The sequence below is a fragment of the Streptomyces sp. NPDC127097 genome (assembly GCF_042724075.1).
Taxonomy (GTDB): domain Bacteria; phylum Actinomycetota; class Actinomycetes; order Streptomycetales; family Streptomycetaceae; genus Streptomyces.
Window position 1 is genome coordinate 110,320 of the sequence record NZ_JBHXFI010000003.1, and the last position, 57,671, is coordinate 167,990.

Consider the following 57,671-nt stretch of genomic DNA (forward strand, 5'->3'; position numbering starts at 1 on the left):
GAAATCGAGGATCACGCGCGCGTGCCGATCGCCAACGTGGTGCGCGACCACTGGCGGCTCGTTCTGCTGACCGCCGGCGCGCTCGCGGTGGGATACGCGATCTTCTACGCCGTGACGACCTGGTCTCTCGCCTACGCGACGGAACGACTGGGCGTGAGCCGTACTGTCATGCTGACCTGCATCATGGCCGCGGTGGTGGTGAAGGCCGCATGCACACCGCTGGCGGCGCTGCTGAGCGACCGCTTCGGCCGGCGCCCCCTGTGCCTGGCGGGATGCGCGGCCTCGGCCCTGTGGATGTTTCCGATGGTCGCGCTGCTCGCCACGGGGGCACCGCTGTTGATGTTCCTCGGCTTCCTGGGGGCGCTGCTGTCGTTCATCACGATGTTTGCTGTGATCGCCGCGTATCTGCCCGAGCTGTACGAGCCGCGCGTGCGCTGCACGGGGGCCGCGGTCGGCTACAACCTCGGCGGGGTCCTCGGCGGGGCGCTGACGCCGATCGTGGCGACGGCACTCGCCCAGCGAGGCGGCCCGGTTCCCTGGGGCGTGGCCGCGTATCTGACGGGGATCGCCCTGCTCAGTCTGAGCTGCTTCGCGCTGCTGCCGGAGACGCGCCCGGTGCGTGTGATGGCGACGGAGCCCGCAGCGGGGTGACCGATCAGGCGTGTTCTCGTCATACGGCCCGTCGGACACCGTACCGGGCGCTGACACCGGCGAGTCGTCTGAAGGGCCGGGCTTGACTGCTGCAAAACCTTCCGCGCCTGCCCTGAGGTCAGGGGCAGGGGAAGGTCAATTAGGCATGCGGGGCCCAGAAGGCAATCAGCCGCCCGGCACCCGGTTCAACGTCCTGCCAGGAGCCGTTGAGGGTGAGTACGGCGATCGCGGATGTGGGGAAGCCACGGTGGAATCGTGCCAGCGCGTCCTCTTCTGCCTCGCTCGCGAGGATGTCGACGAGACCTTGTATCCCGGGGTTGTGCCCGATGAGCAGCAGGTTGTGGACCTCGTCGGATACCTCGTTCAGGACAGCAATCAGCTCCCCCGGAGACGCCTCGTACAGGCGTTCCTCGTACGACGTCCTTGGCCTCTCCGACAGCTCGGGCGCAGCAAGCTCCCAGGTTTCGCGGCAGCGCGCAGCCGTCGAGCACAACGCCAGGTCCAGGGTGATGCCGGAGCGTGCCAGCCAGCGGCCGGCGACGGGCGCATCCTTTCGACCGCGCTTTGCAAGCGGACGTTCGTGATCGTCTACCGGCGGCCGGTCGCTCTTCGCGTGGCGGAGGATCACTACATGGCGGAGGGTCTCAGCACTCATCGCGTCCCATCCTGCTGCCTGGATGGGCTCCAGCTCGGGCGAACCGCGGCGGTTTCAGCCATGCGTGGCATGCCCACCCACTTAGGCCGTCCATTCTCGGGTTCTGGCTCACTTTCCGTGGAGGGCTGACCGGCCGTAATGTCATGTGCTCATGACGCCGGCCGGTACGACCAGCAGGAGGAGGCCGCATTGAGTCAGTACTACGACCTGGGTGAGCAGACCCTGTGGAACCCGTCCAACGGGGCCTCCCGGTTGTTTATGAGCCAGGTGAGCGTATATCAAGCCGAACTGGGTATTCCGTCCGGCATCGGTCCCATGCAGGCTGACGAGTGCCAGATCGACCCGGTCGTGTTCAAAGCATTCGTCGACACCCTTCTCACATGGCACCGGAGAACGAGTCACCCCGTCATGGCTGCCCTGGCCGAGGGGTTCGTTGCCACGGTGCTGGTCCTGGCGGAGAGAGCAGGCATCGAGGTGAAATGGCCATCAGCAGCCTTCGCCGAGGTCGCCGGCCTCAAGGATGTCCAGGTCCCGACGGCCCCGGATCCCTCTGAGCGGGAGTGGGCAGCCGCCGTTCAGCGGAAGTCACGCGAACTGGGCCGCTTCATGGCGGCCTGAGCCTGGTCTGCCAACACCAGCGTAGGGCTCGGAAACCATCAGAACGCGATGTCCTATGAGTACAGCTGGACGCACAAGCTCAGTGCCGCTGGCGACGCAGGTCCGGTGCTTCCGGCCTGGAGGGAACAGCCAGCTCGAAGACAGCTGATGAGCGGCCGTAGTGGCGTCGAACTGAGACGTTGCACGCAGGTACTTACGCCGATTTGAGTCATCCCGCCCATGTGGCGCCGGTTCGCCAGCCACTTGGCTTCAGGTCATGAACTCCACTGAGCGCCCCGAGGAAGCCCAGGTCGGGCGTGGGGATACGGGCATGGTTTCGCTGGTACTGGGCTCAGCCGCTATTGCGCTGTACGGGAGTCCCTTTCTCCACTTCCTGCCGCCGTGGATCCGCTACATCCCCGTTTACCTCACCGTGCCCCTCGGGATCTGCTCGATTGTTTTCGGATTCACTGTTCTGTACCGGATGCGGGGCGATGAGGGAGCCAACCGTCGTCGGGCACGAGCGGGAGCGGCACTGGGCACCGCCGCGATCACCGAGCACCACGTCCGGACGGCACCGGGGCCGGCCGCGATTACCTCGCACCGGTGGCACTGCCTCGAGCATCGGGATCAGCTGAGTGGTGCCGTTGCGATTGCCGACGGTCAGGGTGGCGGCGAGCGGGAGGACGGTCGCGTCGGTGATCAGGTGGTGCTTGCTGCCCGTCTTGGCCTGGCCGGCAGGGGGTGCTCAACCCTGGGCACAACCCTGGGCAACAGTGGCTCTCCCCCCGCTCGTCAATCGGCTCCCCACGACTTCGACCGTGCCACCCCACGCCTCCGGATCACCGGTCCCAGAGTGATCCACCCACCTCGAAGAATCGGAAGAATCAGCGGAGGAACCCTTCGTAGTTGCGCTGCTGAAGCTGGCTCTCGATCTGTTTCACGGTCTCCAGGCCCACACTCACGATGATGAGGATGCTTGTCCCGCCGAACGGGAAGTTCTGGTTCGCGTTGAAGAGCACCAGCTCCACTGTTGGTACGAGCGCGATCAGCCCCAGGTACAGCGAGCCCGGCCACGTGATGCGGTTGAGCACGTAGCTGAGGTACTCGGTCGTCGGGCGACCAGCGCGGATACCCGGGATGAAGCCACCATGCTTCTTCATGTTGTCGGCAGCTTCTTCGGGGTTGAAGCTGATGGCCACGTAGAAGAAGGCGAAGAACACGATCAGCAGGAAGTACGCGGCGATGTAAACGGGGCGGTCTCCCTTGCTGAAGTTGGTGGCGAGCCACGTCGCCCATGCCGCCTTCGACCCGCTGAACTGTGCGATGAGCGGCGGGATGGAGAGCAGCGATGACGCGAAGATGACGGGAATCACCCCTGCCTGATTCACTTTGAGCGGGATGTAAGTCGACGTACCGCCGTAGGACCGGCGCCCGATCATCCGCTTCGCGTACTGCACCGGAATACGCCGCTGGGCCTGCTCGACGAAGACCACCAGGGCGACCATCGCCAGGCCCACCAGGATCACCGCGAAGAACTCGATCCAGCCGCCGGCGAGCTCGCCCTCGAGCTTGACCTGCCACAGCGCGCCCGGGAAGCGGGCGGCGATCGAGATGAACATCAGGATCGACATGCCGTTGCCGATACCGCGGCCGGTGACCAGCTCACCGAGCCACATGGCCAGGCAGGTACCAGCGGTCATCGTGATCACCATCGTGATGGCGATGAAGGCCGAGCCGCTGGGCACTATCTGGCGCGTGCAGCCCGGGAAGAGCGTACCGGCGCGGGCGGCGGCCACCAGACCGGTGCCCTCCAAGGCGGCGAGCACCACGGTCAGATAGCGGGTGTACTGGGTGATCTTCGCCTGGCCGGACTGTCCCTCTTTCTTGAGGGCCTCCAGCCGCGGGATCACGACGGTCAGCAGCTGCAGGATGATGCTCGCCGTGATGTACGGCATGATCCCCAGCGCGAAGATCGTGACCTGGAGCAGCGCACCGCCGCTGAACATGTTCACCAGGCCGAACAACCCGCTGTTGGCGTGGGGCCGCTCGGTGCAGAACTCGACGTTCGCGTAGTTCACCCCTGGGACCGGGATATGCACTCCGATCCGGTAGAGCACGATGATGCCCAATGTGAACAGCAGCTTTTTGCGCAGGTCGGGCGTCTTGAACGCTCGGGCGAACGCGGTGAGCACGGTGCCTCCTGCGCCTCCCGCTACTTTCAGGGCCGGGAGGCGACGGTCTTGACGATTGACGAATATCTAGTGGCTGTACGGCGCGGAGCGGTCCCGCTCGGCGGGACCCGAAGCAGGACCCGTGGCCGACTTGGTTGCCCAGGACGCGGTGCGCGCGCAAACGAAGTCGCCGTCTCCCTCTCGCCGAGGTGTACGAACACTGGGCTTTCGTACACCTCCATCGGACCGCTTGAACGCGGCCAGGGCGCTACCTGGTGGTCGAGGTTGGTGTCGGCGTCCGAACCGGACCGGTAGTTGAGGTGCAGGTCGGCATCGGAACGGGCTTGAGGGGTGACGTACGGGTGGGCATCGAAGGCGCGGCGGTCGAGAGGTGATACGGCATCGGCACCGACCGGGTGGTTGACGTGCAAGTCGGCCTCGGCGCGGTGGCATTGGGCACGGGGCGAGGCGTCGATGGCATCGGGACAGACTCCGCAGGTGTACCGGGACGGCGCTGAGGGCCGGTGGGGCCGTCCTGAGCGAAGGAGTTCGGCAGGACCATCAGTCCGACTCCGAGTCCGGCAACGGTCAGCACGGATCCGGTGGCCGTCCAGGCCGCTCGAGCCCGCCGACGTGCGCGAACGCCGGCGTGCAGTCGGTCTCGGTGCCGGTCCTCATAGAGCGTGTCCTCCTGGGTGTCGCGCATCATCCGCGCCAGCTCCTGCTCGAAGTGATCCATAGCTCCCTCCCTCTTCACTCCACCGGCTCTGCCTCAGCCAGAAGCTGACGCAGCCGTGCAACACCGCGGGTCGTCAGTGAACGGGCGGTACCCACCGGACAGCCCAGCACCTCCGCGACATCCCGCTCGGGCAGGTCCTGGTAGTAGCGCAGCACCACCGCAGCCCGCTGCCGCGCCGGCAGCAACGCCAACACGGCCTCCAACCGGGTCTGCTCGTCCACGGCAGCGGTCTCATCCGCCACCTCGGGCGGATCGGGCAGCTGGTCCACAGGGTGCTCGCCCCACCAGCGACGCCGTGCCGAGCGAGCCGCAGCACGGGCCAAGACCCTGCGCACATACGCCTCGGGCGCCTGCTCGGCCACCTTCGGCCAGGCAAACCACAGTTTGACGAGCGCTTCCTGCAACAGATCCTCGGCCCGGTGCCGGTCTCCACCGGTGAACAGCCGCGCCAGGTGAAGCAACGCCGACCACCGAGCCGCCACGAACCGGTCGAACTCATCGGCCCGCAACTGCCCCATCAGCGTCCCCCTCACCTCAACACGCCCCTACACCCCCAATAAAGGCACTGGCCCCTGCCCCGCTATGCACCCCCGACAAGTGACATGGCTCACTAGGAGTGTCTCGCCACCTGTCGGTGGAGAACCCCCTCCACGATCACCAGTCGTCGTACCTGTCGGAACCTTTCGCCCTGGCTATCGCCTGTGCGCAAGCCTCGGCGAACACGAGCACAACGGCGTCCTTGTCCGTGCCACGGGCCCGTGAGCCGCATCCTCGGGCTCAGGGTCGATGACGTGATCCGTGACGGCGACACGGTGCTGCTGCGACTTGGCGAGCCCGCTTCGCCGGTCCCTGCACCGGTCGCAGCCCTGCTGCTGGAGCACATCGCGAACCGCGACAACCGCTGCCAGCCCTGCGTCCCGCCAGCTCTCCCCCGGGCGCTGGGCGGGCCGGCCGTTTCGCCCCAACCACCTGTCCGCGCTCCTGAACGAGGTCGGGTTTCCGGCCGCTGCTGCCCGCGACGCCGCCATCCGGCAGCAACTCCTCGAACTACCCGGCCTCGTCGTCGCGGACGCTCTCGATTACCACGACACGACCATCAGCCGCCTCATCAGAGAGGCCGGCGGGGCATGGAGCCGATACGCCGCTGGCGATCACACGCGGTCACCAACAGGCTGGGTTCCTCGGTGAACCCCCGTGCCGGCTGAGTCGGTCCCGAATGGCTTGTTGCGACGTGCCGAAGCCCCAGCGGGTCCCGTGGAATCAAGACACGCTGTCCGACGCGGATCCCCCTGTTGCGGCCTCAGGCCCAGGGGGGCCTACCGCCGGAGGCCCAGCGGGCGAGGCCACGGCCGTCGATGAGTCGCAGCGCCTTGGGCAGCATGGCGTTGGTGCGCTCGGCGTCTGCTGTGAAGGCACTGGTGGTGATGACGGCCGCGCCGACACAGTTGTGGATGTCCCGGTAGGTGCCGTTGATCTTCATGACCTCTTCGGAGCCGACGCGGCCTTTCCAGCGCTTGCACTGGAGGAGGTAGCGGTCGCCGCTGTGGAGATGGACCAGGACGTCGAGGCCGCGGTCGTTTTTGCCGCCGGAGACCTCAGTCTTGCGAACGGCGGGGTCGCGGCGGGCAAGGTCTGCCATGGCGTGTTCGAACTCCGTGTAGCCCATGGCCTGGTAGGCGGCGATGGTGTGGGTGAAGTCCTGGCGCGAACCGGTGCCCGCTGCGCCGGCTAAGCCCGCAGGGAGGCGGAGCCTGCCGGTCCGGGCGAGAGAGATGGTCAGGGCCGCAGCGGCCGTAAGGACGATGACAATGGTGCTGATGACGGGGTAGGCACTCACGGCCGCGATGACGAAGGCCCCGATGAGGAGGGCGGCGAAGGCTTTACTTTCGCGTGCACGACGTCGGGCGGCCTTGCCACGGGGGCGGCGCTTCGGGCGGGTCGGTCGTCGGGTGGCGGCGGAGCGTCGGCGTGCGGGTGTGGCCATGCGGTTCCCCCGGAGATGCAGTCTGGTCTGCTCAGTGTCGTGTGGCGACAGACCTGCGAGGGGCAGACCCCGTGAGGTTGGCTGGTTGTGCTTCGTTGTTGGCGTTGATCCCGATCACTTGTCAGGAGACAAGCCGGAGCAGAAGGGATGGGCCTCTGCCGGAGTCGGTGAAAGTGGTTCAAACCCGTGTCGTGCGCGTGGAACGATGCACGTCACGAAGTCTGCTCCGCGCACACGCAGGGGTGGTCCCAAAGTCACCGCCGCCTCACCAAATGAAACGACGTCTGAGCAGCGGGGCCGGGCCGGGTAATCCCTGGCCCCCACCAAAAGCAGGCGCGGCAAGCTCGCCGCGGGACAAGCCCGACGCCTGGCCGACCTGGACTTGCGCCCCCGGCAACCGCCACCACGCACCACATCTCCACCAGCTACCTGCGCCGCCTCTTCCAGCAGCAAGACGAAGCGGTCGCTGCCTGGATACGCAAGCAGCATTGCCGTGTAGACGCATCGTCAAATGAGTGTGTACTCAGTGCTAATGAATTCCACGCTGTTTGCCACATATCGTGAAAGCATGCGCTGGCGAACAGGAGCGATTTCAGCGTGATGGGGGATTTCGTGCGAAGTTCCGGGGCACAGGAAGGGCGTTCAAGCTGACCTGAGGTCGCATTTCCCGACCTTTACGGGCGATGCAGGATGCCTGCGCACTCGAACGGGCCTGTCCGAAACCTGCTCTGGTTTCGGCATCAATGATGATCTTCACGAAAGGAAGACATGAATAGGTTAACTGGGCGTGGCGTGCGGGCCGGTGGCGGCCTCCTCGTCGTGGCAACGACCCTACTGTCATCAAGCGGAATCGCAGAAGCCGGTTCCAAGCCGGGGCCGACCACCGTCGCCGAGATCACCGCCAGGCCGTCCAAGCCGGGTACGACCACCGTCGCCGAGATCCGCTCCAGGCCGAACACCATCCATAGCGCTCTCGTCGGCCGGGATCGGCGTAACCGGCGGACGTGCCGGTCCACGGCGTACCACTTTCAGAGCGTGGTCTGGCATCTCGGCAAGGTCAAAAAGAAGAGCATCCAAATCAAGTCTCTCGACCTGTGGAAGCAAGGGGGGCGAGAAGTTTTCTTTGGCTCGCTCAAGATGCTTCGGGGAACTGACGGCAAGCAGATCTGGCTCAAGCCCCACTGGGATGTTCCGCGCTACCGGCCCAACCGGCTGAAGATCACCAAATTCAAGGTCAACAAGACCGTTCCTGTACGCCCCAACAAGGCTATTCAACTCCTCGTCAACTGGGGAGATGGCGGCAAGCCAGGCGAGCGCGGCGACTGCTACGGTGATCAACTTTTCATTTTCCAACTCAAGCCCGGAAGGTACACCCACGAAGAGGGGTGAGGATGCTGCGGCCCTACAGTCGAAGCGGCGCTCGAAGCCACCTCTAAGGCCCTGTTCACCAGGGCTGTGGCAGCGCCACGGAAATGGTCCCGCATGATGCGCTTCGCGCTGCGCGACCATGACGGGTGCGGCTGGGCCACGACGCCGCGGTCGGAGGAAGCCCGGGCGGTCTTCCCAGCGCTCGCCTAGTCGATGGGCGTTCCGTTCCCCCGGCAGGCCCGTCTTGCGAGCACAGGCGTGCGGGCATCAGCACTTCGAGCCGTTGCAACCTCTCGTTCCTCCGCCCTGCTGACCCGCAGGGGCACCTCAGCCCCGGTCAGACCTGTTAGTTCCCATGGGTCTGACCGGGGCTGCTCTACGGGGGGGAGGTGAGGCCGGCGGCGGCGAGCGACCGGTGAAGCCGTTCGCCACACTCAGCGGAGGGCCGAACGGCGCTGTTGGCACCGAAGCGGTGGTACAACCCGGGATCAGACTGCCGGATTGGCTTCTGTGTCCGTCTCAGGGGCATCGAAGGGTGCTCCACCGTCCACAGACGTACGCCCCCCTGGGCCAGGATGCGCTGCGACGCCGCGAAGTCCGCCGCATGATCGCTTTCGACCTCGGCCGTGTACGACTGGCAGACATGGTCACGCCAGCAGTCGAACCGGTCCGCCGGCGGTAAGCCGTCAGTCCGGAACAGCCTCTCGGTAAGCATCTCTTCCTCCTCAGCTGCCTCACGAGCCCTTGAACAGCACGTGGCTGCTCCCTGAGTGCCTGTTTTTCATTCCCGGGCCGGGTAACGAGCCGGGCGAAAGCGCACTGGAGCACTACGCGAGGGTGGCGGCGTGCTCCCGCAGGAAGGCTCCGGCATGAGCGGCGGCCTCTTCCTTCGTCGTGTACCAGGTGCCGTCCTCGGCGGCGCCGCGCGTTTCGTCCGCGCCTTCGCCCGCCCAGGCCCAGCCGCCGGACGACGGGTCCTGCACCAGTTCGGCTGTGCCGCCGAAGAGTTCGAGCGCCGTGCCCGTCTTCGCCGCCGCGGCTGCGGGACGGGGAACCGCGTCGGGCCACTTCTTGCGCGCGCCCTGGCGGGTGATGCCCCAGACCGCACCCATCTGCTCGTAGCTCGCGCCGTAGGAGCCGGCTGTCGCCGCCGCGCGCGCCGTCAGCTGCTTGACCTCCGTGTCCACCACCTTCCAGGCGGCGAGGACGGACAGAGTCACATCAACCGGGTCCGCCTCCCACATGCGGGCGGTGGACAGCCCTGACCGGCGGGAGCGAATGGCCGCTGCGAGTGGATTGAGGGCATCAGTAAGGGCCTTGCCCAGCTCGGCCCGCTCTTCGGGGGTGATCCCAATCGAAGCCATGCGACAACTATGGTTACCTTTGCCCCTCTCGACAACTTTAGTTCCGACATCGGGTGGCGGCCTGCCACTGTTCGTGGCCGAGGAGGACGGGAGGATTCAAGACGGCCCTCCCCCATGGGAGCTGCACACACCGCGAGCGGGGCTCGCCGGCTGAGGTACCGGCGCGGGCCCTGGTGCGCGAGTCCGGTTCCGTGAAGGAGCGGCGACGGTAACTGTCACTCTTTCGGCGATTGCGGAGCGGTCCACGCCGTAATCGATGTCATCGTGCCGTCATGACTTCCTCGACAGGCTCATCCACTCAGCCACTGGCAGGATGCGGTGCCCTGGTCACCGGTGGGTCGCGCGGTATCGGCCGTGCGATCGCCCGCCGGTTGGCCGCGGACGGCGCCACGGTGGTGTTCACCTACCACACACAGTCCGAGGCGGCCGACAGGTTGGTCGCCGAGATCGCTGAGCTGAACGGCAGGGCCTACGCCGTCCAGCTCGATCTTGCTGTCCCCGACCAGGTCGCGGACGCGTTCGCCGCGGCCGACGGAGCATTCCGTCAAGCCGGGGTGGGCGGGCTGGACATTCTGGTGGCCAGTGCCGGAGTGTTCACCAGCGCACCCCTGGCTGAAACCACGGTCGACGAGTGGGAACGAGTGATGGCCGTGAACGCGAGAGGTACCTTCTTGGCACTTCAGCACGCCGCGGCCCGTATGCGCGACGGCGGACGGATCGTCACCCTCTCCACGGTCGGCACGCATTGGCCCAGCCCGGGCGAGGCCCTCTACGCAGCCAGCAAGGCTGCCGTCGAACAGATCACCCGTGTCGCATCCCGCGAACTCGGACACCGGGGCATCACGGCCAACACCCTCTCGCTCGGCCCGACCGACACCGACCTCCTGCGGGCGGGCGCCCATCCGGACGCGCTGGACGGCGCCGCCGCCATGACCGCACTCGGCCGGATCGGCCGGCCCGAGGACGTGGCCGACCTCGTGGCCCTGCTCGTCCGCGCGGACAACCGCTGGGTCACCGGCCAGAACATCCGCGCCGACGGCGGCCTCACCTGAGGAACCACGGCCCCACCGCCGGCAGCCGGCACTCCCTCCCGGGCCGGCGGAAGCCGACGCGACATCACGTCGAGAAGGAGTCCGCCAAGCAACCACTGGCGTCGTTCGGCTGAGCCTCCACCGCCAGGTCCTGCGCCAGGCCCGGCGCCAGACTGCTTCTCGGTGATCAGGGCACGTACGGCACGCCTCGGCATCGGCATGGACATCGACGTCGACCTCGACCTCGACCTCGACCTCGACCTCGACCTCGACCTCGACCGGAGTTATCTGCTTGTGATCCACCCAGGTGCAACCTTCTGTGCGGCCCGTCTGTCACATGCCAGAACAATCAATCAGTCCCTTGCACTTCTGGGAGACACTGTTGCGCGTAAGAACCATGGCAGCGATCGCTACCGTGACGGGCCTGGCCGCCGCGGGACTGACCCTGCCGCTCGCGGGGTCCGCCACGGCCGCCGCGACCACACGTGCCGACTTCAACGGCGACGGCTACGACGACGTCGCGGTCGGTATGCCGAAGGCGACCGTCGACGGCAAGACCAGGGCCGGGTACGTGAATGTGCTGTGGGGCAGCGCGAACGGGCCTGCCAAGTCCACCGTCATCAGCCAGTCCTCCACCGGGGTGCCGGGCACCTCTGAGGCGGGCGACCTGTTCGGTACGGCGGTCGCCATCGCCGACCTCAACGGCGACGGCTACGCCGACCTGGCCATCTCGGCCTCAGGCGAGTCCCTCACCAGCTCCAGCACCGAGCACCACGGCACCGTCACGGTCGTGTGGGGTTCCGCATCAGGCTTCACCAAGGGCGGCCTCACCGCCGCCAAGGGCGACTCGGAGTTCTCCCGGCTCGGCGGGAAGATCGCGGCCGGCGACTTCGACCACGACGGTGACCAGGACCTGGCCTTGACCGCCTCCGGTGAGGAGGGTGGCAGCACACGGATGCGTCCGGGCCCGTTCACCGCTGGCTCGCCGACCAGCACCCAACTCATCGACGGGTACGCCTTCGGTGGCGCCCGCGCGCTGGCCGCCGGTGACTTCGACGGCAACGGCACGGACGACCTGGCGGTCACCTTCAAGGGCGTGGAAAGCTCCGGTACCCGTGTCTACAGCCGGACCTCGGGCGCCTGGTCGACCACGTGGAGCACCAGCGACTACGGCAGTGCGATCGCCACCGGCGACTTCGACGGGGACCACACCTCGGACCTGGCCATCGGCCTGGTCCAGCCCAACCCGGAGGCCGACGGCACCCTTTGCGAGGACCGCCTCGGCGGCGCGATCGCGGTGGTCTACGGCAAGGAGAGCACCACCCTGGGCGGCAACGTCGCATGCACCACGCAGTCCTCGCCGTATGTCGGCGGTACCGCCGAGGCCGAGGACGACTTCGGCGCGTCCCTGTCGGTGGCCAACCTCGACCGGGACAACATCGATGAACTCATCGTCGGTGTCGGCCACGAAGCCATCGGCTCGAAGACGAACGCGGGCTCGTACCTGTGGCTCGCCGCGAGCCACACCGGTGTGATGACCGGCCCCGCCTTCAGTCAGGACTCGGCGGGCGTGCCCGGCACCGCGGAGGCAGGCGACCTCTTCGGCGCGGCCGTCTCGGCCGGGGACTTCAACGGCGACAACTACCCCGACATCGCAATCGGCGCCCCCGGCGAGAACAGCAAGACGGGCGGCGTCTGGTTCCACCCCTCCCGTGAGGAGGGCACCCCGCCCCCGATCACCTCGGTGACCCCTGCCCGTCTGGGGCTCAATGGCGCGGTCGAGCACGGCGGTGTACTGGGCCGCTAGGAGTATTGATCACGAACGTTGGCGACAGCCGCTGGGTCTTGATCATGGCGAAGACCTCCGGTGTGGTGGAGCGTCTAGGACTGCACCGCACGGAGGTCTTCGCGTCCCACCGTAATGCCCAGCTGACCATTCGCGGTAGGCGACTGCTGGTCCAACATGTTCTCTCCGGCCGTCCCGGTTACGGCGGACGCGTGATCGGCTCGTCGTCACTGAGCGTGGGCACGACCCCGACGGCAGACCGCCACGGCGCCAGCCACGGCGACCCCTTCCACTCGTCGACCATCTGGGACGACGATGCCCACTACGGTGACTATGCGTCACGTTCCTTTCGTAGCGCTTGGATGAGCCAGGGATACACCGGAGTCAGGTTCGGCACCACCTTCCAGCCGTTGACGATCCACACCAGCCGCCAGTACTGGTCCACCCGGGGATCGTGTGCTTCTTCGAACTGCCGGGCCATCCAGTTCCGGAATTCCGTGTCAGGGGTGCGCGCGAATGCTTCGGCGAAGCGGCGTACGAGGTCGTCGATGAGGGGTGCGGCCCTGTCGCTGAGCGGATCGATGTCCGACTCCATGGCCTCGGCTACCTTCTGACGGGTGAACTCCATCAGGTCCTCTCCGGCATCGTTCTCGATGTCGAGCCTGCGCCCGGCGGCCTGGTACCTGGCCGTCCGGCGCATCCGGGCCCGGAAGTCCTCGTCGCCGACCAGCTCAGCGAGTTCCACCCACGCGGCGACCTGCTCACTGGAGGGACCATCGGGGAGGTCTGGAGTGGCAGCGCGAACCATGGCCACCGCCGCCGGGTCGGCGTCCACTGCGCCGAACGTGCCCTCCACGAAATCGTCGACCAACCGTCGGCGTTCCTCGCCGGACAACTGCGTGAGCCTGTGCATGAGCTTGATCTCCTCGGGATCGGACCCGCGTCCGGCCACGGCTCGCAGCATGCTCCGACGCCGTTGCAGCACCCGGATCTGGACGTCCATGGCGTCGGCGTGCGCCGCGGCGACTTCCGCCACTGAGAGCTCGCGGTCCAGTACCCGTTGAATCGTGGCCAGGTTCATGCCCAGCTCGCGTAGTGTGCAGAGGAGTTCCAGACGAAGCAGTGCGTCGAGGTCGTAGAGCCGATAGCCGGCCGGACTTCGGGTGGTCGGCGCTACCACCCCCGAGTCGGAGTAGAACCGGATGGTCCTCACCGACAAGCCGGTCCGCCGGGAAAGCTCCCCGATCGGGTAGAGGGTCGTAGCGTCCATGTCCCCCACTCTGCGGTCTCCAGTCACTGGAGACTCAAGGCTATTTCCCCCTGGGCCCCGACCGGGACGAGACCCGGGCCATGACGATCGGAAGCCGGCCTGGGCAGTCGAGGCCGACGTGGAGGTGGCGATGAGAGTCGTATTCGTGCACGGTGCGTGCGTGCGGGACGGGTCGTGGTGGTGGCACCGCACCGCCGAGCTGCTACAGGAGCGGGGGGTGCCGAGCGTGGCCCCGGCACTACCGAGCTGCGGCGAGGCGGGCCTGCCCGGCGGCGCCGGCGGTCCGGGCCTGCCCGGCGGCGCCGGCGGTCCGGGCCTGCCCGGCGGCGTCGGCGGTCCGGGACTGCCCGGCGGCGTCGGCGGTCCGGGACTGCCCGAGGATGTTGCCGCGGTGCGGCGGGTACTCCAGGCCGGCGACGAGCCGACCGTCGTGGTCGCCCACAGCTACGGCGGGATCGTCACCGCGGAGGCCGCTGCGGAAATCAGGTCGGTGCGCCACCTGCTGCTGGTCTCCAGCTACCTGCCCGAAGTCGGGCAGAGCCTGTCCGACTTCGGGGACGGTGGCCCCTCCCCGTTCCTCGACGTCGACCCCGATGCCGGCACGTTCGGGGTCCGCCCGGAGCTGCTCGTGGACACGTTCCTCCAGGACTGCGACCCCGAGGTCCAGTCACAGGCGGCGGACCACCTCGCCCGGCAGAACGTGCAGGTGACCGAGCAGCCGGTCGGGGCGGCCGCATGGCAGCAGCTGCCCTCGACATACCTCGTCTGCACTCAGGACCGGGGCACCCCGCCACGGCTTCAGCGCGAGTTCGCCCGCCGGGCCGGCAGCGTCGTCGAACTCGACGCCGGCCACCACCCCTTCCTGTCCCAGCCCGCAGCGGTCCGGGACCTGCTGCTGAACCTGTGACAGCAGCCGCGCACCGAGCCGAGCCGGCGATCTGCCGGGCCTCTGCCGGGCCTCTGCCTGCCCTTAGAGCACTTCGACGCGTGCGGACCAAGCGCCGGTGGTTCTGACGGTCTTCCAGCTGCGCACCAGTGCGGTGAGTGGTTTGGATTCGAAGAGGAGACCTATCGCCGACGCAACGAGGCAGCGCAAGGCATGAACGCGGTCAAAGGCTTCCGGGCCGTGGCCATCCGCTACGAGAAGCGGGCCCATGTGTTTCACGGCAGCGTGCCGGCGGCCGTGCTCCGGCTGTGGCTTCGCGGCTGACGGACACCGGATGCCGCGGCCGGGGCGCATTCTTGTGGTTGCGGTCAGTAGATGATCGACACGATGTGACAGGTGGCTTCGGCCAGGTCGCGGTCGCCGTCGATGACGGCGCGGGACAGGGCTGTCTCCGGCTGGATGCCGCGGGTGCACAGGCGCCAGGCGGTCTCGGCGTCCAGGTGAACGACCGCGGTGGGGCGTTCGGCGTCCGGCTCGGCGAGCGACCAGCGGTCCCCGGTGGCCGTCGCGGTCCAGGTGCCCCCAGCCGGGCCGTCGATCCGGACCTGGCTCTGGGTGCCGACCGGCAGGTCGACGTCACGCAGAGTGTGGGGCAGGGCTCGCATGAAGGTGTCCAAGACCACGGACAAGAAGCGTGGATCTGGGTCGGTGTCCTGGCCGATGGCGTGCCGGATCTGCTGGCGGTGGGTCCAGAACTCGGTGAAGTCACCCGCACGGTCGCGCTGCGCCGGGCCCGGACCGAACGGCCCCGGCAGCAGGACACCGTCACGTCGGTGAGCACGGCCTTGCGCAGTACGGCATGACCACGATCAAGTGACAAGCCTACGTGGGGAGTTCCGCCAGCGCCTGCCGTACGCCAGCAGCAGAAGCTCGCAGTGGCTATTGCCCGGCCGCCGGCCCGGACAGCCGTGGAACCCGCTCAGCCTCCAGGTGCACCTTCGTGAGATTGGTGTGCCCTCCACAGCGCGGTAGCACCTCCGCGATCGGCCAACTCGTCCTCCGTCCAGGCTCCGTCCCCCGTCATCGCGAGGGCACTCGGCGGAGTACCGCGCAGTGCTCGAAGACCGCTCACGAACGCTGGGCCGCGATCATCCACACACCTTGTACACCCGGCACGCACTGGCGTGGGTACTCGGCCAGCGAGGCCACCTGGCAGCGGCGGAAGCCGAGTACCGTGCAGCACTCGACGGCCAGATCCGGCTTCTCGGTGAGGAGCACCCACACACCCGAAGCACATCCCGTGCTCTTGGTGATCTGCTCCGCCGCATCGAGTCCCAGCCGGCCACCGGAGCCGAAAGCGGTCGGCAGAGTGTGCCGTGATCCTCAGGCCGGGGCGGGGACGACCGGTGGGCGGTGCCGAGTGACAGGCCATACCTCGGCGCGCAGCCCTTCGGAGAGGCTCTGGACGGTTTTCCGAGCCCGATTTGGGACCATGGCCATGTGAAGGGAAATCCGGATTTCGGCGGGGCCGAGCCGGTGGATGCGCTTGAGGTGGCGCCGACGCCCCGGACGGCTGTGGCGTGGCTGCCGCCGCGGAAGCTCTGGCCGGTGATTCAGGACATCCGCTGGGAGCACGATCCGCAGGTACGGCGGTGGCCGCCCCATGTGAATCTGCTGTTCGGTTTCGTGCCGGAGGAAGCGTTTGCGCGGGCCGTGCCGCTGCTGTCCGCCGGGGCGGCGCGGAGCACGGCGTTCACGGCGCGCCTGGCCGGCGTGCGGTACTTCCGGCACCGGCGCTACGCAACGCTGTGGCTCGATCCGGCCGCGGCGGACCCAGCGCCGTGGGTCCACCTCCACCGGGAGCTGGGCCTGCGGTTCCCGCTCTGCCACGGGCGCGTCGGCCACTTCACCCCGCATCTGTCCCTCGGCCGCACCCAGGACCCGAAGCGCCTGGCCGCCGAGTGCGCCGCCCGGCTCGGCGCGCTGTCGGTGGTGGTCGAGGAGGTGGTCCTGCTCTCCCGACGCGGCGAGGGGCCCATGCAGCCGCGGGCCGTGATCACACTGGGCACTGGCGAGGTCCGCCGACCGCAGGAGGGCTAGATGGAGGGGTGCTAGAGGTGTTGTCCCCCCGGCACGTTGGTGACAGGCGACATGGCTGTCAGGGCGCGTGAACGAGGGCCTTCCGGCTCGGGGTGGGATTGCGACATCTACCGCCGAGTGCAGGAGGCTCTCGTGCTCCGCCGTAACGCCCTGGCTGACGCCGACCGGCAGTCTGCGTCTGGCCCGGTGCGTCGTCTGCGACGGCCGGCCGCTGCGCCGGGAAGCAGAGCGTTTCCAGGTCAGCCATACGACCGCCGACCGCTGGGCGGGCCGCTAACGGGTCAGCGCACGGTTCCGTCCCACTGCCAGTCCGCGCGCCGGGGCAGGCCGGGAAGCGAGAGGCGGCCCGTGCACCACAGCAGAGTGTCGGACGGGGCGTGCCCGGGCGGCGCGTCGGGGAAGAGGCGGGCGAGGACGGCGGTGCTGAGGCCGTCGGGCGGGGTCCAGGCCAGGCCGAGGGCGCGGGTGATGTCGTAGGTGTGGACGGCCAGTTCGGTGATCCCCATGGCGGCGAAACCGGTGGCGTCGGAGTGGCCCCAGGGGTGCCAGGCACGTGCTTCGGCAGGTGTGTCGCGCACGGTGGAGGTGAGGACGGATGCTGCGATGCGGATGCCTTCCAGGCAGGCGGGGACGGGGGCTTGGGGGTCGAGTGAGGCGAAGAGGGTGATGTAGCGGTCGTCGGGGCGGGCGATGAGCAGGCCCGTGTAGCCCATCAGGCCGAGGGCGAGATGATCGAGGGTCTGACGGCAGGTCCAGTCCAGGGCGTGGGCGGGGCGTGACCAGTCCTGGTCGGCTCCCTTGAGGAGGGCGGCCAGACAGTCGTCGGTGGCGGCGGCCAGAAGGTCCGTCCATGGCACGGTGGCAGCGGGAGCCATCGGGTTGGGCGGGAGATGGGCGGTGGCTGTGGGTGTCACGGTCACTTGTCGTCCGCCGGCTTCTTCAGGACCTCGATCACACTCGCGTAGCTGTCGGAGCCGTGGCCTGCGGCCTTGGTCCGTTCCATGGCGGACTTGAGGAGTTCGGGCAGGGCGTTGTCGATGCCGCGGGCCGCCGCCGCGTGGATGAGGTGGTCGATGGCCGCGATCTGCACGTCAACGGTGGCGTCGTCGCCCGGGTAGCGGCCGGCGTCCACCTGAGGCGCATAGGTCGTCAGGAAGCCGGCCACGGCGGTCAGCCAGCGGATCGCGACAGGGGTGAAAGCCGTGGCCGGTGTCTTCTCCGCGCCGACCAGTGCGGTGCCGTGCAGCCAGCCGGTCATGGTGGACCACATCAGGCCGAGCAGCGCCGCGTCGTAGAGGGAAGCCAGGCCCGGGTCGGTGCCCAGGTGCACGGGGTCCCCCAGGGTCGCCAAGGTCGGACGGTGGGCTTCGAAGACGGCGTGTGAACCGCTGTAGAGGAACATCATCTCGGGGCTGCCGACCCCCGGCGGGGTGGTCATGATCGCGCCGTCGAGGTAGTCGGCGGCGTGTGAGCGGGCCCAGGCGGCGGCCTCGTGGGCCTGCTCCGGGGAACCGGAGGTGAGGTTGACCAGGACCTTGCCCGCGAGGGAACCGGCGACAGGGTCGAGGACGGCGTGCAGCACCTCGTAGTCCAGTACGCAAGCGACGGTCAGCGGGCTCGCTGCGATCGCTTCCTCGGGTGTCGTGGCCAGGCGGGCGCCCCGCTCGACCAGAGGCTGGGCCCGGTGCGCCGAGCGGTTCCACACGGTGGTCTCGTGGCCCCGCTCCAGCAATGCGGCGGCCAGCGCTGAGCCCATGGAGCCCAGGCCGATGACGGTTACTGCCGGGCGATCAGAATGCATGCCACAACTCCCTGTAGGTCCGCCTGCGGCGGTTGGTCACGTAAGGACCAAGATCGCAGCGTGCGACGGCCGGGAACAGTGACGCTGGTGACAGCAACCACCAAATTCCTGCCATACCCTTCGAGGTATGAATCCTGGTTCCGTCGCCGTGGTCGTGTCCGAGGACATCGGCGTCCCCTCGTGGGATCTGTACGAGTTGAGCATCCCCTGCACCGTCTTCGGGAAGCCGCAGCCGGACCTGGCCGACCCCTGGTACGACCTGCGGCTGTGCAGTACGGGGCAGCGTCAGCAGGACAGCTCTGCGACCGGGGCCGGGGCCGGGGCCGGGCTGGCGATGCGGACCCCCTACGGGCTCGATGACCTGGTCGGTGCCGACACGGTCATCGTGCCCTCGGTGCCCGACCCCTGCGTCGAGGAGGGCCGACCGCTGCCGCCGGCACTGATCACGGCCCTGCGCCACGCCTACGACGCAGGCGCCCGCATGGTCTCCCTGTGCACCGGCGCCTTCGCACTCGCCGAGGCGGGGCTGCTCGACGGACGACGCGCCACCGCCCACTGGATGCACACCGCTCAACTGGCCGAGCGCTACCCGAAGGTGCACGTCGACGACTCGGTGCTGTACGTGGACGACGGCGATGTGCTCACCAGCGCCGGGCTGACCGCCGGCCTCGACCTCTGCCTCCATCTGGTGCGCCGTGACCTGGGCGCGCACGTCGCCAATCAGCTGGCCCGCCGGATGGTGGTGCCCGCCCACCGGCCCGGCGGCCAGGCGCAGTTCATCGACCTGTCCGTGCCCACCACCGACGACGGGAGCCTGGGGCCCGTCCTGGACTGGGCCCGTAAACACCTGGACCAACCCCTGACGGTCGAGGATCTGGCTCAGCGGGCGGCGATGAGCCCGCGGACCCTCCACCGGCGACTCCAGGCCGCCACCGGGACCACTCCACTTCAGTGGCTCCTCAACCAGCGCCTGGGACGAGCCCAACACCTGCTGGAATCAACGGACTTGCCCATCGAGAAGATCGGGGAGCTGAGCGGCCTGGGCACGGCGAACAACCTCCGCCACCACTTCCTCAAACAGATCGGAGTGTCGCCCAGCAACTACCGACGGGCCTTCCCCCGGACAACGCCCGAGTCCTCCCCCTCAGCGATTCGATAGCCGGGCGCAGGACGGAGAGGGCCGACCGCGGATCGGCCACGACGCATCCGCACCCGGCTCAGGAAGTAGCCGGTGCCGTGGGTGCCCATGGCGTTCCACAGGGCTCCGTTGGTGACGTTCATCAGCGCCCCGCACCCCAGCCCGTGGGCGACGGGCCCCTGGAGCGGGGCACCCACCCACAGGGTTCGCAGAGTGCCACGCTGCACGTCCGCCCCCTTCCCCCGGTCCGCATGTGCCTTCCACCACCCCGGATTGGGCGGGAAGTACGCCTCACACGGAGTGCCCGGGTTGACTGCCGGCCACCGCTCATCGTTGCCCCACGATTCGGCGAAGAGGCCCAGGGAGATGAGGCCGAACACCGGGTCGGGCGCGGGGGCCGGCAGGATGCCTTCGGTCAGGACGACTTCGCACCACCGGCCGACGACGAAGACCACGACCGCGCCGCACTGCGTGGAGCAGAACGCGGCACGCGCCGGCAGGCGGTTACGGCTCGACCGGGACCGGCTTCTCGGCGCGCAGGTCGCTGACGAAGCCGCCGTTGACCACGCGCATCCAGTAGGCGTGCGTGCGGTCCGCCGGGGGAATGTCGGGGTGACGCTCCAGTTTGCGGTCCATAGAGGTGGCGCCGGCCTGGACGTCCCGTTGGAACGTGTAGGGATGCCACAGGCCGAGTTCGCTGGAGTAGAAGGGCTTGCGCTCCATCAGGATGACCTGGTCCGGGTTGCCCTGCGCGGGCTTCCACGTGACGCGTACGGTTGCCGCGTCGAGACGGTCGACGGACGTCAGCGCCGGGGCCTTCGGGATCACCGAAGAGGCGGCGGGCTTGAGGTCGTTGCTGTGGATCATCCGCGGTACGGAAGGATCGTAGTGCTCCGGGTGGTCCAGCTTCCCGGTGACGCGGAGCGCGGTGGGAGCCTGGCCCCGCTCGCCCGCGCACGCGTCGACCTGGACGACCTTGCGCCAGTCGTCGGAGAACCTCACGTAGTCCTCCTTCTGGGGCGTCAGCTCGCGGACGCCACCGCCGAAGACCCCGCTCACGGTGTAGACGTAGCGGGAGTCGTGGGAGCGGACCACCTGGTAGCTGCACCCGTCCACGGCCGCGGCGCGCGCGTTGATCGCCGGCCGGAGCGACGGTGCGTCGCCGGCAGGTCCGGCGGCGGGGGCCGGCGTGGCTGCTGTGGCGACGCCTGCGCCCGAGGCGAGAGCACCGAGACTCAGCGCGCACGTGGCGATGGCGGCAGCTATGCGAGAGGTCATGCGTCCTCCGGTGACGTCCAGCGGCTCACGGGGAGCCGGCGAGCAGATGACGTGCTGGGCCGGCCCGGCCCGGCTGTGTGGCCTAGCACGGATACGTCTGCGGCGCGGGATGCCTCGGACGTGAGGTCGGCCCTGATCGGGACCGTCGATCAGGGCCGGACGCTACCGGCAATTGACGGTCAAGCAGAAGTCAAGGCACGGCAAAGCGAAGGTTTTGCGTCACCTTTCTTCGGCTGACGCCGTTCGCGGCCGGGGCGGCGGCCGGCTGCGCCACAGCGTTTCCACGCCGAGTTGGTGTGCGGAGGAGCTCGTCGCGCTGCTGGACGGAGGGACCGCGTGGCGGCAACGGGACGCGAAAAACCTCAGTGCTCAGGTGGGGGTGCGTCCCCGGTTCAGTTCTGTGGGGCATCCCCGGTTCTATGGGGGTACGGAGCGTCGTACGGAGTCCGTGGCCTGGGAAGCTCCGCCTGGCAGGCCGACCACCAGAGGACCGGGGCCCGACGCCACTCGACCAGGTCACGGTCGTCATGGGCTGTCGAACCGGGCTGCCAGATCCTCGGGGAGGGTGTCCCGATTCGCCCGGTTCACCTGGACGAGTTCGATGTCGGTGCGCCGTTTGAGGGCGTCGGTGAACGGGTCGCTCTTCACATGGACCGTGGCGACGATGTCGGTCTCGGACGTGAACAGGCGCCGGACCACGTCCTGGAACGCGGTGCATGCCAATTCCATCCGCCCGAGCTCGTCGATCAGCACGAGCTCTCCACGAGCCGGATCCGCTGACCTGAGCGGTGGCAGGGCGAGCCGCTCCATGACGCCCAGGTCGACGCCGTACCGGCCCACCCGCGGTGGCCCTGGGAGGTCGACGTGGGCGAGGACGGCCCGTAGACCGCTGTCCAGGGTTTCCAGCGCGAAACCGGTCCGGGTGCCGCCTTGCCGGATCTCTTCCGTGGTGAAGCCGACGGCCCTGCGGTTGAGCAGCAGCGCGGCAAGCCGGCGGACAACGGTCGATTTGCCCACTCCGGGGCGTCCCTCAAGCAGGATCCTGGTCGGCATCTTGTGCTCCGTATCGGGTGCTTCGTACAGGGTTCCCGGCGCGCTGACCGGCGTACGCGGCCAGTCGGGTGTTCTGTCCGCCTGGACCGGTGCCGACCGGTCCGATCGGGGTACAGCCGCGCGCATGACGGAAATTGAGCTGAGAAGTCCGGCGTTCAACGACCACGCGGCGATCCCTCGACGCCACAGCGGGGAGGGCGACGACGTCTCACCGCCGCTGACCTGGTCGGCGGTGCCGGCCGGTGCGTCGGAGTTGGTGCTGCTCTGCGAGGACCCGGACGCGCCGGGCGGGTCGTTCCTGCACTGGCTGGTCACGGGTATCGATCCGGGGAGTTCCGGTGTGGCGGAGGGAGAGTCACCTCGCGGCGGCCAGGAATGGCCCAACGGATTCGGCCGGGTGGGCTGGGGCGGTCCGATGCCTCCGCCAGGACATGGGGTGCACCGCTACTTCTTCCGTCTGTGGGCCGTTTCGGAGTCGCCTTCCCTGCACGGCAAACCGACGGTCGACGCTGTGCATCGTGCCGTGCGAGGCCAGGAGTTGGCGAGCGGCACGCTGGTGGGCACTTACCAACGTTGATCACCGTTGCGGGCGGAGATCGCAAAGCTGCTTGGCGTCTCCCCGGGCACTCTCTACAACCACCTCCCCGCCCTCCGGGAACTCCGGGCAGGCACAGTGCCCCGCCAGCTCGGAGTCCCTGGGACGTAGCCCGACCCCAGCAACGTCAATCTCAGCGGCAGAGGCGCTGTGCCGAGTGAACGCCCACAGCACGAGCCCGAGGCAGCTGAACGCGGCGCCCAGTGCGCAGACCGCGCCCCAGCCGGCCACCGTGTAGAGGGATGTCGCGGCGATGGCGCCGGTGGCGCTGCCGATCGAGTAGAAGACCATGTATCCGCCGATCAGCCGGCTGCCCGCGTCCGGGTGCAGCGCGTAAATCAGGGTCTGGTTGGTGACATGAACCGCCTGTACGGCGAGGTCGAGGAGGATCACCCCGACGACCAGGGCCCAGAGCGAGGTGCGGGTGAAGGCCAAGGGCAGCCATGAGGCGGTGAGCAGTGCCAGGGCGATGCCGGTGGTCCGCCGGGAGAGTCCGCGGTCGTTCAGGCGGCCGGCCACGGTCGCGGCCAGGGCACCGGCGACACCGATCAGTCCCAGCGCCCCGATCGCGCTGTGGGGCAGGAAGTACGGCGCCTCGCTGAGCGGTAGCGCGACGCTGCTCCATAGGGCGCTGAAGGCGGCGAAGATCAGCAGACCGAACAGGGCCCGGAGCCGCAGCAGTCGTTCCCGTGCGAACAGGGTGATCGTGGAGCGCAGGAGCTGTCCGTAGCGCAGGGCTGTGGGCGGAGCGTCGGTGTGGCGCGGCAGCACTCGGTACAGGACCAGGGCGAGCAGGGCGGTGAGTGAGGCCGAGGCGAGGTAGACGGAGCGCCAGCCCGCGAGGTCGGCCATGAGGCCGGATGCGGTGCGGGCGAGCAGGATGCCGATGACCACGCCGCTGGTGACCAGACCGACGACCCGTCCGCGCCCGGCGGGAGGGGCAAGTGCTGCCGCGAAGGCCACCAGCGTCTGCGTGACGACCGCGAGAAGTCCCGTCGCGGCCATGCCCACGAGCAGGACCGCCGCCGTGGGGGCGGCGGCTACCACGGCCAGCGCCGCCACCAGGAGCAGTAACTGGGCCACGATGAGCCGTCTGCGGTCGGCCATGTCGCCCAGCGGCACGAGGAAGAAGAGTCCCAGCGCGTATCCGACGTGAGTGAGGGTGACCACGCTGCCGACCAGTGCCGGGCTCATGTCGAGGTCGTGGCCCATGGTCACCAGGAGTGGCTGGGAGAAGTAGACGTTGGCCACCGCGGCCCCGCAGGCGACGGCGAACAGTATGACGACGCCACGGGACAGAACAGACCCGGAGCCCTCCCCGCCTCGGGCCTCGGCCCGTCGTGCCGCAGCCTCACCGTTGCCGGGCATCAGCACAGCATCCCTCCGCACATCTGGTTTCAACTTGCCACCAATGACGTCGGCGACGGTAGTCTTTTTGGTAGCATGTTGCAACCATCGTGAGAAGTGAGGGACCGTCATGGTGTCCAGGACGCGTTTCGACGACAGCGAATGTCCCGTCGCCCGGTCGGTGGACGCGATCGGCGACTGGTGGTCCCTGCTGATCGTGCGGGACGCCTTCGACGGAAGCCGGCGCTTCGGGGAGTTCCAGCGCAGCCTCGGCGTGGCGAAGAACATCCTCACCGCGCGTCTGCGCACCCTGGTCGCCGGCGGCATCCTCGAATCCGTCCCCGCCTCGGACGGCAGCGCCTACCGCGAGTACGCACTGACCGCGAAGGGCGAGGCGCTCTTCCCCGTCATCGTGGCACTGCGACAGTGGGGCGAGCAGAACTTCTTCGCCCCTGGCGAACCACACTCACAGTTGGTCGACCGCCAACAGGGACATCGCCTCCGCACACTGGAAGTACTGTCCGCGGACGGACGACAGCTGAACCCCGACGACACCACCGTCCACAAGATCTCCACCACCCAGTGATCCGGGCCGGAGTCGATCGCCTTCGTGAAGGCGTCCTTGAGATGGCGCGGCCGTTTCGGCGGTGAGCTCCAGGGGTTCCACGTCCGTGGGCGACGCCTTCAACACCCGCAGCGCACGTCGAGAGCCGCCCCCATGCCCAACTGCGAATTGGACATGGGGGCGACTACGGGAACGGATGGTGTCACCGCGGTGCGGCCCACCCACCCCAGGCAGGGGCGGGTGGGTGCGCCACTGCTACTCCTGGAGCTTCTCCTGGATTTCCGTCAGGGCGGCCGACACATGCTCCTCCGTGTGCGTCTTGTCGAGGCCGAACCCGCTGAGCACGCCCTGGCCGTTCTCCTGCTCCAGCAGCGCCAGCAACAGATGCTCCGTGCCGACGTAGTTGTGGCCCAGCCGCAGCGCCTCGCGGAATGTGAGCTCAAGGGCCTTCTTCGCATGGGCGTCGAACGGCACGAGGGCGGGCAGGGGCTCACTGGAAGGCTCCGGCAGGGTCCCGGCCACGGCCTCTTTGACCGCCTCCAGTTGTATGCCCTGGGCGACGAGCACCCGTGCGGCCAGCCCTTCCGGGGCGTCGAGCAGGCCGAGCACGAGATGCCCCGTGCCGATCTGCGCGTGACTACCTTCGCGGGCCTTGTTCTGGGACGCGACGACGACATTCCTGGCCCGCGGAGTGAACCTGCCGAAGTCCTGGCTCATGTCGGCCGCCGCCTCGTCCTTCGTCACAAACCGCTTCTGGGCGGCCTGCCGCGTCACGCCCATGGACTTGCCGATCTCGGTCCATGAGGCACCGGACCGGCGGGCTTGGTCGACGAAGTGACCGATGAGGTGGTCGGCCACTTCGCCGAGATGGTCAGCGGCCACGACAGCGCTCTGGAGCTGGTCCAGGGCATCGCCGTGCACCTTCTTGATCGCCTCGATGAGGTCGTCGAGACGGACGGGATTGTTCATCTGAGTCGAATCCACCATGAGGCAACCCTAGGTTGACAATTGAGTGGGTGTCAACCCGTGGTTGACGGTCGCGCGCAGTCGTCGCTGAGGCCGCCGGCACGCCTGCTCCCCGAGGATGCCGAGCGTGGACGAGACCGGCGGCCGGGTATGTACGCCGACAGGCGGAGCACCACCGTGCCGCCCTCGGCCCCGGCTGCCTCGCCCCCCCGCACAACCGCCCACCTGCCCGGGCATGGGCGCGGCCGAGGTGCGTTCGCCGGCGAGCTCGACCACCACGCGTGATCTCAATTCCCGAACGGACCGGCATCGAACTGGGCGTCAATTGCCTGACCTGCACGGTTTGCACGTCCTTGGTGTGCCAACGTCGAGGCCGGCACGAGTGGCCAGGCGAAGGGACGGACGACAGTGGGATTACGCAACGGCCGGTGGGGAATGGCGCTCAGCGCGGTCGCGGCGGCGGCCGCGGGGGTCGTGCTGCTCGGACCCGGTGCCGCGGGGCCCGGAGCCGGTCCGAAGGCGTCGTTCGCGCTCCGCTCCCATGAACCGCAGGTGGTCGTGGGTGATGACGATGCGCCAGTGCCGCTCCTGACGCCCGCGTTCAAGAACACCGGGCCCGAATCGGCCTCCCGCGGCGTCGTCCTGCGGGTGTCGGTCACCAACGCGGCGATTGCCGACACCGCCCCCTCACACCGCAACTGCTACTACTCGGACGACTACCGCACAGCGTTCTGCGAGTTCCCGGACGCCGTGCCCGTGGGAGCCGCGTTCGAGACGACCGAGCCGATCACGGAGCGCATCAACGCCCAGTACCACGAGCTCGAAGCGGCATACACATACGCCATGTGGCCGTTGGACAGTCCTTCACCGCACACCCCGGACTACAAGACGCACTACCACCAGGGCACGGGTGACGCACTCGGTCTGAAGCCCACGACCCTCAGCGCCGGCAAGCGCGGTGGTGAACTGCGCTTCCGCTGGAAGGCGTTGGAGGGGCCGGCGGACTGGTCTGTCAGCCCCCTCACGATCCGCGGCAGGATCGGTGAAGAGGTCGAGGTGGATGTCCCACAGCCCCGGAGCACACCGCAGCCGGGCCCGATACGGATGCGCGTCGAACTCCCGCCCGGCACCACACTGGCCGAGCTCACACCGGAGGTGCGGGCATCAAAGCCTTCCGAAGTGGACTACTGCTCGCGGGATGACAAGGACGGGAACATCTACTGCACCAACGTCAACTGGAACGTCCTACGGGTGCGGATCGACCACCGGGCCGACGGCGGCGAAGGGCGGATCTCGGTGCCCCAGCCGTTCAACGGGGACACCGACCCAGCCAACAACTCCGCCCCGATCAAGGTTGAGATCACCGGCACCGAAAAATAGCCGGAGCACGCCATGCCACCGGCATCCGTGGGCCGGGCAGCCCGACTGAGCCACCAACGGCGTAGCAAGGCAGCCTGTCCAACCGCGTAGCCAGAACCAGACCTTGGACGACTCCCCCACGGCCGGCCCCCTGTATGGCGAACTGAGCGGCGGGCTGCTCTGAGACGCCTGTTGCCGATATTTCCTACGGCCGGCGCCGGGTGACGATCCGCAAACGGGAGGACCACCCGCACGGAGGGCGGGGCGATTCGCCCGCGAAGGCGAGAGCCGGGACCTATCGATGCTTCTCCCACTCGTCCCGGGTGAGTTCGTACTCGACTTCGCCGTGCTCGGAGCCCTCGATCGCCTCCGGCCAGTCCCCGGTGAAGTTCCTGACGAAGCACAGGCCCGACTTCTCCATGACACGGCGTGAGCGGGTGTTGACGGTCATGGTCTGCGCCATGACCCTCCGGACCCCCAGTTCCGTGAACCCCTTGGCGATCAGGGCCCGGGAGCCCTCGGTGGCGTAACCGCGCCCCCATGCCGCGTGATGCAGTCGATAGCCGAGTTCGACCACGGCGGAGCTGTGCTCCTCCAGCGGCCGGAACTCGAACCAGCCCAGGAAGGAACCGGTGGCCTTCTCCTGCGCGGCCCAGTAGCCGCGGGTCCCCCAGCACGGGTAGTCGTGCAGGAACCGGGGCATGGTCCGCGTCTGGATCACCTCACGGTCGGCGGGGCGTCCGCCATTGATGAAGCGCATGACCTCGGGGTCGTTGTTCAGGGCGAACAGGCGGTCGGCGTCGGCCGGCGTGAACGCGCGCAGGATGAGCCTGTCGGACTCCAGGAAGATGGGCATGCGCGATCTTCACCACGGGCGGGTCGGCATCGCCACCGGTTTTCAGACCGGTGGCCGGCAGCGGAGTTCATGCTGCGGCGTTTCACGAGCGACCACCTATGAACGCCCCGGCGGGTCTCCCGACAGCCTCGCCACCCAACGACGTGCTGAGCATCCCCGCGCCAGGTGGACGACGACGGAGAAGACGTCGTGCGGCACCGTGGGGTCGGTGACGGTCAGGCCGAGCTCGTGCCCCGCTGCGACGGCCCCGTCGGCGGCGGCGGAGGTGCGACCGGCGAGCTGTTGTGGTGTCAGGAAGGTGGTCATGGCTTCCTCGATGCAGCGGGAATTCTGGCTGTTGGGCAGGTCGGGGCGGGGCGCGCGGGCCATTCGCGGCGGAGGCGAACCGACGGGGTCAACACCTGCGACCGGTACGCAGCTCCAGCTGCTCCCCCTCGAAGCGTGCGCGGAATTCGCGGTCGTGCGACACCGCGAGGCCGTCCGGGCCGCCCGGCCGCGAACGCGGCGAGCAGCGGGAGCCGCGTGGTGTGCGCGGGTAACTCCTGCGCGAGGTAGCCGATCCGGGCGGGGCGGCGTGCCGTGCCCGCGTCGGGCTCCAGGTCGCCCGCCAGGACGCGCAAGAGCGTCGTCTTGCCCGCGCCGTTCTCGCCCGTGACCAGCAGCCGCTGTCCGGGCGCGATCGCAAGGAGCCCGTCCAGACACAGCCGCTCGCCGACCCGTACGCCGTCGAACTCGGCGAGGAGGCCCTGGGCGGGGCCGTCTGCCGCCGCGACGGGCGCCGTCGACTCGATCAGCGCATGGGTGACCGCGAGCAGGACAGGGCGCCCCTGACCTCACCGGTGGCGGCGGCCCGTACGGCGGCCGAGCGGCGCTTTGACGACCGGCCGCCGTAGCGCTAGTTGTTGGGTGAAGGCACCGTTGCCTGCTGCCTCAGCAGATCGACCCGGCTGGCCAACTGGTGCAGTTGCGGGCACTCGTAGAAGGAGTTCAGCGGGACGTCGACGCCGAAGCCGGCCAGGACGGCCTCTCGGACCCGAGGGATGGTCAGGGAATCGCCGCCGAGCGCGAAGAAGTCCGCGTCCTGGCCCTGCGGCGGGACGCCGAGGACCTGCGACCAGATGAGGGCCAGCTGCCTCTCGGTCGCACTGCCCACGGCGGCGTCGGTCCGGCCGGGTCCCCCGGCTTCGGAGAGCACGGCGGGCAGCCGCTTCCGGTCGATCTTTCCGGAGGTCGTCAGCGGCATCTGGTCGAGCACGACGCAACGCGCCGGCACCATGTTCCGCGGCAGCCGTTGCGCGAGCGCAGCCTTGAGCTGGTCCGGCGACACCGCGGCACCGGCGCTGAGTTGGGCGTAGGCCACCAGCTGGGACCGTCCCTCGTCGATTTCCCTCTCCACGACCCCGGCGTGCACGACGCCCGGCACGTCCAGCAGGGTGGCCTCGACCTCGCCCAGTTCCACCCGCACCCCGCGAATCTTGATCTGGTGGTCGACCCGCCGGTGGAAGACGAGCTCGCCATTGGCCGTCCTGCGGGCCAGATCTCCCGTCCGGTAGATCCGGAACCCGGGTTCGCCGTGCGGGTCGGGGAAAAAGGCCGAGGCGGTCAACTCGGGATTGTTGAGGTACCCGGGTGCCAGGAACTGACTGCGCACCCACACCTCGCCGAGCTCACCATCGGCCACCTCGTCACCGTCGGCGGTGCGCAGCACGATCTCCCGTCCCGGCAGGGCGCGGCCGACCGGGATCGTCGACGAGTGCTCGTCGTCCGGGGTGACCAGGTGGAAGGTGGCCAGGATGTTCTCGGTCTGGCCGTACATGTTGTAGATGTCGGCCCGCGGGAAGGTGGCGCGCAGCTTCGTCACCAGCGCCGGCCGCAGTTCCTCGCCGGAGACGGTGAGCACCCGCACGTGGTCGAGCGCACCCGCGCCGGTGTTGTCCACGGCGTCGGTGAGCGCGCGGTAGAGGCTGGGCGCGGTCACCAGGTGAGTGAGCTCATGGCGGCGAATCCACTCGGCGACCGCCTGCACGTCCGACTTGACCTCGGACGGTGGCATCACAAGGGTCGCGCCGCTGCGGACCACGGAGAAGATCTCCACGCAGGCCGCGTCGTAGGTGAACTGCGCCCACTGGAGCTGCCGCGCGCCCTGCGAGAGGCCGACCTGGCGGGCGTACCACTCGGTGAGCTGGTCGATGTTGCTCCGCGTCAGGACGATCCCCTTGGGGGTACCTGTCGAGCCGGAGGTGTAGACGACCGTCGCGGTGTCCGTCGGCAGCGTCGCCGTACCGCGGTCGCGGCTGATGCGCTCGATGTAGGCATCCGAGGACTCGCCGATACGCAGCAGACCCAGGTTCAGCTCCGCCAGATCAGCGACCAGCCGCTTGCCCCCCTGACTGCTGTCGGTCAACAGGTACCTGGCTCCGCAGTCGCGGACCATCTTTCGGTTCCGGGCAGCCGGCTGGCTGCTGTCCAGCCACACGAAGGCGGCGCCGACCTCCAGCGTGGCGAAGATCGCGGCGACCGCGTCCGGTCCGTGCTCGATGCTGATCACCACAGCGTCATGGGGACGCAGGCCGATACAGAACAACACGTCCGAGTACTGGGTGACGCGGCGGCGCAGGTCGCCGTAGGTGCACACGCCATCGGCCGTGATGATCGCGGTGCGCTCGTCGTCCTCGCGGATCCTGCTCAGGGGAGCCAGGAGGTGGGTGGTGTTCGGGTGCACGCTATTGCCCTTCAGTCTGACGGGCCGGATGGTTGTTCCGGCACCGCGCTGTGTCCGATCGAAGGAGTTCGGTGACGGTGTCGCTCAGGCCGGCGGCGTGCGCCGAGGCGATCAAGTGCGGCGCCGGCAGTTCGTCCAGGGTGAAGACCGACTCCGTGTACTGCTGCCACTGCGCCATCTCCGCCGCGCCGATCGTGCTGTCGCTGGTGCCCACGATCGCGTGCACCGGGCACCTGAGCGTGGGCCGCTCGGCATCCGGCACCTGGCGCAGCAGCTCGATATCGGCCCAGACGGTGTCGAGCACGACGTCGCGGAGTTCGGCGCACTCAAGGATCTCCTGCGCACCCGGGTCGGTGCGAAGCAACAGATCGGGCACCTGCTCGCGGGAGATCGCGGGAAACGGCCTGAGCAGATGCGGTGGGGCGGCGGACAGCACCACCAGTGCCAGTGCGGGTCGGCCGGGTTCGAGTTGCCTCGCGACCTCGGCCGCGAGCAGGCCACCGAAACTCTGTCCCAGCAACGCCATCGGCACCTCTGGATCGGCGGCCGTCCGGAGCGCGTCCGCTATCTGGGCAACCAGTTCCTTCAGGCCGGTCGGGGCCGGCTCGCGGTAGCGGACGAACCGGCCGGGCAGTTGGATCGCCCACAACTCCGTGTCCGGCGGAAGCGCGGTACTCAGAGCGGAAAATGACGCCGCCGAACCGCCCGCGTGCGCGAAACACACCAGCCGGACCCGCGGCGCCCGCCTCGGATGCGGTATCCAGAACCACGAACTTCTCGCGTCGGGGTGCATGAACAAGCACATCTCCCGGAATTGTTTGGCCACCGTCCATCGAACCCGATGACAACGGGAAAGTGGCCTCAAATTACGGCGGGCCCGCGTTGCGGTCAAGCGAACTGGAAGATCGTGCTGCCGACGGTTGTAATTTCGTCTATTCGAGCGGACACGAAAGACCGGCCCCTGTTGGCCGTTGGACGCACGCTGTTGACGAGCGGCGATCCGTGTTCATAGCTTGATTTCGCTTGGGTGCCTGCCGACTGAGGAGAATTTCCCCGGTATGAACGACATGGATGAATCCGAGATATCTGCGGGAACGCTGGTCGAAGTCCTGAGAAGGCGTTCAGCCGATTCTCCGGACGACATGTTCTACGCATTCCTTTCCGGCGATGTGGAAGTCGCGGAGCAGGCGAGTTACGCGGAACTCGACCGCTCGGCCCGTGCGCGCGCCGCGATGCTCCAGCAACGCGGTCTCGCCGGCGGCAACGTGGTACTTGCCCACCCGTACGGCCTTGAATTCGTCAACGCCTTCGCCGGATGCCTGTACGCGGGCGTTGCCGCCGCACCTGTGAAGATGCCGCGAGGTCAACGCGACCTCGACCGGCTCCGTCGCGTCGCCGACGCGGCCGGGACGCGGATCGTACTGACCACCGGGCAGGCGTGCCGGGAACTCCGCACACGATTTCCCGACGCGCCCGAGTTGCAGGACCTGGTCCTGATCGAAACGGACGGCATCGCGGATGCGCTGGCCGGCCAATGGACCGCGCCGGACATCGACCCGAAGCACACCGCGATGCTCCAGTTCACGTCCGGATCAACCGGGCGGCCAAAAGGCGTGATGGTCTCCCATCACAACTTCATCGCCGAGGCCGAACTCATTGGCCGGACCTGGCCCGTGCACGACGACGGGGTGGTGCTCTCCTGGGTCCCGTTCCACCACGACCTCGGCCTGGTGTACAGCATCGTCGCCCCGTGGGTCCTCGGTGTTCCGGCGTATCTGATGTCACCGGCGTTGTTCGTCAGGCGTCCTCGGCGGCTGTTGGACGCCGTTTCCCGGTTCAGGGCCACGCACATCTGCGGCCCCAACTTCAGTTTCGAACTGTGCTTGCGCGACGCGGCGGACGACCTGGACCAGCTGGACCTGTCCAGCCTGCGGGTGGCACTCAATGGTGCCGAACTGGTGCGGGAGTACACCGTGCGGCGCTTTACCGAGAAGTTCAAGTCCGCCGGGTTCGATCCGACGGCGATGTGTGCGGCCTACGGACTCGCCGAGTCAACCCTCGTGGTCTGCGGCTCGCAGGGCGATGAACACCCCAAGGTCCGGTGGCTGTCCGCGCCGGCGCTGCACAACGGTGCCGTCGTCGCGGCCGCTCAGGGCGAGCCCGCTGCCGTGCCGATCGTGAGCTGCGGGCCGCCGATGCCGGGCGTCACCCTCCGCATCGTCGATCCGGTCACCCTGCGCGAACGGGCCGACGAGGAGATCGGCGAGTTGTGGGTGCAAGGCTCCTGCGTCGCGAAGGGCTATTGGAACCGGCCGGACGCGACTCGGGAGACCTTCCAAGGGCGCATCGCCGGACAGGAGAGCGACGGCGAGTTCCTGCGCACCGGCGACCTGGCGTTCCGGTACGACGGGGAGCTGTTCATCGCCGGCCGGTTGAAGGACCTGATCATCTTGGACGGGCAGAACTACCACCCGGAGGACATCGAGTCCATCGTCGAGGATTGCGATCCCTCGCTGGCCACCGTGTCGTGCGCCGCCTTCGCCGTCGAGCGGGACGGCACCGAGCAGGCGGCGGTGGTCGTCGAGATCACCGCGCGCACCCTGGCCGAGACGACGGCCGACGAGTTCGCCGCACGCGTCCGGGACGTGGTCTGGGACCGATGCCAGCTGCCGGTCGCCGAGGTGGCGGTGGTCCGCAGGGGAACACTGGCCAAGACCTCAAGCGGCAAGATCCAGCGCTCGGAAAACCGGCGCCTGCTGGAAACCGGTGGCCTCGACGGACAGATACTGGCTCGGCTGCGCGCCGAAGTGAGCTGGCCGGTGCACGGCACCCGTGAGGCGCCGCCGGCCACTCCGGCAGGTCTGGTCCGGCCGATGGTACGGCTGACGCTGTCCCGGATACTCGGCATCCCCGCAGAGCAGATCGCCGACGACCAACCGTTCGCGCACTACGGGCTCACCTCCCTGGGCGCGCAGCAACTCGCCGCCGCGGTGGAGGCGGTCGTCGGCCGGTCGATCGACGTCACCCTGGTGCTCAACCACCCCACCGTCGACGAGTTCACCGAGGCGCTGGGCCGTTCGGAAGAGGTGGTGTAGGCAATGGCCCCGAAGGCAGCTGCCCGCGATGACCGTGACATCGCCATCATTGGCACGGCCTGTCGCTTCCCGGGCGCGGTGAATACTGCCGAGGACCTCCTGCGGCTTTCGCTCGATGGTGTCGACGCGGTCACCGAGGTGCCGGACTCCCGGCGGCTCGGCGCTCTCTACTCGCCCGACCCGACCGAGCCGGGCCGGATCAGCACCCGCTGGCTCGGCTGCGTCGACGGGATCGACCGGTTCGACGCGGAGTTCTTCGGCATCACGGCACGGGAAGCCGAACAGATGGATCCCCAGCAGCGGATTCTGCTGGAGACGGCGTACGAGGCGCTGGAGCTGGCCGGAGTGCCGCCGACGAGCCGCCAACTGGCCGGCGGCGGGGTGTTCGTCGGTGTCAGTGGCAGCGACTACGGTCGGCTGCTCGGCCCGCAGCTGACCGAACTCGGCGGGCATTTCGTCACCGGGCATGCGAGTTCCATCGTGGCCAACCGGGTGTCGTACCTGCTGGACATGAGCGGCCCCAGCATGGCCGTGGACACCGCCTGTTCGTCCTCCCTGGTGGCCGTGCACCTCGCGGTGCGGGCGCTGCGCGAGGGGGACTGCTCGCTGGCACTGGCCGCCGGCGTGAACCTGATACTCGCCCCCGACAACTGGGTGTCCGTGTCCAAGGCCGGCATGATGTCCCCGACCGGGCGCTGCCGTTCCTTCGGTGCGGGGGCCGACGGTTTCGTCCGCGCGGATGGCTGCGGCGTACTGGTGCTCAAGACGTTGGCCCAGGCCCGGCGGGACGGCGACGAGATCCACGCGGTGATCCGGGGCAGCGCGATCAACCAGGACGGGGCCAGCAACGGGCTGACCGCGCCCAACGGCCCGGCTCAAGAGGCGGTCATCCGTGCCGCGTTGTCCGATGCCGGGGTGCGGCCCGAACAGGTCGGCTATGTGGAGGCGCACGGGTCCGGCACGCCCCTCGGAGATCCGATCGAGTTCGGCGCGCTCGCCGCGACGTACGGGAAGGTGCCTGCGAAAAGCCCTTCCTGCTACGTGGGTTCGGTGAAATCCAACATCGGGCACACCGAGTCGGCGGCGGGAATGGCCGGCATCATCCGGCTCGTGGCCTCCCTGCGAGCCGGGTCCATTCCAGGTTCTCTGCACACCGAGGAACTCAACCCCCGACTGTCGGCGCACAAGACGCGGCTCGCGGTCGCCCAGCAGACCATGCGGTGGCCCGACGGACCCGATCGTCGGATGGGTGCGGTCAGCTCGTTCGGCTTCGGCGGCACGAACGCCCATGTGGTCGTCCAGCAGGCGGAACCGGTGCCCCACCGGCCGGCGACGCCCGCGCCGGCGACACTGGTGCTGCCGCTGTCGGCCAAGGGCGAGCAGCCACTGCGGGAGTTGGCGGGACGGTACCTCTCCCTGCTGTCCGAGGATGACGGTGCGACAGCAGCGGACCTGTGCTACAGCGCCTCCGCGCGGCGCGGTCACCACCCGGTGCGCATCGCGCTCAGCGGACGGGACCGCGACGAGCTGCGTCAGTCGGTGGAATCGTTCCTGGCCGACGGGGCGCCCGACACGGTGGAGGGAGCGGTCTGGCGCGACACCGTCTTCGTGTTCCCGGGGCTGGGGCGGCAGACGACCGGGCTCAGTGCGGCGCTCCTTTCGGAGCCCACCATGGCCGAGCACATCCGTCGCTGTTCCGACGCGTTCGCCCCGCTGTTGGACGTGTCCCTGTCCGAGTTGCTGAGCCGGGGCGGCCCTGAGGTCAATGAGGTAGCGCTGACCCGAACGGACATCGGGCAGGCTCTGCACTTCACCGTGCAGAGCGGGCTGGCCGCCCTGTGGTCGTCGTTCGGCCTGCGGCCGGCGGCCGTGATCGGGCACAGCGCGGGCGAACCGGCCGCCGCGTATGTGTCCGGCATGCTGGACTTCGACGCTGCGGTGGCGTTGGTCGCCGCCCGCGGGTCGGTGATGCAGCACGCCGCCGCCGATCGTCGCATGGTGGCGGTTTCCGCCGCACCACAGGAGATCGGCGACCTGCTCACGCGCTGCCCGGAGAACGTCGTACTGGCGGTGGACAACGGTCCGAGCAATGTCACGCTGTCCGGTCCGACCGAGTCGATCGAGCAACTGGCCGCCGAGCTTGAGGCGGACGGCTACCGGGCCCGACTGCTGTCGATACGATTCGGCTCCCATCACCCCGATCTCGCACCTGTGGGCGAGGAACTCGCCCGCCGTGGCGTCGGCGCCGCGACCGGTCCCGGGTCCGTCCCGCTGTTCTCCTCGATCACCGGCGCGCTGCTCGACCGCACGCAGATGGACCCGGAGCACTGGGGCCGGGGCGTGGTCAACCCGGTGCGGTTCCGGTCCGCCGTGCAGCACGCCGCCACAACGGGATTCACCAGCTTCCTCGAGATCAGTCCACAACAGTCACTGCTCGGCCCGGTGCACACCAGCGCGGCCGCCGTCGGCGTACGGGCGAGCGTGTTGCACGCACTCGGTGAGGAAAGTGACGGCACCGCGAGCGCGCGGGCCGTGTTGCCCGAGTTGTACGTGCGCCGCGCTGCCCTCGACTGGCAGACGGTGTACCAGGGCGGGCGTTTCCTGCCCGGCACGCCGACCTATCCCTGGCAGCGCGTACGCCACTGGGCACTGGACGGCCGGACTCCCACCGGCATCGAGCCACCGCAGGAATCAAGGAAGAGGAGCAAGATGCCGGCATCACAGGAACAGGCCCTGGCCGAGGTGGCCAACGAAGTGGCCACGATCCTGAAGTACCCGAGGGAACAGATCACCCAGCAGTCCTTCTTCCTCGAACTGGGCGCGGACAGCATCCTGTTGCTCCAACTCGTCAACACCTTGAACAAGCGACATGGCACCTCGTTCAAGGCGACCGACCTGTTCGAGAAGTACCAGTCCGTCGGTGAGCTCGCGGCCGCGCTCGCGGAGTCCGGTGCCTTCTCCGCGGAAGCCGCCGGTGAGCCCGAAGCCCCGGCCGCGCCGGTTCAGCAGGTGATGGCGCCGGCCGCGCCCAGCGGCCTCGACGCACCGGTTCAGCAGGTGACGGCGCCGGCCGCGTCCACCGGTCTCGACGCGGTGGTGCGCAATCAACTCGCGATCATGCAGCAGCAACTGACCCTGCTCGGCGGCTCGCCGTCCGGCCAGGTTCAGGCCACCGCGCCCGCCCCCGCCCAGGAGCCGGCACCGCAGCGCACCGCACCCGCGGCCCCCAGGTCCATCGCACCCGCGGCCCCCAGGTCGGCCGCTCCGGCCCCGGCCGGCAAGCGGCTCAGCGACCGGCAGAAGTCCTATGTGGACTCTCTGGTGCGGCGCATGGAGGAACGCAGCCCGCAGTCGAAGAAGCTCGCCGGCCTGCACCGCAACCGCATGGTGGAGAGCCGTCCATGGGGGAACTTCCGGCCCGAGCTGAAGGAGCTCAACTTCCCCATCGTCATCGACCGGGGCCGGGGAGCGCACTTCTGGGACCCCGACGGCAGCGAGTACATCGACTACTGCGTCGGCTTCGGCGTGCACTTGCTGGGCCACAACCCGCAGATCGTCCAGGACGCGATCGCCGAGCAGCTGCCGCGCTCGTTCACCCTGGGGCCTCAGGTGGAACTCACCTACCGGGTCGCCGAGACGTTCTGCCGGATCACCGGGCACGACCGGGTCTCCTTCTGCAACACCGGATCGGAAGCGGTGATGGGCGCGGTGCGCCTTGCCCGGCTCGCGACCGGCCGGCGGAAGGTTGCTTACTTCGAGAAGTCCTATCACGGCATCACCGACGGGATGCTCGGCCGGCGTGGCGAGGAACTCGGCAGCGTGAGCCCGATGGTGGACGGGGTGTCGCCCGGTGCGCTGGACGACGTCGTCATCCTGCCCTACAACGACCAGACCTCACTGGACTACCTCGCCGCCAACAGCCATGAGATCGCCGCCGTCGTCTGCGAACCGATCCAGGCGCGCAACCCGGTGGGGCAGCCGGCCGAGTTCCTGCGCACCCTGCGCCGGCTGACCCAGGACACCGGCACGGTGCTGATCTTCGACGAGATGATCACCGGGTTCCGTATGCACATCCGCGGCGCCCAGGGGCTGTTCGGGATCATGCCGGACCTGGCGACCTACGGAAAGGTGCTCGGCGGGGGCCTTCCGGTGGCGGCGATCGCCGGCAAGCAGGCCCTGATGGACGGGCTCGACGGTGGCAGCTGGGGCTACGGCGACCAGAGCGCTCCGACCGCGGAGACCACGTTCTTCGGCGGCACGTTCCAGAAGCACCCGCTGGCGATGGCGGCGGCCAACGCCACCCTGGAGTACCTGGAAAAGCACGAGGACACCCTCTACACCGAGCTGAACGACAGGACCGCGCGGGTGGTCGGTGCGCTGTCCGACCTGTTCGTCCAGCACGAAGTGCCCTACTCGCTGGCATCCATCGGCTCACTGTGGCGGTTCCAGTACCGCGGCATGTCCAACCTGTACCACCCGCTGCCGTTGGAGATGCTCTACCACAGCCTGCTGGCGGACGGCATCTACATGTGGGAGGGCAGGACGTTCTTCATGTCCGCCGCCCACACCGACAGCGACGCCGAGCGCCTGATCGACGCGGTGGACCGCGGTCTGCACGACTTGCGGAAGGCGGAGTTCCTGGACGGTGCCGCCACCGCACCCCCGGTCCGGACGGCTGACCGCTGGCCGATGTCCGCCCAGCAGCGAGAGGTATGGGACATCAGCCGGCAGCTCGAGCCGGAATCGGTGGTCTACAACGAGACCGCGGTGCTGGAACTCACCGGCGAGCTGGACCTGCCGGCACTGGATTCCGCGTTGGCCGCGGTGCGTCAACGACACCCGGCACTGCGCGCGGTCTGCTCCTCCGACGGACACGACCTCCTCGTGGCCTGCGGCGCCGAAGGCACGACACCTGTCCACACGGTGTCCCCGGGCGACGGTCTCCAGGCCGTGATCGACGAGTACTCCAACACACCGTTCGATCTCGCAACGGGGCCGCTGTTCCGTCCCACTGTGCTGCGGCATTCAGACACCCACCACCACCTGCTGGTCTCAGCCCACCATGTGGTGTTCGACGGCACCTCCATGGTCGCCGTACTCAACGACCTCGCCGACGGCTACACGCGCGCCACCAAGGGGCTGGCCCCGGTGACGATGCGGGGCGGGCGGACACGGCCCGCCTCCACGGAACTACCGGCTGGTGAGCGAAAGGAGGCGCTCGACTACTGGCAGCAGCGTCTGGACACACCTCCCGCACTGGCGTGGGCCGACCCGGACCGCCCGGCGAGCGCTCCGGCGACCCGGCAGGCTTTCCACTTCGACTCGGACCTGTGGGCGGCATTGGTGAAACGGTGCGCGCAACTGCGCTGCACACCGTTCATGGCGGTCTTCAGCGCGTTCACCCAGGCGCTGCACGAGGTGACCGGTCACGACGACCTGGTGGTCAGCACCCCGGTCGATCAGTGCCGGGGCGAGGCGGAACAGGGACTGGTCGGGCACTTCGTCAGCTACGTCCCGGTGCGCAGCCAACGCACCGGCACCGACTTCTCCGCGCACCGCAAGCGGTTCAGCCAACTGCTCGGCGAGGACCTGGCCCACGGGACCCTGCCGCTGGAAAGCATCCTCGGCGAGCTCGCCGACCGGGCGAAGCTCGATGCCCCCTGGCCGGCCCGCCAGCAGTTCACCTCCGTGGTGTTCAACCTCAACCGCCCGATGCCCACGCCGAAGATGGGCGGCCTGGACGTCCAGGTGAGCCTGCCGTCCACCGTGGAAGCGATGTTCGACCTGCTCTTCGACGTCGTCCCGATGGAGGACAAGGTGTTCGTGGAGATCGTGCACCGCGACCGGATACCCGTGGAGGACGTCGCGCTGCTCTGGATGCGTTGGCTCGAACTGGTACGTGAGACCGCACATGCCGAGGGAGAGTCCTGAATGCCCCGGCACGGCAACGAGTCCATCGCCGAGCTGCTGCGGTCGGCGTGGGAACGGAATCCCGATGCGGTGGCGGTTCGCACGCTGGACCGGCAGCTCACCTATCGTGAGCTGCTCGGCAAGGCCGGTGCGGTCGCCGAGCGACTGGACGCCTTGGCGGTGCCGGCCGACGAACCCGTTGGCCTGCTGCTGCGGCGCACGCCCGAACTGATCGCGGCACTGCTCGGCGTGCTGCTGTCCGGCCGGACCTATCTGCCGTTGGACGCCGCCCACCCCACGGACCGCATCGCCTTCCTGCTGGCGGATTCGGGTGCCCGGCGAGTGCTGGTCGACCAGGACTGCGCCGGTTCCGTGCCACCAGGGCCGTGGACGCTGGTGGACGCCGATGCGTGCATGGCCAACCACCGCGAGGGTGAACTGCCTTTCCGCGCAACGGTTCCGGGGGCGACCGCTCTGGTCATCTACACCTCGGGCACCACCGGCGCGCCGAAGGGGTGCTGGATCACCCACCGGAGCCTGGACAACTTCGTGGGCTGGACCGTGGACCACTGTCCTCGTGAGACCTTCGAGTGCAGCGTCGCGGCAACCTCGCTCTGCTTTGACTTCTCCGTCGCCGAGATCCTGCCGGCACTGGCCGTCGGCGGTTCGGTGCTGGTGCTCAACCATCATGTAGAGGTGGCGGATCTGCCGGCGCATGTGCGGCCGACGCAGATCAACGGGGTGCCCAGCGTGCTGAGCGACGTGCTGCGCGACCGGCCGCTGCCGAGCAGCGTGCAGCTGGTCACCCTGGGCGGCGAAGCGGTGCCGCCCAGCCTGGTCGCCAGGCTGCTCGACAGCGGCGTGCCCCTGGTGCGCAACGTGTACGGACCGACCGAAACCACCGTGGTCGCCACATCGGCCTACCTCACCCGTGCTGACACCGATCGGACCGTCTCGCTCGGGGAGCCCGTTTCCGGGGTGGAGATCTACCTGGTCGATGACGCCTTCCAACAGGTTCCCGACGGTGCCGTGGGTGAACTGGTGATCGGCGGCATCGGCGTCAGCAACGGCTATCCCCGGCTGCCGGCCCTGACCGCCGACAGGTTCGTCGCCGACCCCTTCTCCGGAAGCCCCGGCCGTCGGGTGTACCGAAGCGGGGACCACGCGCGGCGCACCGAAGACGGCCGGCTGGAGTTCGTGGGAAGGCGTGACCACCAGGTCAAGATCCGCGGCGTGCGGATCGAACTCAGCGAGATCGAACAGGTGCTGATGAGCCATCAGCGGGTGTCGGCAGCCGCGGTGGGGGTCGCCGGTACCGAACCGGCGCAGTACCTGCTGGCCTACATATGGCCCGCCGACCACGGGACCCCGCCGACGGTCGCCGAACTGAGCGCGCACGTCGAGGCCAAGCTGCCAAGCGCGTTGCGGCCGGCCCACTATGCGTTGCTCGACGACCTTCCCCTCACCACGAACGGAAAGATCGACCGCTCACGGCTGCCACGTGAACCGCGGTTGCTCTCCGACTGCGACCACGGGGCTCCCGAAGTCGCGAACGAAGAGGTCGCGCTGCTGGAAGGGCGGCTGGCCGAGATCTGGGCGAGCACGTTGAAAGTCCAGGCGGTGCGGCGCGACGACAACATCTACGCCCTGGGCGGCAGCTCCATGGCACTGATCAGGATCAGGCGGTCGATCGGCGCCGAGTTGGGGATGGACGTACCGATGCAGATCCTCCTCGGCTGCCCGACCGTGGCCGAGCTCGCCGCTGAACTGCTCGACGAGTTCCTGCTCACCCGGACATGACGCAGGAAGGAGTGATGACGATGAACTGTTTCGACGATCCGGACGGCCGGTTCCTGGTGCTGGTGAACGACGAGAGGCAGCACTCGCTGTGGCCGAGCCTCAAGGACGTGCCCACCGGTTGGCAGGTGGTCCAGGGCCCGGACACCCGAGGCGCCTGCATGGCCTACATCGAGGAGAACTGGACGGATCCGCGGGCCAAGAGCCTCATCGAGTCGACCTCGCGACGGGGTGACCGATGACCACCTCAGACCGGACAGCTGTGCTCGCCGGGCTCGGTACCTGCCTTCCCGTGAGGGAAGAGGACAACGCGGCACTGTCCGAGCGCCTGGACACCAGCGATTCCTGGATACGCGAGAGGACCGGCATCGCCGCACGGCGGATCGCCGGCCCCGAGGTGTCGATGCGCGACTTGGCCGTCGCGGCGGGCGAGAACGCCCTCAAGTCGGCCGGTCTCGCCGAGGTCGACACGGTGGTGCTGGCGACATCGACGCCCGATCGTCCCCTGCCCGCTGCGGCACCACAGGTTGCCAGCAGCCTCGGGCTTGGTTCGGTGCCCGCGTTCGACGTGTCCGCCGCGTGCTCGGGGTTCCTCTACGCGGTGGCGGTGTCAGCCGGCCTGATCGGGACCGGCCTTGCCGGCAACGTCCTCGTGGTGGCCTCGGAGGAGTACTCAGGGATCGTCGATCCGGCGGACCGCGCCACGAGGGTGCTGTTCGGCGATGGCGCCGGAGCGGCTGTACTGAGAAGTGGCCGGCGCGACGAACCGGGGGCGGTGCTCGCCGTGGACTGGGGAAGCGAGGGAACCGGCCGCGACCTGATCGCTCGTCCCGAGGGGCAGGGCGGCTACCTCTCGATGGCCGGCAGACGGGTCTACCTCAAAGCGATCGAGCACATGACGAGCTCGACACTGCGGGTGCTCGACCAGTGCGGCTGGGCGATCAGCGAAGTCGGCGCCTTCGTCCCGCACCAGGCCAACCTGCGGATCATCCGGGCCGTGGCGCAGCAGCTGTCGCTGCCCGAAGACAGGGCGGTGTGCGCGTTGGAGCGGACCGGGAACACCGCGGGCGCGTCGATTCCGCTCGCGCTGGCGCACGGGCAGTCGAACGGGACGCTCAGAGCTGGTGATCGCACGGTGCTCACGGCCTTCGGCGCCGGGCTCGCCTGGGCTTCGGCGGCACTGGTGTGGCCGGAAATCAGCACAGTCGAATCGGAACTGTAAACGGAACCGTAAGAGGAGAAACGCCACCATGATGTACGACTACCTCCGCAACCTGCTCGAAGAGACGTTCCGGGTCAGTGGCGAGATCACGCCGGACAAGAGCTTCGAGGACCTCGACCTCGACTCGCTGACCACGGCCGAGATCTGTGCCGCCCTGGAGACGGATCTCAAGGTGACCATCGACGACGAGGAAGTGAACCAGCGGACCACCTTGGGCACGCTGTCTGATCTGTTGCACCACAAGGGCGCTGTCCTCACCCGATAACCCCTGCTGGTGCCGAAAACTCCATGCACGGCTGCGACATGCGTGTTTTCGTGAGCGGCCGGCGATCGCCACCGCGCTGTCCTCGCCGGCCTGCTCCACCACCTCCCCATGAGGCTCGGCAGTGCTTTCCGATCTCCTGAGAAAGAGGCGTAGGCATGACCGTTCAGACGGAGGCAACGGTCGACACCTCCTCGGTGTCGAGCTCCGGGTTCCTGCGCTTCTGGTTCGGTCAGACACTCTCCCAGTTCGGCACGCGCATCGGCACCCTGGGGATGCCGGTCATCGCTGTTGACGTCTTGCATGCCGGCAACACGCAGGTTGGCATCCTGGGCGCCGTATCCACCATCAGTTTCCTGCTGGTCGGTCTTCCCGCCGGCGCCTGGGTGGATCGATGGCTCAAGCGCCCGACGATGATGCTGGCGGCCCTCATACGCGCACTGGTCGTCCTCGCGATCCCGTGGTTGTGGTTCACCGGTGGGCTCCAGATCTGGCACCTCTATGTGGTGGCCACGCTCGTCGGTCTGGTGACGGTTTTCTTCGATGTGGCCTACCAGTCGTATGTGCCCATTCTGGTACCGGCCGGTGATGTCGGGAGAGCCAACGCCCGGCTGGAGGCCACCTCGCAGCTTGCGACCACCGGCGGACCAGCACTGAGTGGACTGTTCATGCGGGTGGTAAGCGCTCCCGTCCTCATGCTCGGGGATACGCTTTCCTACCTCGTCAGCTTCGGCTGTCTGGCATCGATCAAGGACTCGGAGGTCCAGCAGCGGCGGGAAGCGGGGCCTCGGCGGGCCCTGGCCACAGAGATCGGCGAAGGTCTCCGCTTTGTGCGTGACCAGCCTGTCATCAGACGGCTCGTCGTGGCGATGGGGTTCTCAAACCTCTTCGTGTCCATGGTCTCGACGCTGATGCCCATCTTGGTACTGCGCACCATCGGCCTCGACGCTTTCATGCTCGGGGTGGTGATGACCTGCGGATCGATCGGCGGCGTGCTGGGGGCCGGTCTGGCTCCGATGCTGCGGCGCCGTCTGTCCGACGGAACCGTGATCGCGGGCGGTCTCCTCGCAGCGGGCGTGTTCGTCATGGTCACTCCCGTTGCCGGCTTGATCTCGGGTACTCACAGAAATCTGGGCACCGTGCTGCTGATGATTGCCGAGTTCTGCATGACGGCGGCAGCGCTGGTTTACAACGTGACGCAGGTCAGCCTTCGTCAGAGATTGTGCCCCAAGCATCTCCTCGGCAGGATGAATGCCTCCATCAGATTCGTCGTATGGGGCAGCATCCCCCTCTCCGCCTTTCTGGCGGGCTGGCTGTCCTCGCTGATGGGCGTGGTACCCACGCTATGGATCGGGGGTATTGGGTCCCTGCTCACCGCGCTGCCCATACTCGGCATAGGACGACTCATTCCGGTGGACCAGCATGCGTAAGCAGTGGTAAGAACACAGAAGGGATTGCGAATGGAAGACCGGCCGGCCGCCCATATAAAGACAACGACCACTGGCGCAATTTCAGGCACCGGCAGGGGCGGCAGCACAGACACCGGCGTATGGCTGCGGCGATATCAGATCGCACCGGCCCCCCGTGCCCGTCTCATCTGCTTCCCGCACGCGGGCGGTTCGGCCTCGTACTTCGTGCCGGTCTCCAGGCGACTGTCGCCGGAACTCGACGTCCTGGCGGTCCAGTACCCCGGTCGTCAGGACCGTCGCCACGAGCCGTGCATCGAGGACATCGGGGCAATCGCCGACGGCATCATCCCCGAACTGCTTCCGCTTGCGGACCGGCCCCTCGCCCTGTTCGGCCACAGTATGGGGGCGGCGGTCGCCTTTGAGACCGTGAGGCGGCTGGAGGAGCGGGGGGTTGCACCCGCGGTCCTCTTCGCATCCAGCCGGCCTTCCCCGTCATCTGTCCGCGATGAGGGCCTGCACCGGTCCGGCGACCAGGCTCTCATCGCCGAAATGCGGCGTCTGGACGCCACCGACGCCAGGTTGCTCGAAGACCCGGAGCTCCTGGAGATGATCCTCCCCGTCCTTCGTGGCGACTACAAGGCGGTGGAGACGTACCGCTGCCGACCGCCGCACGCCGCCGTCGACTGCTCGGTAGTGGCACTGTTCGGCGACGATGATCCCCAGGCGCCCCACGAGGAATGCCTGCGCTGGAAGGAACACACACGCGGCCGCTTCGACATGCACGTCTTCGAGGGGGGCCACTTCTACCTCAATACCCACGCCGAATCCGTCCTGCGCATCATCACGGAGCGAATCCGCTAAGTGGGCTCGGGGACTGGCGCGGTGGCCTTCGCTCCGCCTCCAGCCCCCGCGGCCCGGCCCACCGCGGGGCAACGCCGTGTTGATTCCGTCGCGACGAACTAAGCTTCTCCGCAGCGCAGTTGCGCACCATCGAGCACGATGAACGGGTCTCGCACGACCGCACGGACGATCGCTTGGAACTCTTCGATCAATGCGCGCATCGTGCCTTCCTCGAACACCTCCGGCGAATAGACCAGCACTCCGTCGAGCTTGCCTGGGCCGGTGACGGCAATCTTCATCTCCAGGTCGAACCTGACCGTCATGTCGGGAATCAGGTACGCGGAGGTGCGCAACCCGGCGAATGCCGGCATGTCATCGTCGGTGACACCGAGGAAGGCACCCATGTGGGAATGGGTGTTCTGGAGCTCAAAGAGGATCCCGATGTCCGCGGCCCGCTCCCCCGGACTTTCCGTCCGCAGGCGACCAAGCGCGTCACTCAGCGTCGCTTCCTGGTTGGCGAACGCACCCAGCACCGCGGTGCGGACCTCACCCAGCAGGTCGACGAACCGGGGTGTGCCCGGTAGCCGTGACCGAATGGCGAGCAGGTTCACCAAGTTGATGATCAAGCGCTCACGTTCGGCCGAGGTGCGCCCCGAGACGGGGGTTCCCACCGTGATGTCCTCGCGCCCGGTGCGGCGGCGGAGCAAGGCGTGGAAGACCGCGACGACCGTCATGAAGCCACTGGCGCCGTGCGTGCGTCCGACCTCCATCAGCCGCGTCCCGAGCGGGGCCGGTACGGAGAAGAAGAGCGGGGCGCCCGATCCGGTCGGCACGGCCGGCCGTGGTCGGTCGAGGGGAAGTTCGCACGGCAGCGCGCCGGCGAGACGGTCCGACCAGTACGCGGTCTGCTTCTCCATGTGCCCGCTGTCGATGACTGACTGTTCCGCGGCGGCGAGTTCGGCGTAACCGTATTCAAGCGGCGGGAGCAATCGGTCGGGGTCGCTCCCCTGACATGCGGCCAGGTAGCCGATCTCCAGCTCTCGGAAGAACTGTGCCACCGACCAGTCATCGAAGACGACGTGATGACCGACGACCAGCAGGACGTGATCATCCTCCGTCATCCTGACCAGTGCGATCCGAACCACCTCGCCGGCCAGATCGAAACGCCGCCGCGAGAACTCGACCGAAAACTCCGCCAGCCGGGCCTCCGCCGCGTCGATGCCGGTCAGATCGACTCGCTCAACAGTGAATGAGTCCAACTCCTGGATGACACAGGACAACTGCCCCTCATCGTCCAGACGCAACGCACAGCGGAGCGACTCATGTCGGGAGACGATTCCACGGATCGCTCGGAGCATGGCCTGCTCATCAAGGTCTCCGAGGATTCGCAGCCCGGTCGGAACGTGATACACACTCTCAGCAGCCATTTCCTCAGCAATCCAGAGGCGCTGCTGCCCCTGGATGGGAGTCGTCCACACTGGCGACATAGAGCTGCTCCTATCCGATTTCTTGACGTGGCCGACCAGGTTTTCGACGTGGCCGACAGCTGGAATCGACCGAACGAACGGGAGAGGGAGAGGCAAGACCGAGGCGGAACGCGACAAGCGCGATCTCCACCCGGTTGCGTACCCCGAGCTTCCCGATGATCTTGGATGCGCACGCCTTCACCGTGCTCTCCGAGACCGCGAGCAGTCGTGCGATCTCCCGGTTGAACAGCCCCTTGGCGATGCCCTTGAAGACCTGGAGTTCCCGGTCGTTGAGCATGCTCAGCTCTTTGGGCAGATTGCTGGGGTCGTAGCCCGGTAACAGGGTGAACCTGGTGAACACCCGGCTGGTCACCGACCCGGCGAGGAAGGCGTCGCCGGAGGCCACCGATCGCAGCGCCGTCGACCACGACCACGCCGGGGAGTTCTTGAGGATGTAGCCGCGTGCTCCCGCGCGCACAGCTCGCAGCAATAATTCGTCGCTGTGCTCCTCGGTTATGATGATCACGCCGGCCAGCGAGGCCGACGACCGTTCGAGCAGTTTCCGGCAGAAATCCAGGCCACCGTATGGTGGTAACGCCGAGTCCACCATCACCACGTGGGGCTGCACACTGCTGATGATGTCGAGTGCTTCCGGGCCGTTCTCGGCATCACCGACAACCGCCACTTCCTGCTCCCTGCCGAGCAGCACCCTGATTCCGGCACGAGCGAACTCCTGATGGTCGACCACGACCACCCTGATGCGCTCGCCGGTCACGGACGACTAATCAGCTGAGGCTCGGCCGGCACGACCGATCGCTGTCGCGAGCCACCGTCACCCACCGACCGGCAGGAGCACCAGGATCGCTCACCGCACTGGACGGACAACGTGGCGAGCCTCCACAGCTCAGCATCTCCCACAATGCTGAAGGCGCTGTTCGCCGGATCGAGCCTTCGAGCGAACCAGATTCCTTCCTGGGCGCCCGACATCGGCCTGAGTTTTTCTTCATGAACTAACATGGAATCAACCTTCAGCACGGAACCGGGTCGTGGCACACACGAGGAAATGTCGAGGCGCACGCTGGGAGTTGAGGGGAAGAAGAGTTGACGCGGAGTGAGCGGACCTCGAACGTGATGTGCATTGAGCGTCACCAGCTCGCCTGACGCGAGCCGCCCCCAAGGACCACTACCCCGCCGCCGGCGAACCCGACACTCGACAGCACATCAACTAACCCACTACTCAGGCACCTTGACAGCACGCTCGCCCGGGACTCGACCGACAGAAGTGCGCCGGAAGGTTGCGTCCGAGCGCAGCCGCCGCCCGGCGTAGACGGCCACGCGCGCAAGCTCCGGCACGTCCACCCGAGAACGTGCCGACAGGATGAACGACGTGCAAGTCACTAAATGGTTGGTACATACAGGCACGCTAAGGTAGATCACTCATAGGCGTCAATCATTCAATGTCGGCGTCAGCCGAGACATTTGTGATCGTTCGCCGACAGCCGCCGTCCCTTGCGGCAGGCCAGACGTTCCCTGCTCCCTGCCACCCCAGCAGCAGCTCGCGCCCGTGCTGGTGCCCCGCGACCCGTCACCTCCCGGACGGCCAGAACCACCCCCGGCAGCTGCCGTCCGGTGCACCCCGAGGTGGCCACGAAGATGCTCGCTGCCAGGCATTCACGGCCACCGGCTCGGCGACGCCCGCCGCCCTGCGGGCGTATGACTTCCGTCGGCACCCATGGGCTACGTTGAATGCGTTCAATTACAGGGGCTTGGGTCGTGGGGGTGGAGTGGCCGGCTCACGCCGTCTGTGACCAGCAGCTACGGGACAACCCTTACTCCACCGCGTACAGCAGGTTGTACTCAGCACCATCCGCCCTGAAGCGCAGACTGCGCTCGCCAGGCGTATCCGTGATCCACTGCTCCCCGAGCTTGCCGTCCCCGGCTGTTCCGCCGGGCTCCCCGAGAGAGACGGCGATCGTTCCCGTGAAGTCGCAGTCGTACTTGACGGTGTACATCCGGTCCCCCGGCACCGTCCCATTCCACACCGTGCCACGATTCTGGACGACAAGCCTCGGCTCGTCGATACCGCTCCAGCCCTCAGTCGTGACGCACTTGAGCTTCTCCAGATAGAGCTTGGCCATACCGTCCCCTGTGAAGGATCCTTCTCGACACTTCACATCCTGGCGAGCGTCAATAAACGATCACTAAACGGTGCACGCGGGATTCGCCGCCCAGGCGACACCCCGCCCGGCAGGGCAGGCATCACTGTAGCCCTCGTCATAGCAGTGCGTCCCGAGACCACCACACTCAAGGCCACCAGAACCCGCGGCACACCGGCCACTGGCTGTCGCCCGGCCGGCCGGTGAGCCGTGGTCGCTCGCCCCACCCGGCTTGAGCGGAGCCCGGCGAGCACCACTACGCCGGGTGGCGCTGACCGGCAAGGACAGCACCACCCGGCGAGAACGGGCCTGGCGCAAGGATTCGACCCCACTCAGTCGTGGGTGGTCATAGAGTCTTGGGCCGGCTCAGCCGTGGAGCGGCTTGCTCCACACGGTCTTGCTCTTTCCCTTGCCCCACGAGCCGGTGGCTTTGGTGATCCACGTCTGAACCTTCGCAGGGTCCTTGACCGCCTTGGTGGCGACGTAGCAAGCCCTCGTGTGGTTACTGCACTCCGCCGACGCCATCCTCTTCTTGCCCTTGTAGAGGGTGACGGTGAGCTTGGTGTAGGCCGGCTTGAAGTTGCACTGGATCGCGCCGCTGCCGAACTTGTCGGTCTTCCGGTCGACGCGGTCGGTGTACGCGGAGACCTTGCAGGTCTTCTTCTTTGCGGTGGCGCCGTGGTCCGCGGCAACGGCCGTGTTGGTGGCGATTCCCGTAGTACCGAGAACGCTCACGGTGGCGGCGCTCACAAGGAGTGCGCGAGATGCCTTGAGCATGCGCATGCCGTATCCCCTTCGGTTCATCAATGCCCCTCCCACTGCTCTCACTTCACTGCATTCGCTGCGCTGCGCAGCAGCGTGGAAATGGCTCAACTTTTAGCTGTGGCGACCGTGAAGGTGTTGCCCGCGCATCAAAATGACAGCCGTGACCGCCGCCCACATCAGCGATGCTGCACGCATTTTCATAGCCACGCGCACCCCTTCAGGCCGACACGGCGCTGACCTGCGGTAGCGCAGGAGTTTGGTCTCAGCGCCACGGCATGTCCGGTGATGTACCTATGACCGATCGGACGGCCCTGGGCAGCCGAGTCAGTACTTAACGCAGGCTTTGGCTTCACTGCGGTACTGGGGGTCCGGGTACAGGGGGTGCACCCACCATCCCATCATGCAGAATTTCTGGGTGCCGTTGGGGTTCTTGAGGCTGACCCACTTGGTGGACATCGTCTTCCCGTAGGCCCGCATCCGCACGTCCTAGAGCGGATCCCACGCTGTCGTTGGCAGTCAGTCCACAGCTCTTGACTGTACGTCTACTCAGGCGATGTGGCGGGCTTGGTGGTGGCGGTAGGCGCTGGATGGGATGCGTAGCGGCGGTGCAGAAGGCGCGGATGGGGGTCGTGCGCTGGGTCGGCTCGCCCGGTCACGGGCTGTGCGAGGTCACGGCGAGCGTGCGGCTCAGTCGATACAGAACTCGTTGCCTTCGATGTCCAGCATCGGGATGCACGCATCATTGCCGTCATACAGCGTTTGCAGGTGTACCGCGCCGAGCGGGACCAGTCGTGCGCATTCGGCCTCAAGTGCGGCGAGACGCTCTTCCCCCACGAGTCCGGTGCCGACCCGCACATCAAGATGCACCCGGTTCTTGGCGGCCTTCCCTTCGGGGACACGCTGGAAGTACAGTCGCGGGCCCACACCTGACGGATCACTGCAAGCGAACCATGAATCGCGCTGCTCAGGTGGCTGCGAGCGCTTGAACTCGTCCCAAGTGGCGAACCCCTCCGGTGGCGGCGGGACGACGTACCCCAGCACCTCGCACCAGAAGCGAGCGAGGCGCTCAGGTTCTGCGCAGTCAAAGGTGACTTGGAACTTCTTGATCGCTGACATCGCCGCAACGTACCAGGAGACTCCGCCTCCCACCGGTCGTTTTTCCCAAGATCCAGTCCTGACCAACTCCCCTCATGCCAAAGGTCAGTTACCGGACAACCTGCGCGTCACCGCGGATGTCGTAGGCGAACACACCACTGTTCGAGGCAACGTACAGGGACGTGCTGTGCGGGGAGAAAACGCAGGTAGCCAAGGTGGACTCCGTACGCATCAGGGCTGCTGGTTCGCCGTTGGCAGTGCTCCACAGGCGGATGGTCTGGTCGTTTCCGGCGCTGGCGATCCACTCGCCGTCCGGGCTGACCGCCAAGGATTTCACCGACGCGGTGTGCCCCCGCAGGAGACTTACGGGCTCGCTGGTGGCGGCGTTCCACAGGCGGATGGTCTGGTCGTTTCCTGCGCTGGCGATCCACTGGCCGTCCGGGCTGACCGCCAAGGCGCTCACTGGCATGCCGTGCCCCCGCATGGAGCGCAGGAGTTCACCATTCGTCGGGTTCCACAGGCGTAGGGTGCCGTCGTCTGCCGCGCTGATGAGAGTCGCGCCGTCCGCGGTAACGGCCAGGGCGCGCGTCTGGTGCCCGTGTCCGGACAGCGCGCGCCGGCACGTGCCCGATGCCAAGTCCCAGATGCGGATGGTGTTGTCGCTGGCGTCGGTGGCGATCCAGTCGGCGTTCGGCGCGACGACGAGGGCCCTTGTCCACTGAGGAGAGCCGGTGGACAGGGTGGTGCGGCAGGTGCCGTTGTGTGCGTCCCAGAGGCGCAGGTCGCGGCCGATTCCAGCCGTGACGATCCGGTCGCCGTCCGGGGTGATGGCGACCGATCGGATCCGGTCCGTGGGCCCGGTGAAGACTTGTCGAAGGGTGCCGGTCGCGGCATTCCAGGTGCGCAGGGTGTGGTCGGCGTCAGCGGTGACGAGCCAGGTCCCGTCGGGGCTGACGGCGACGTCCCAGACCTGGCTGCCGCGGCTGACGGCAGGGGGTGACGTGGCCAGGTCCCACACGCGTGCCGTGTGACCGGTTCTGGTCGCGGCGGCGAGCCACCTGCCGTCCGGGCTCACGCTGATTGCTCCGACTGGGCTCGTGTGGCCGGTCAAGGAGCGCGGGCCGGCATCACTCGCCAGGTCCCAGATGCGGATGGTGTGGTCGGAGTCTGCTGTGGCCAGTCGCTGTCCGTCAGGGCTGATGGCGAGCGCGGACGCATGCCTTCTGTACCGCGTCAGGATGCGGGGCGGTACCTGGTGTGGGGCGTGCGTATCCCAGATGCGGATGGGGGGTTGCTGTTCCTGGGTGGCGAGCCAGCGGCCGTCCGGGCTGACCGAGAGTACGCCGGGGCGGCATGGCTGATGTATATCCTCCGCACTGCGCCAGGTGCCGGAGACGAGACCGCGAATGGTGACGTGGACGGTGTTGTTTTGTTCGGCGATCCAGACGTCTTCCCCACTGATGGCGAGTGCTGCCGGATTCCAGGAGTAGCTGTTCCTGCGCCACTGCTGAAGCTGCTCACCGTCGCGAAGGTCCCACAGACGTACGCTCTCCGTGTCGGTGCCGGTTGCGGCAATGCGGGAGTTGTCCGGGCCGATCGCGAGAGCGCTGACGGGTCCCGACCGGCTGGCAATGGTACGCAGTAGCCTGCCGGTGGTGACTTCCCAGATATGGATGACGCCGTCCGCATGCCCGCTCGCCAGTCGGGTGCCGTCCGGGGTGATCGCGGCCGCCGTCAGTGTCCCGGCGTGTTCCGTCAGGTCCAGCACGAAGCAGGGATCGGGCAAGTCGGGCGGGGTGTTCCGGTCAACGAGGACCGTTCCGCTCCGGGTAAGGGACGCTGCCTGGGCGCGCCAGGACGGGACGTTCCCCAGTCGGCTGTACAGGATGTCGTCCAGGAAGTGACCGGGTTCCGTGGGGGTCAGCAGCGGAGCGGCACGTCCCAGCTCCTGGGCCATGAGACGGGCGGAAGGCGTAGCGATCAGTGAGAGATCGTTGAATGGGGCCGTAGGGCCTCGCTGGTGCAGACGCGTACGGATCCATCGGAGGTCGGACGCCACCTCCTCGGCTCGGGTGGCCGGCCCGCCCTCGACCATGTGCTCGATGAGGTGATCGAGGAGATAGCCGTCGGACACCTCCCACCATGCGCGTACCCGCCCCGTTCCGGAGGGGGGAGCGGGAGCCCAGGGGACATCGTGGGCAATCGCGTCGATGAAGCAGGCATGGATCGCGGGCAGTTCTGGAGCCAGTTCGCTTCGCAGATAGTCGCGCACCACGTCGTGAAGGGCGATCGTCCCGCCGGCAGTCTGCGCGTTAAGACTGAGCAGGGACAGATCAGCCATCTGCTTGCACAATGCGCGCGCCTCCATTTCGTGGAGGCCGGCACTCGCCTGCCACAGCCGGCAGACCAGGCTGACCGGGACCGTTTCGTCCTCCGCGAAGATGCCGAGCTCCGCGAAGCGACGACCGCCCTCGGACGGCAGCAGCGTGGTGGCGGCCTCGATACTGGCCCGCACCGCCTGGTTCCTGCGCTGGGGATCGTCAAGGTCCAATGCGGCCACGGGGTGCGGCACGCCATCGATCGCGGAGGGGCCCCGGTGTTGCAGCCGTTCGAGCAGGCGACGGGCGGCCTGCGTGAGATCGGCGCCCGTGGCAGCCTGCCCCGCCAGCCATTGGTTCGCCATACGCAGCAGCAGCGCCCAGCGCCCGGTCACCAGCACCAGGTCCTGGACCAAGGACGTCGCCAACTCCGGCAGGCCATGGGTGAGAACGGCTTCCGCTTGCTTCTGCGACATCCGGTCGACGACGATCCGAGCCCCTCCGCCGGGGAGGACTGCCGAATTGCGGGTGGTGATGAGCCGCACGCAGTTCTTGTCGCCCCCGCGGAGGAACGGCGCCAACTGCTCCGGTTCCCACACGTCGTCGAGCACCAGCAGCGTACGCGGACGCAGATCAAGCAGGGCTCCTAACCGAGCCCCGGCCTGCTCCGGATCGGTTCCCGCTTCCATGGTGTCCCCCGTGACATAGCGGGTCACCTCCGCGACCTTCGCCGCGATCGCGGCCCGTCCGCGCACATCGCGGCCGATCGTGATCACGTGCACGCCGCCAGGGAACCGTTGGCGCACCTTGCGGTGCGCACAGACGACGTGGGCCAGCGTGGTCTTCCCGAAACCGCCCGCCCCGTGCAGACCGGTGGTAATGCCCACTGATCCACGTCCGCCACGGCGGCGCACCAAGGACGCCACCACTTCCGCTTCCTCGCGGTCCACGACCCACTCCGGAATCACCGGCGGCGGGGGAACAGGCGAAACCGCCGTCCTGCCTGCGCCGGACTGGGAATACAACGTCATGAGCAGCGCCAAGATACCCGCACCCGCTCCCAGAACGCTCGCCAGAGGATCCGCTTCCCCCCAGCCGTCCCGAAAGGCAGTGACCACGAGCCACACCAATGCCGCCACGCCTGGTGCGGCCAAGAAGCGCGCTTTCCACTTACCTGTGCCCATGGGACCATCCTGGCGTCTGCACTTCACCGCATGCCATCAGTTCGGACGCCTTGGCGGCGGGCAGGCCGGCAGTCGGACCTGACTGACGCCTCGGCGGAGTCGGCAGGCGGCACAGCGCGCGTGCCCGGGCTCACGTCATGGGCATGAATTCGGGCAGTGTCAGGGCCGAATGGGCCGGTCGGCCCTCCGCGGAGGGCATGGCGCTGAGATTGCGCAGCATGTCGTTGCGCTGCTCCAGGGCCCGGGCGGTGGTCGGGAAGAGTGTGGCATCGCCCTCGCCGACCTGCTCCTGGTTGTCGGTCACGAACTCACGGGTGTGGTGTTCGTAGGCAGCGAAGCCCGCGGTGTGGTCCCGGTCGGCCAGGGAGCCGGCGAGCATGTACGCGCCGACGAGCGCGAGGCTGGAGCCCTGTCCGGTAAGGAAGGAGGGCGCGTACGCGGCGTCGCCCACCAGCGCGACCCTGCCGCTGGACCAGCGGGGCATGCGGATCTGGCTGACCCCGTCGAAGAACAGGTCATCCGCGTCGCGCATGGCGGCAAGCATGCCCGGGACCTGCCATCCCGCGTCGGCGAAGACCGCCGCGACCAGGCCCCGTTGGGCTGCCGGGTTCCGGAACGCGTCGAACGGCGGTTCCGGGTGGGCGAAGTTCAGGAAGGCGTGCACATCGTCGTTGTCCCCCACGGCCTAGAGTGCGGCGGCTCTGCCCGGGGTGTTCCACATCATGAGCTCGTGGGAGAGCCCGAGGGTGTTGCGCATGGTGAATCCGGCGAAGCAGTAGCCGAGGTAGCGGTGGAACCGCTCTTCGGGGCCGAACAGGAACTCGCGGGTACGTGAGTGCAGACCGTCCGCACCGAACACCATGTCGAACGTACGCCTGCTTCCCCCGCGGAAGGTGACGTCGACCCCGTGGCCGGACTGGTCGAGGGTGTCGATGGAGTCGTTGAACAAGAACTCCACGTCGTCACGGACCGCCGTGTAGAGAGCGCCGGTCAGATCCCCGCGCCGCACCTCGAGGTCCCGTCCCGCGACACCGCCGGTGACGGTGTGCGGGTTGACCGAGGCCACCTCGCGGCCGTCCCCGTCGAGGAAGGTCAGCCGGCGCAGGTCGATGTGCGCATCCTGAAGTCGCGGCAGGATTCCCATCCTCCGGACGACCTCGAGTGCGGTGCCGCGCACGTCGATGGGGTAACCACCGTCACGAGGTGTGCCCGCTTTCTCGACCACCGTGACCGCGAATCCGTAGCGGTTCAGCCAGAATGCGAGGGCGGGCCCCGCGACGCCGGCCCCGGATATCAGGACCTTGCGCCTCGCCGTGGTACGGGTATCCCTCAACAGGCCGGTGGGGGTCATTCATATCCAGCTCGCGTTGCAGGAGCGGGAGCGTCGGTGTCACCACCGACTCCAGGGCACCGGTGGCGACTGCCAGCATGCCGAGGGCCGCGACAGCGCCCTTTCCGATGCGAACCGGGAGAGCCAGAGTTGCGGTCATGGACGTCCTTTCCGTCATTGCCGGGCGAGGAAGGGCCCGGCCGTACGCGAGGGGTCCACGCGGAAGCGGGCCGCCATCCTCTCGGCGGCCCGGGAACTGTTTCTCACCGACGGCTTCGACCGGACCAGCGTCGACGCGGTCGCCGCCCGGGCCGAGGTGTCCAAGCGGACGGTCTACGACTACTTCGGCGACAAGCAGACGCTGCTCAAAGCCGTGGTCGACGCCGTCGGCCAGTCACTGATCACCACGATCCGGCGCACCCTCGACGACACCCTCACCGACCTCACCGAGGCCGCCGACCTCGAAGACGCCCTGGTCACGTTCTCGATGAGCATCGCGACCGACATGCTCGGCTCGGCGGAGTACGCAACGCTGCAACGCCTGGTCCGGGCGGAGTCCGGCCACCTGCCGCACCGGGGCTACAACTCCATGGCCGACACCCCCGACGAGGCACTTGCCGAGCGGTTCGCCGCCCTTGCCGCCGCCGGGCTGCTCGACGTCCCCGACCCCCGACTCGCAGCCGACCAGTTCATCGCGCTGACCTTCGGCGTCGCGCTGGACAGGCTCGGTTCCGCGAATGCCGCGGAGGACACCCGCGTCCGGCCACTCGTCGTCGAGGGAGTGCGGACCTTTCTCCGGGCATACCGAGCCGTGTAGGGCTGGGGCGGCATGAAAGAACAGTGCGCCCTCAGCCGACCTTCCTCCCCCTTCGGGTGGCGAGCCGGTCGACGGCTTCGAGGACCTCGTCGCGGGTCAGGAAATCGATGCATCGTCAAAGAAGAGGGCGCGACGCACGATTGAGAATGCTGCTCTCCTTCGTGTTGCCCATGAAGGGTAAATCGGCATCGAAGAGGGCACTCTCGCGAGGGCTCATCGCGGCGGGCTCGGTTTGCCCGATTCCGATCGTTGAGCGAGTTCGCCAGAAGCCCCGCTGGAATGAAATCCGGCGGGGCTTCTGGGATGTTTGACGGCAACGGTGATGGCACCAGAACCCGAGATGCCAGTCGCCGAGCGGCAACCGCCGGCAGTCGGAGCCGCGAGATGCCGCCATCAGAATTCTCAATACCCCTACGGGATAATGAGGCTTGCGGTATCGCAGGTCAACGCGATCTGCCTACTGCACCAAGTAGGAGAACTCACGCTGGAGTGAGGTGGCCCAGCAGGGAGGGACTGCGGGGGCTAATCGTCGATGCACTTGGGGTACTTCGAGCCCCGGTTGCAGTCGTGGTAGTCGTACTTGCTGACCCGGAACTTCTTCCCCTTTCCCCCCTTTGCGGGATCGACGACCAAGTAGAACTTCTTCCCGTCCTTGGTCTTTTCGGTGACCCGGCCTTCAGGGCCTTGGCCGAAGTCCTGTGCGCACCCGGCGAGTGCGAGCGCGGCGACTGTCACGAGGACGGGGGTGAGGGCGAGGCGACGCATGTCGTGCTCCGATCAGCTTTGAAGACGGGGGAAGTCTAGGTGGTCAGCTGACTGGTGGAGCAGGCCGGGTACTCCAGTCACTCGAACCGTCATTACGCGGTGAGGGCAAATGGGTTGGGGAATAGGGAATGCCTGCGATTCAGCTTCGCGAGCACGAGGTGGACCAGAAAGCGAATTTCCGGGAATGGGTGGGATTTTCTGCAAGATCACCTGTGCCCATTCAGGGGGCTCCGGGCACGACCGTGTCTCGACCGGGACGGGGAAGACGACCACGGCCGCTGCGTCCGCGCCGGAGTGAGGAGTAGGGAGCGACTCTACGGACAGCGGATGGGCGGCTTCGACCTGGCCATCTCTTGGGGCGGCTTGGTGGGCAACAGCTGGGCGGGTTGGGTAGCGCCCGCGTTGCTCGGGGCGGACGGATAGCCTGGGCCCGTCAGCGAAGATCGCACAAGGATGGAGCACATGACAGACATCATGGAGACGGCGGCGCGGAAGGTCTTCGAGCGCTACGACCTCGACGGGGACGGCCTGGTCAGCGCGGAGGAATACCGGAAGGTCGTGGCGGAGTTGGAGGGCTCGGAGATCACCGAGTCGCAGGCTCAGGAGCTGATCGACTCGCTCGACACCAACGGCGATCGCCAGATGTCTTTCGAGGAGTTCTGGGCAGCCATGAAGGGCTGATGCTGCCGGGCCGTCTGGCCTGAGAAAGACCGCAAGGCCAGGAGAACTGCCGGGCGCAGCAACAGCTCTGGGGCGAATCGGAGCCCTGAGCTGCCTGCCGCGGATGGTGTTGAGCCGGCCGGACACACCAGTGCGCAGCCCCCCGGGCCGGCATGAGCCTGGGGTCTGCGCACTGGTGTGTCTGCCGGACCATGGACGGAGCCGTGCGGCGGACCGCGTAGCCGTCGGCGGCTGTCAGTGACGCGGGACGGTGGGTCGGGCCTTGCTGGGACGA

Annotated in this window: 45 protein-coding genes and 8 pseudogenes (1 of these 53 running past the window's edge); 24 read left to right on the forward strand and 29 right to left on the reverse strand. The window is 67.9% G+C overall.

The genetic code is table 11. From position 1 onward, the window contains the following. A protein-coding gene (locus ACFWJW_RS04235) for an MFS transporter (RefSeq protein WP_387234630.1) crosses the window boundary here: on the forward strand, positions 1-651 show its 3' portion. It extends 621 nt beyond the left edge of the window; only the last 651 of its 1,272 coding nucleotides appear in the window; its start codon lies beyond the left edge, outside the window; it ends in the stop codon at positions 649-651. Between the two features lie 139 nt (positions 652-790). Here the strand turns inward: ACFWJW_RS04235 and ACFWJW_RS04240 are convergent, their stop codons facing one another. After that, positions 791-1,306 (reverse strand): SixA phosphatase family protein, encoded by a 516-nt coding sequence (locus ACFWJW_RS04240; protein ID WP_387234631.1) that lies wholly within the window; start codon positions 1,304-1,306, stop codon positions 791-793. Between the two features lie 189 nt (positions 1,307-1,495). Here ACFWJW_RS04240 and ACFWJW_RS04245 point away from each other — a divergent pair, with 189 nt between their 5' ends. Further along, positions 1,496-1,924: a DUF6086 family protein gene (locus tag ACFWJW_RS04245; protein WP_387234634.1), complete on the forward strand. Its 429-nt coding sequence runs from the start codon at positions 1,496-1,498 to the stop codon at positions 1,922-1,924. A gap of 523 nt (positions 1,925-2,447) precedes the next feature. Here the strand turns inward: ACFWJW_RS04245 and ACFWJW_RS04250 are convergent. The 4 genes and pseudogenes from ACFWJW_RS04250 to ACFWJW_RS04265 form a co-directional block, all read right to left on the reverse strand. Then, positions 2,448-2,645, reverse strand: a pseudogene (locus tag ACFWJW_RS04250) (transposase); the annotation flags it as partial. 145 nt (positions 2,646-2,790) lie between these two features. Further along, a complete protein-coding gene (secY, locus tag ACFWJW_RS04255) occupies positions 2,791-4,098 on the reverse strand; it encodes a preprotein translocase subunit SecY (protein ID WP_387234637.1) in 1,308 nt (435 codons plus the stop codon). Positions 4,099-4,830: 732 nt separating this feature from the next. Further along, positions 4,831-5,334: a SigE family RNA polymerase sigma factor gene (locus ACFWJW_RS04260; RefSeq protein ID WP_039638587.1), complete on the reverse strand. Its 504-nt coding sequence runs from the start codon at positions 5,332-5,334 to the stop codon at positions 4,831-4,833. A 782-nt stretch (positions 5,335-6,116) separates the two neighbouring features. Beyond that, entirely contained in the window at positions 6,117-6,653 is a 537-nt protein-coding gene (locus ACFWJW_RS04265; protein WP_387234639.1) for a restriction endonuclease, read from the reverse strand. Positions 6,654-7,619: 966 nt separating this feature from the next. Between ACFWJW_RS04265 and ACFWJW_RS04270 the strand changes: the two genes are divergently transcribed. Continuing rightward, positions 7,620-8,189, forward strand: coding sequence for a hypothetical protein (locus ACFWJW_RS04270; protein WP_387234642.1), 570 nt, complete (start codon positions 7,620-7,622; stop codon positions 8,187-8,189). 806 nt (positions 8,190-8,995) lie between these two features. Here the strand turns inward: ACFWJW_RS04270 and ACFWJW_RS04275 are convergent. Then, entirely contained in the window at positions 8,996-9,532 is a 537-nt protein-coding gene (locus ACFWJW_RS04275; RefSeq protein ID WP_387234644.1) for a hypothetical protein, read from the reverse strand. A gap of 272 nt (positions 9,533-9,804) precedes the next feature. Here ACFWJW_RS04275 and ACFWJW_RS04280 point away from each other — a divergent pair, with 272 nt between their 5' ends. Beyond that, the gene (locus tag ACFWJW_RS04280) at positions 9,805-10,584 is read left to right on the forward strand and encodes an SDR family oxidoreductase (RefSeq protein ID WP_387234647.1); all 780 of its coding nucleotides are present in this window, start codon (positions 9,805-9,807) and stop codon (positions 10,582-10,584) included. Between the two features lie 376 nt (positions 10,585-10,960). Beyond that, positions 10,961-12,370, forward strand: a complete 1,410-nt coding sequence (locus ACFWJW_RS04285; protein ID WP_387234650.1) for an FG-GAP-like repeat-containing protein — start codon at positions 10,961-10,963, stop codon at positions 12,368-12,370. Between the two features lie 310 nt (positions 12,371-12,680). Here ACFWJW_RS04285 and ACFWJW_RS04290 read toward each other — a convergent pair whose 3' ends face one another. Then, positions 12,681-13,619 carry a MerR family transcriptional regulator gene (locus ACFWJW_RS04290; RefSeq protein WP_387234653.1) on the reverse strand — a complete coding sequence of 313 codons (939 nt, stop codon included), beginning with the start codon at positions 13,617-13,619 and terminating at the stop codon, positions 12,681-12,683. Positions 13,620-13,749: 130 nt separating this feature from the next. Here ACFWJW_RS04290 and ACFWJW_RS04295 point away from each other — a divergent pair, with 130 nt between their 5' ends. Then, positions 13,750-14,526, forward strand: a complete 777-nt coding sequence (locus ACFWJW_RS04295) for an alpha/beta hydrolase (protein ID WP_387234656.1) — start codon at positions 13,750-13,752, stop codon at positions 14,524-14,526. Between the two features lie 347 nt (positions 14,527-14,873). Here ACFWJW_RS04295 and ACFWJW_RS04300 read toward each other — a convergent pair. After that, positions 14,874-15,284 (reverse strand): annotated as a pseudogene (locus ACFWJW_RS04300) (hypothetical protein); the annotation flags it as partial. Positions 15,285-15,618: 334 nt separating this feature from the next. On the opposite strand from ACFWJW_RS04300, the gene ACFWJW_RS04305 reads away from it, so the two are divergent. The 3 genes and pseudogenes from ACFWJW_RS04305 to ACFWJW_RS04315 form a co-directional block, all read left to right on the forward strand. Next, a complete protein-coding gene (locus tag ACFWJW_RS04305) occupies positions 15,619-15,885 on the forward strand; it encodes a tetratricopeptide repeat protein (protein WP_387234659.1) in 267 nt (88 codons plus the stop codon). A 120-nt stretch (positions 15,886-16,005) separates the two neighbouring features. Then, positions 16,006-16,605 carry a 2'-5' RNA ligase family protein gene (locus ACFWJW_RS04310; protein ID WP_387234662.1) on the forward strand — a complete coding sequence of 200 codons (600 nt, stop codon included), beginning with the start codon at positions 16,006-16,008 and terminating at the stop codon, positions 16,603-16,605. Between the two features lie 154 nt (positions 16,606-16,759). Continuing rightward, a pseudogene (locus tag ACFWJW_RS04315) lies at positions 16,760-16,879 on the forward strand (IS481 family transposase); the annotation flags it as partial. A gap of 7 nt (positions 16,880-16,886) precedes the next feature. Here the strand turns inward: ACFWJW_RS04315 and ACFWJW_RS04320 are convergent. After that, positions 16,887-17,519, reverse strand: coding sequence for a maleylpyruvate isomerase N-terminal domain-containing protein (locus ACFWJW_RS04320; protein WP_387235099.1), 633 nt, complete (start codon positions 17,517-17,519; stop codon positions 16,887-16,889). Between the two features lie 2 nt (positions 17,520-17,521). Further along, a complete protein-coding gene (locus ACFWJW_RS04325) occupies positions 17,522-18,406 on the reverse strand; it encodes an NAD(P)-dependent oxidoreductase (RefSeq protein WP_387234665.1) in 885 nt (294 codons plus the stop codon). A gap of 127 nt (positions 18,407-18,533) precedes the next feature. Between ACFWJW_RS04325 and ACFWJW_RS04330 the strand changes: the two genes are divergently transcribed. Then, the gene (locus ACFWJW_RS04330; protein WP_387234668.1) at positions 18,534-19,565 is read left to right on the forward strand and encodes a GlxA family transcriptional regulator; all 1,032 of its coding nucleotides are present in this window, start codon (positions 18,534-18,536) and stop codon (positions 19,563-19,565) included. Positions 19,566-20,048: 483 nt separating this feature from the next. On the opposite strand, the gene ACFWJW_RS04335 is transcribed toward ACFWJW_RS04330, so the two are convergent. Together ACFWJW_RS04335 and ACFWJW_RS04340 are read right to left on the reverse strand one after the other, a co-directional pair. Next, entirely contained in the window at positions 20,049-20,822 is a 774-nt protein-coding gene (locus ACFWJW_RS04335) for a hypothetical protein (protein WP_387234671.1), read from the reverse strand. A 525-nt stretch (positions 20,823-21,347) separates the two neighbouring features. After that, the gene (locus ACFWJW_RS04340) at positions 21,348-21,875 is read right to left on the reverse strand and encodes an NTPase (RefSeq protein ID WP_387234674.1); all 528 of its coding nucleotides are present in this window, start codon (positions 21,873-21,875) and stop codon (positions 21,348-21,350) included. A 124-nt stretch (positions 21,876-21,999) separates the two neighbouring features. Here ACFWJW_RS04340 and ACFWJW_RS04345 point away from each other — a divergent pair, with 124 nt between their 5' ends. Together ACFWJW_RS04345 and ACFWJW_RS04350 are read left to right on the forward strand one after the other, a co-directional pair. After that, positions 22,000-22,452, forward strand: a complete 453-nt coding sequence (locus ACFWJW_RS04345; RefSeq protein WP_387234676.1) for a YbhB/YbcL family Raf kinase inhibitor-like protein — start codon at positions 22,000-22,002, stop codon at positions 22,450-22,452. A 6-nt stretch (positions 22,453-22,458) separates the two neighbouring features. Then, positions 22,459-22,581, forward strand: a complete 123-nt coding sequence (locus tag ACFWJW_RS04350) for an ArsR family transcriptional regulator (RefSeq protein WP_387235102.1) — start codon at positions 22,459-22,461, stop codon at positions 22,579-22,581. Positions 22,582-22,614: 33 nt separating this feature from the next. On the opposite strand, the pseudogene ACFWJW_RS04355 reads toward ACFWJW_RS04350, so the two are convergent. Further along, a pseudogene (locus ACFWJW_RS04355) lies at positions 22,615-23,838 on the reverse strand (MFS transporter); the annotation flags it as partial. A gap of 109 nt (positions 23,839-23,947) precedes the next feature. On the opposite strand from ACFWJW_RS04355, the gene ACFWJW_RS04360 reads away from it, so the two are divergent. Further along, the gene (locus ACFWJW_RS04360) at positions 23,948-24,403 is read left to right on the forward strand and encodes a winged helix-turn-helix transcriptional regulator (RefSeq protein WP_387234679.1); all 456 of its coding nucleotides are present in this window, start codon (positions 23,948-23,950) and stop codon (positions 24,401-24,403) included. A gap of 234 nt (positions 24,404-24,637) precedes the next feature. On the opposite strand, the gene ACFWJW_RS04365 is transcribed toward ACFWJW_RS04360, so the two are convergent. After that, positions 24,638-25,369 (reverse strand): Clp protease N-terminal domain-containing protein, encoded by a 732-nt coding sequence (locus ACFWJW_RS04365; protein WP_387234682.1) that lies wholly within the window; start codon positions 25,367-25,369, stop codon positions 24,638-24,640. A 387-nt stretch (positions 25,370-25,756) separates the two neighbouring features. On the opposite strand from ACFWJW_RS04365, the gene ACFWJW_RS04370 reads away from it, so the two are divergent. Beyond that, on the forward strand, positions 25,757-26,728 hold the full coding sequence (locus ACFWJW_RS04370; RefSeq protein WP_387234685.1) for a hypothetical protein: 972 nt from the start codon (positions 25,757-25,759) through the stop codon (positions 26,726-26,728). A 274-nt stretch (positions 26,729-27,002) separates the two neighbouring features. On the opposite strand, the gene ACFWJW_RS04375 is transcribed toward ACFWJW_RS04370, so the two are convergent. The 5 genes and pseudogenes from ACFWJW_RS04375 to ACFWJW_RS04395 all read right to left on the reverse strand — a co-directional run bounded on the left by ACFWJW_RS04375 (position 27,003) and on the right by ACFWJW_RS04395 (position 31,090). Then, complete coding sequence (locus ACFWJW_RS04375; RefSeq protein ID WP_387234688.1) at positions 27,003-27,563, reverse strand: GNAT family N-acetyltransferase; 561 nt, start codon at positions 27,561-27,563, stop codon at positions 27,003-27,005. Positions 27,564-27,659: 96 nt separating this feature from the next. Beyond that, a complete protein-coding gene (locus ACFWJW_RS04380) occupies positions 27,660-27,932 on the reverse strand; it encodes a hypothetical protein (RefSeq protein WP_387234691.1) in 273 nt (90 codons plus the stop codon). 104 nt (positions 27,933-28,036) lie between these two features. Beyond that, positions 28,037-28,348 (reverse strand): annotated as a pseudogene (locus ACFWJW_RS04385) (ATP-binding cassette domain-containing protein); the annotation flags it as partial. Positions 28,349-28,458: 110 nt separating this feature from the next. Beyond that, positions 28,459-30,285 (reverse strand): non-ribosomal peptide synthetase, encoded by a 1,827-nt coding sequence (locus ACFWJW_RS04390; RefSeq protein ID WP_387234693.1) that lies wholly within the window; start codon positions 30,283-30,285, stop codon positions 28,459-28,461. 1 nt (position 30,286) lies between these two features. Further along, on the reverse strand, positions 30,287-31,090 hold the full coding sequence (locus ACFWJW_RS04395) for a thioesterase II family protein (RefSeq protein ID WP_387234695.1): 804 nt from the start codon (positions 31,088-31,090) through the stop codon (positions 30,287-30,289). Between the two features lie 262 nt (positions 31,091-31,352). Here ACFWJW_RS04395 and ACFWJW_RS04400 point away from each other — a divergent pair, with 262 nt between their 5' ends. The 8 genes from ACFWJW_RS04400 (at position 31,353) to ACFWJW_RS04435 (ending at position 44,841) form a co-directional block, all read left to right on the forward strand. Then, positions 31,353-33,380 carry an AMP-binding protein gene (locus tag ACFWJW_RS04400; protein ID WP_387235105.1) on the forward strand — a complete coding sequence of 676 codons (2,028 nt, stop codon included), beginning with the start codon at positions 31,353-31,355 and terminating at the stop codon, positions 33,378-33,380. 3 nt (positions 33,381-33,383) lie between these two features. Beyond that, on the forward strand, positions 33,384-39,311 hold the full coding sequence (locus ACFWJW_RS04405; RefSeq protein ID WP_387234696.1) for an aminotransferase class III-fold pyridoxal phosphate-dependent enzyme: 5,928 nt from the start codon (positions 33,384-33,386) through the stop codon (positions 39,309-39,311). After that, positions 39,312-41,090 (forward strand): amino acid adenylation domain-containing protein, encoded by a 1,779-nt coding sequence (locus ACFWJW_RS04410; RefSeq protein ID WP_387234699.1) that lies wholly within the window; start codon positions 39,312-39,314, stop codon positions 41,088-41,090. A gap of 14 nt (positions 41,091-41,104) precedes the next feature. Further along, entirely contained in the window at positions 41,105-41,329 is a 225-nt protein-coding gene (locus ACFWJW_RS04415) for an MbtH family protein (RefSeq protein ID WP_387234702.1), read from the forward strand. Beyond that, complete coding sequence (locus ACFWJW_RS04420) at positions 41,326-42,309, forward strand: beta-ketoacyl-ACP synthase 3 (RefSeq protein ID WP_387234705.1); 984 nt, start codon at positions 41,326-41,328, stop codon at positions 42,307-42,309. The genes ACFWJW_RS04415 and ACFWJW_RS04420 overlap by 4 nt, the downstream gene beginning before the upstream one ends. Before the next feature lie 28 nt (positions 42,310-42,337). Beyond that, a complete protein-coding gene (locus ACFWJW_RS04425; RefSeq protein ID WP_387234708.1) occupies positions 42,338-42,574 on the forward strand; it encodes an acyl carrier protein in 237 nt (78 codons plus the stop codon). A 155-nt stretch (positions 42,575-42,729) separates the two neighbouring features. Continuing rightward, positions 42,730-44,001: an MFS transporter gene (locus ACFWJW_RS04430; protein WP_387234711.1), complete on the forward strand. Its 1,272-nt coding sequence runs from the start codon at positions 42,730-42,732 to the stop codon at positions 43,999-44,001. Between the two features lie 30 nt (positions 44,002-44,031). Continuing rightward, positions 44,032-44,841 carry a thioesterase II family protein gene (locus ACFWJW_RS04435; RefSeq protein WP_387234714.1) on the forward strand — a complete coding sequence of 270 codons (810 nt, stop codon included), beginning with the start codon at positions 44,032-44,034 and terminating at the stop codon, positions 44,839-44,841. A gap of 98 nt (positions 44,842-44,939) precedes the next feature. On the opposite strand, the gene ACFWJW_RS04440 is transcribed toward ACFWJW_RS04435, so the two are convergent. The 9 genes and pseudogenes from ACFWJW_RS04440 to ACFWJW_RS04480 form a co-directional block, all read right to left on the reverse strand. Then, positions 44,940-46,307, reverse strand: a complete 1,368-nt coding sequence (locus tag ACFWJW_RS04440) for a condensation domain-containing protein (protein ID WP_387234717.1) — start codon at positions 46,305-46,307, stop codon at positions 44,940-44,942. A 10-nt stretch (positions 46,308-46,317) separates the two neighbouring features. Beyond that, positions 46,318-47,061: a response regulator gene (locus ACFWJW_RS04445; protein ID WP_387234719.1), complete on the reverse strand. Its 744-nt coding sequence runs from the start codon at positions 47,059-47,061 to the stop codon at positions 46,318-46,320. An 838-nt stretch (positions 47,062-47,899) separates the two neighbouring features. After that, positions 47,900-48,016, reverse strand: a pseudogene (locus ACFWJW_RS04450) (IS5/IS1182 family transposase); the annotation flags it as partial. A 99-nt stretch (positions 48,017-48,115) separates the two neighbouring features. Beyond that, a complete protein-coding gene (locus tag ACFWJW_RS04455) occupies positions 48,116-48,424 on the reverse strand; it encodes a hypothetical protein (protein ID WP_387234722.1) in 309 nt (102 codons plus the stop codon). Positions 48,425-48,808: 384 nt separating this feature from the next. Further along, a complete protein-coding gene (locus ACFWJW_RS04460; RefSeq protein WP_387234724.1) occupies positions 48,809-49,246 on the reverse strand; it encodes a hypothetical protein in 438 nt (145 codons plus the stop codon). 648 nt (positions 49,247-49,894) lie between these two features. Further along, a complete protein-coding gene (locus ACFWJW_RS04465; protein ID WP_387234727.1) occupies positions 49,895-50,323 on the reverse strand; it encodes a VOC family protein in 429 nt (142 codons plus the stop codon). An 88-nt stretch (positions 50,324-50,411) separates the two neighbouring features. Further along, positions 50,412-53,804, reverse strand: a complete 3,393-nt coding sequence (locus ACFWJW_RS04470) for an NB-ARC domain-containing protein (RefSeq protein ID WP_387234729.1) — start codon at positions 53,802-53,804, stop codon at positions 50,412-50,414. 130 nt (positions 53,805-53,934) lie between these two features. Continuing rightward, positions 53,935-55,155, reverse strand: a pseudogene (locus tag ACFWJW_RS04475) (FAD-dependent monooxygenase). Beyond that, a pseudogene (locus ACFWJW_RS04480) lies at positions 55,130-55,294 on the reverse strand (MFS transporter); the annotation flags it as partial. The pseudogenes ACFWJW_RS04475 and ACFWJW_RS04480, both read right to left, overlap by 26 nt. Before the next feature lie 75 nt (positions 55,295-55,369). Here ACFWJW_RS04480 and ACFWJW_RS04485 point away from each other — a divergent pair. After that, the gene (locus tag ACFWJW_RS04485) at positions 55,370-55,951 is read left to right on the forward strand and encodes a TetR/AcrR family transcriptional regulator (RefSeq protein WP_387235108.1); all 582 of its coding nucleotides are present in this window, start codon (positions 55,370-55,372) and stop codon (positions 55,949-55,951) included. Between the two features lie 522 nt (positions 55,952-56,473). Here the strand turns inward: ACFWJW_RS04485 and ACFWJW_RS04490 are convergent. Beyond that, positions 56,474-56,716 carry a hypothetical protein gene (locus tag ACFWJW_RS04490; protein ID WP_387234731.1) on the reverse strand — a complete coding sequence of 81 codons (243 nt, stop codon included), beginning with the start codon at positions 56,714-56,716 and terminating at the stop codon, positions 56,474-56,476. Between the two features lie 453 nt (positions 56,717-57,169). On the opposite strand from ACFWJW_RS04490, the gene ACFWJW_RS04495 reads away from it, so the two are divergent. Then, on the forward strand, positions 57,170-57,397 hold the full coding sequence (locus ACFWJW_RS04495) for an EF-hand domain-containing protein (protein ID WP_387234734.1): 228 nt from the start codon (positions 57,170-57,172) through the stop codon (positions 57,395-57,397). The last annotated feature ends 274 nt before the right edge of the window (positions 57,398-57,671 follow it).

Bases quoted from the DNA above. Each gene is read 5' to 3' on its own strand.
- ACFWJW_RS04240 (WP_387234631.1), bottom strand. From the start codon at position 1,306: ATGAGTGCTGAGACCCTCCGCCATGTAGTGATCCTCCGCCACGCGAAG.
- ACFWJW_RS04260 (WP_039638587.1), bottom strand. From the start codon at position 5,334: ATGGGGCAGTTGCGGGCCGATGAGTTCGACCGGTTCGTGGCGGCTCGG.
- ACFWJW_RS04275 (WP_387234644.1), bottom strand. From the start codon at position 9,532: ATGGCTTCGATTGGGATCACCCCCGAAGAGCGGGCCGAGCTGGGCAAG.
- ACFWJW_RS04280 (WP_387234647.1), top strand. From the start codon at position 9,805: ATGACTTCCTCGACAGGCTCATCCACTCAGCCACTGGCAGGATGCGGT.
- ACFWJW_RS04285 (WP_387234650.1), top strand. From the start codon at position 10,961: ATGGCAGCGATCGCTACCGTGACGGGCCTGGCCGCCGCGGGACTGACC.
- ACFWJW_RS04290 (WP_387234653.1), bottom strand. From the start codon at position 13,619: ATGGACGCTACGACCCTCTACCCGATCGGGGAGCTTTCCCGGCGGACC.
- ACFWJW_RS04295 (WP_387234656.1), top strand. From the start codon at position 13,750: ATGAGAGTCGTATTCGTGCACGGTGCGTGCGTGCGGGACGGGTCGTGG.
- ACFWJW_RS04325 (WP_387234665.1), bottom strand. From the start codon at position 18,406: ATGCATTCTGATCGCCCGGCAGTAACCGTCATCGGCCTGGGCTCCATG.
- ACFWJW_RS04330 (WP_387234668.1), top strand. From the start codon at position 18,534: ATGAATCCTGGTTCCGTCGCCGTGGTCGTGTCCGAGGACATCGGCGTC.
- ACFWJW_RS04335 (WP_387234671.1), bottom strand. From the start codon at position 20,822: ATGACCTCTCGCATAGCTGCCGCCATCGCCACGTGCGCGCTGAGTCTC.
- ACFWJW_RS04340 (WP_387234674.1), bottom strand. From the start codon at position 21,875: ATGCCGACCAGGATCCTGCTTGAGGGACGCCCCGGAGTGGGCAAATCG.
- ACFWJW_RS04345 (WP_387234676.1), top strand. From the start codon at position 22,000: ATGACGGAAATTGAGCTGAGAAGTCCGGCGTTCAACGACCACGCGGCG.
- ACFWJW_RS04360 (WP_387234679.1), top strand. From the start codon at position 23,948: ATGGTGTCCAGGACGCGTTTCGACGACAGCGAATGTCCCGTCGCCCGG.
- ACFWJW_RS04365 (WP_387234682.1), bottom strand. From the start codon at position 25,369: ATGGTGGATTCGACTCAGATGAACAATCCCGTCCGTCTCGACGACCTC.
- ACFWJW_RS04375 (WP_387234688.1), bottom strand. From the start codon at position 27,563: ATGCCCATCTTCCTGGAGTCCGACAGGCTCATCCTGCGCGCGTTCACG.
- ACFWJW_RS04380 (WP_387234691.1), bottom strand. From the start codon at position 27,932: ATGGCCCGCGCGCCCCGCCCCGACCTGCCCAACAGCCAGAATTCCCGC.
- ACFWJW_RS04395 (WP_387234695.1), bottom strand. From the start codon at position 31,090: ATGTGCTTGTTCATGCACCCCGACGCGAGAAGTTCGTGGTTCTGGATA.
- ACFWJW_RS04400 (WP_387235105.1), top strand. From the start codon at position 31,353: ATGGATGAATCCGAGATATCTGCGGGAACGCTGGTCGAAGTCCTGAGA.
- ACFWJW_RS04405 (WP_387234696.1), top strand. From the start codon at position 33,384: ATGGCCCCGAAGGCAGCTGCCCGCGATGACCGTGACATCGCCATCATT.
- ACFWJW_RS04410 (WP_387234699.1), top strand. From the start codon at position 39,312: ATGCCCCGGCACGGCAACGAGTCCATCGCCGAGCTGCTGCGGTCGGCG.
- ACFWJW_RS04415 (WP_387234702.1), top strand. From the start codon at position 41,105: ATGACGATGAACTGTTTCGACGATCCGGACGGCCGGTTCCTGGTGCTG.
- ACFWJW_RS04420 (WP_387234705.1), top strand. From the start codon at position 41,326: ATGACCACCTCAGACCGGACAGCTGTGCTCGCCGGGCTCGGTACCTGC.
- ACFWJW_RS04425 (WP_387234708.1), top strand. From the start codon at position 42,338: ATGATGTACGACTACCTCCGCAACCTGCTCGAAGAGACGTTCCGGGTC.
- ACFWJW_RS04430 (WP_387234711.1), top strand. From the start codon at position 42,730: ATGACCGTTCAGACGGAGGCAACGGTCGACACCTCCTCGGTGTCGAGC.
- ACFWJW_RS04435 (WP_387234714.1), top strand. From the start codon at position 44,032: ATGGAAGACCGGCCGGCCGCCCATATAAAGACAACGACCACTGGCGCA.
- ACFWJW_RS04440 (WP_387234717.1), bottom strand. From the start codon at position 46,307: ATGTCGCCAGTGTGGACGACTCCCATCCAGGGGCAGCAGCGCCTCTGG.
- ACFWJW_RS04455 (WP_387234722.1), bottom strand. From the start codon at position 48,424: ATGGCCAAGCTCTATCTGGAGAAGCTCAAGTGCGTCACGACTGAGGGC.
- ACFWJW_RS04460 (WP_387234724.1), bottom strand. From the start codon at position 49,246: ATGAACCGAAGGGGATACGGCATGCGCATGCTCAAGGCATCTCGCGCA.
- ACFWJW_RS04465 (WP_387234727.1), bottom strand. From the start codon at position 50,323: ATGTCAGCGATCAAGAAGTTCCAAGTCACCTTTGACTGCGCAGAACCT.
- ACFWJW_RS04470 (WP_387234729.1), bottom strand. From the start codon at position 53,804: ATGGGCACAGGTAAGTGGAAAGCGCGCTTCTTGGCCGCACCAGGCGTG.
- ACFWJW_RS04490 (WP_387234731.1), bottom strand. From the start codon at position 56,716: ATGCGTCGCCTCGCCCTCACCCCCGTCCTCGTGACAGTCGCCGCGCTC.
- ACFWJW_RS04495 (WP_387234734.1), top strand. From the start codon at position 57,170: ATGGAGCACATGACAGACATCATGGAGACGGCGGCGCGGAAGGTCTTC.